Source organism: Brucella sp. NBRC 12953 (assembly GCF_040369775.1).
Classification (GTDB): Bacteria; Pseudomonadota; Alphaproteobacteria; order Rhizobiales; family Rhizobiaceae; genus Brucella; species Brucella pseudogrignonensis.
In genome coordinates, this window is record NZ_BAABSV010000004.1 from 1 (window position 1) to 56,309 (window position 56,309).

The following is a 56,309-nucleotide window of genomic DNA, read 5'->3' on the forward strand; positions in this document are numbered from 1 at the left end:
CTGCGTCCATCAGGTTGCGGATTGCGTCTTCGCCGAGTTCCTTCGAGGAATCTTCGAGAGCTGCAAGAGCCGAACCCTTAACGATTGGCACTTCGTCGCCTGGGAAGTCGTACTTCGACAGAAGTTCGCGAACTTCGAGTTCTACGAGTTCGAGAAGTTCAGCATCGTCAACCTGATCGCACTTGTTCAGGAACACGACGATCGCAGGAACGCCAACCTGACGAGCGAGCAGGATGTGCTCACGGGTCTGTGGCATCGGGCCGTCAGCTGCCGAAACAACCAGGATCGCGCCGTCCATCTGTGCAGCGCCGGTGATCATGTTCTTAACATAGTCAGCGTGGCCTGGGCAGTCGACGTGTGCGTAGTGACGGTTTGCAGTTTCATATTCAACGTGAGCCGTCGAAATGGTGATACCGCGAGCGCGTTCTTCTGGTGCAGCATCGATCTGGTCGTATGCCTTGAATTCACCGAAGAACTTGGTGATCGCTGCCGTCAGCGAGGTCTTGCCATGGTCAACGTGACCAATGGTGCCGATGTTTACGTGGGGCTTATTACGTTCAAACTTGCTCTTTGCCATCGCCGTTGTTCTCTTTGTTCTAGAACCGCTCGAGCGCCCGCATAGAAACCAATCAGATTTCCAGGCCGACATTTATGCCAAAACGGAACGGCGAACCGCCCGTCGATGATTCCTTACACGCCTATCCGCTCTTGAAAATCTGGAGCGGGTAACGGGAATCGAACCCGTGTATTCAGCTTGGAAGGCTGCTGCTCTACCATTGAGCTATACCCGCGCACTCTAAACTCTAATCCGACAGTGGTGGAGGAAGTTGGATTTGAACCAACGTAGGCTTAGCCAACGGATTTACAGTCCGTCCCCTTTAACCGCTCGGGCATTCCTCCTAATATCACTATCAGCAGAGTCGAGTAACTAGGCATTTTTCACAGAGTTTCCGGTTGGCGCTGGGCCCGCCGTCGTTCTGTGAGCGGGCTTATGCCGATATGCGTCGCTCCTGTCAACAGGGTAAAAGTGAAAAGAATGCAGAACATTCCACAGCTTGGACAGATCACCTCGCCCTCAGCCCCCGAGAACCGCGCGAAACCGGGATTTGACGCCTATAAAGAGATATAAATTCTCACATTAAATAAAATCGAGCACGCTATCTTCCATGTTGTGGACAGGGTATAAGCGCCGCATGAATGATAAAAACTCACCCCGTACCCCTAAAGATTCTCATTATGCGCGCCTGCGTCGCGAACATCGTGACCATAAGGCAGCCGCAGAAGGCAAAGCACCGCACAGGCCTCAACGAGCGCCTATTCCGGCCGGTCGAGTTGCGGATGGAACCGTACGCCTTTATGGCCTGCATACGGTTCGCGCAGCTGTAGAGAATTCCGCACGCACGATTTTGCGTATGCGTGCGACTCGCAATGGCTTTGCGCGCCTTGAAATTGGCGAAGCAGAGAGCCTCCCCTTCCCAGTCGAAATCGTCGAACCTAAAGAGATCGACAAAGAGACTGGTTCGGATGCCGTCCATCAGGGCGTCATGATCGAAGCAGAACCGCTTCGTCATAAAAAGTTGTCGGAATTGAAAGATAGCCCGCTTTTGCTGGTGCTGGATCAAGTTACCGATCCACACAATGTGGGTGCTATCATCCGCTCGGCAGTGGCTTTTGGTGCAGGAGCAATCATTACCACGAGCCGTCACAGCCCTCAAGAAAGTGGTGTTCTGGCAAAGGCTGCCTCGGGTGCGCTCGAACTGATTCCTCATATTGAGGTTCGCAACCTTGCAGAAGCGATCGAAGAACTTCATTCGCTCGGTTTCATGACCATCGGCCTTGATTCGGAAGGTCCGCTTGAAATGGAAGCGACACTTGAGGGTGGTCGTGTTGCACTCGTTCTTGGCGCAGAAGGCAAAGGTCTTCGTCAGAAGACCCGCGAAACGGTGACTGCACTGGCACGTCTCGATATGCCGGGCGAAATCAAATCGCTTAACGTCTCCAATGCTGCAGCAATTTCGCTCTATGCTGCGGAACGTTATCTGCGTGCGCGCACCGGTTCTTAAAAGCGATTCAAGTTTTTATCTGGAGCGTTTCATGCGCTCCAGATGATTTGAAGAATAGGACACACGGATTTAGGCCGTGGCGATGTAAGTCCGAATATCCTCTGCTTCGCGTTCCACATCCTCAATGCGACGCTTAACTACGTCACCGATTGAGATGATTCCAGCAAGCTTGCCATTTTCTTCCACCGGCATATGACGGAACCGATTGCGGGTCATGATTTCCATCACCTGATTCACAGTGTGATGTTCCCGACAAACCTGTACCTTTGTAGTCATAAACTCAGACACAAGCCGGTCGGCGATCTTTTCTTGCATAGACGCGATAGCACGCACCACGTCACGTTCAGAAAAAATGCCCTTTATCCGACCTGCTTCATCACAGACGACCAAAGCACCGATTTTGTGTTGAGCTAAGACAGCAACAGCATGAGAAAGCGTTTCCTCAGGGCCTATAACAACAACATCCCTGCCCTTTGTCTCGAGAATCGATCTAACAGTCATGCCAAAGTCCCTCCCAAGGTTCAGCAATCCAATCTGCAGGATCGCTGCATGATTCTAACGCAACTCCTCCAGCTGCGTTCCAATAATGGTGCGCTTTGATTAGCCGCTTTGCAAGCAGACTAAATTGGGAGACCTAAGCTCAGCGCCTAATCACAGCGTCGTAGCTTCGGGGCTTATCAAGCAGTGAAATCCCGAAAAAGCCTGCGATGAAGCCACCAATATGGGCTTCCCATGCAATTCCCGATAAGTCAGCGCCGCCTGTAGAATAAAGACCTGTGAAAATATTGATCAGAAACCAGATACCCACGAAGGTCAGCACAGGCTTAAGTGTGAGCGTGAGACCAATAGGCAGCACCGGCCCTGCAAATTCCGACCTGCGCCCAAAGCCGACACGGCGGAACCCGTAACGCGCTGCAGCCCCCATCATGCCGGAGATTGCGCCGGAAGCACCAACGAGTGGCGTTACGCTTTCGGGATAGATCGCATAATGCGTGAGGCCCGCAATCACCGACGTTAGAATCCAGAAAATAATCATTCGACCAGTACCGATACGGCCCGCGAGCGGAGAACCGAAAGCCGCAAACCAGATCATATTGACCGCAATATGCGCAAAACCGCCATGCATGAAAGAGTAACTGATGAGCGTGAAAAGTGCGGACGGATCGGTAAAGCCACCAGCAAGTGAGAACCGCGCGGGAATCAAAGCAAAGTTCAGCATGAACTCATAGTTCTGCTGCTCACTGATAAAGTAATTTTGATAGATATAGACGCCAGCGCAGATCGCCATTAGCGCAAGAATGACGCTCGGTATGTTGAATATTGGTTCGCTGCCGCCCGAACGTCTCGAATCGTTGGAGTTTCCGCGCATTTCAGGCTGAGGCGTGCTCATCGATTGCCACTTTCCGTCTGCGAAAGACCTGTCGCGCTGATCGCTCTTGGCGGTCGCGCTCATCTGGATATGGATTCTTGATAAGTGACAATTCGTTAAAAATAAAGGCCGCCGGAGTATCCCGTACGGCCTTGTCGCAAATGTCTGACTTTTGCGAGACAGAATCTGGAGATCAGAAAAAAGCCAACCAAGACAATGGCTTCAACTGACAACCCATCAAACTGCTATAAAAGAACTTTTGCAACTATTACTTCTTGTTAACCTTAACAACCACCCCTAGTGGATGAAGAAAGGGTTCAGCTGGCGCCCTCGCCGTTAATACTATTTTAATGCGCTGACCAACGGGCACTGCCCGAAATCAGGATAAAACGGCAAGCAGCGCATAATGAAAAACCGCAGCACGATCGCAATTTTTAGCGAATGGCAGCGACTGGCTTTAAGTCAGGGTAACGCGCTCCATGCGCCGCAGCGCGAACTGATCCAGCCTCGCAAGCTCGTACGGCATTTGTCGGATCTGTTCATTCTTGAAGAAGATGAAACGGGGGACCTGATGTTCCGCCTCGCGGGCACACGCGTTTGTGCCCTGTTCGGTCGCGAACTTAAAGCCACTCGGTTCCTGTCACTCTGGCCTGAACGCAATCGCTCTGCCCTTAACGAACTTGCCAGAAACATTGATTCTCTCTTGGTCCCGGCTTTGAGCCAGAATGACGGCATTAGTCTCTCAGGACGTAGTCTGGCCTTTGAGATGTTGCTGGCACCGCTCGAAAGAGGCGAAGGCGGAAGAATCAATCTCCTTGGCAGCATCGTTGTTCTTAGTGACGTCGCATGGGCCGGTGCCGATCCGCTGGTCTTGGGCCATCTTAACAGTGTTGAACCGCTTGCACCCGATCTAATCATTGAGCAGGAGGTCCGCAAACCTTCCGTGATGACAGTCAATGTAGCAAACAGCACACGCCACTGGGGTACGCCGGTTCCTGCGCACAATATGCCAGCTCTCCGGGTCATCAACGGCGGCAAAGCCTGACTGGAAACATTTAAGGTCAGTAATATAAAGGTAAACGCGCACTAAGGTTACGGATTGGCAAACCGCATTTTTGGGAAATTTGGGCATCAAAAGGCCATAAAACCCTCTAAAATGGTCTTAAACGCGCCATTTCTGAACAAAACATTGCTGAGTTCCGCGCAGTTTTATTCAAATTAGATTCGCATTTTCGCGTCTGAGTTTCCTACCCCTCAAAGTCTTGCACGCATTCTTGTTTCCAACAGGGAGACAAAAAGAATGACGAAGCAAACAATCATCGCAGCAATCCTGCTGTTACTGGGTACGGCTTTTGCGCAAGCAGCGAATCCAGCATCCAAGTCGCACTGGATGCCAACTGGTGAGCGTACATCTCAGCCGATCGGCCATTATGAATTTTGCGAGCGCCATGACACAGAGTGCAAGATCACCAGCGCTAACAGCGCGCCGCTGACGCTCAATCAGAAAGTTTGGCAGGAAATCATCGCGGTTAACGCCAGCGTCAATGAACGAATCGCACCACGCACCGATATGGACGTCTGGGGCCGCGAGGAATATTGGGAATACCCAACCACGGCTGGCGATTGCGATGATTATATGCTGCTCAAGCGCCGCGAGCTTATTGCTCTCGGTATCCCAGTCAATACGCTCCTGATGACAGTCGTTCGTCAGGCAAACGGCGAAGGTCATGCGGTTCTGACGGTACGCACAGATCGCGGCGACTTCATTCTCGACAATCTCGATCAGCGTGTGCGCCTTTGGAACGAAACCGACTACACCTATCTTAAGCGCCAATCGACGACCAACACTGGCACCTGGTTCTCTATCAAGGATGGCCGCGAAACCTTCGTCAGCAGCATCCGCAACTGATTTTCATCAAGTATCACATTAAAAAGGGACGGGTCGTCGTTCCCCATCCCTTTTTATATTTTATCAGATTCTGCTTATGCCGGTTCCAGACCACGCATGAAAGATTGGCCTTTCTCGACGTAATGCTTGGCTGACAACTTCAGCTTTTCGACAGCGGCAACATCAAGCTCGCGAATAACGCGCGCTGGCGAGCCGACAATTAGCGAATTATCCGGAAACTCCTTGCCTTCTGTCACCAGCGCGCCCGCGCCTATGAGGCAATTGTTCCCGATTTTCGCACCGTTGAGCAAAATGGCCCCCATGCCGATCAAACTATTATCGCCAATTGTGCAACCGTGAAGAATCGCGCGATGGCCAATCGTGCAGCCCTCCCCAATGCTGAGCGGAAACCCAATATCCGTATGCATGATGGTGTGTTCTTGCACATTGGTGTTCGCACCAACCGAGATCATCTCATTATCGCCGCGCAGAACCGCTCCAAACCAAAAGCCGACATTCTCGCCAACGAGAATTTTACCAATCAGCGTTGCATCCGGTGCGATCCAGTTACTGGCCCGGTCGGCAAATTCAGGTTTGTGACCATTATACGCATAGATCGGCATGAGCTTTCCTCCATCACAAATTCTTCGAACAACATGCGCTAATTATCATGGGAACGGAATGCGGCTTTCAGGCAATAGAGTGTTGCCGCTAGGAAGATGATACCTGCGAGCACTTTGAAACCAACAATTGTCGAGAAGAATCCCCAGTCATCCGGCCAGTAATAGGTGCTGCGAAGCCTCCCCATCTGCGATGAAACCGCCATTTTTCCTGTGGTTACGTTATTAAAAGCACTACGAAGCAAAAAGAACGACACCAGTCCCCCGAGCACTGTACTGGCCCAAAGCGAACCCGACGAAAATTTTCGCATTTCAGATTGCGGTCGATTTTCAGGATCCGGCTTAATATCGCGCGTTTTACGATTGCGGATATTAAGCCAGATAGGCAGCTGTTTATCTCTGTCGTCTTGCGCCATGATCAATCGCAGATTTCATAGCCGCTGCTTTCAGCTTCCACGGCTGCCTTGATCCAGAAGAAGACATTGCCTTCACCTTGAAGCTTGCCCTGACAAAGAGCGACGACATTTCCCTGTCCCGCAGGAGCCTTAGCGGCACAGGATGCCTTCCAGCTGGCAAAACGTTCAATGGAACCATCAACAATCTCAGGAAAACCAAAATAGATCTTGCTCATTTTCTGGGCCAGTTCGGGACAGGTACCGTCATCGTCAATCGCCTGCGCTTGCGCTTGCGCAGAGGAAGCCACAAGGCCCATACATAGGGCTGCGGCAGTACCCAAAACATGGCGCGCAAATGAATCAATCATGATTTCTCCCACCTTCCTCAATCAGCGCCAACTTTTGTAGAGAACGCTCCTCGGACCATCAAGCCAATAAAAAACGCCCTCTCTGCAAAGCAGAAAGGGCGTTCTGGTTCATCAATCAAGACGGATCTTAAAGATCGACGTCAAGAATAGCCATCGAGAAGTTGTAGGAAAGTTCGCCTTCGTCTTCGTCCTTATAGACGAGACCCAGGAACTCATCATCCAGATATACCTCAGCGGAATCGTCCTTGCGCGGACGCGCCTTCACCTGAAGGCCCGGATTGTTGAAAGTCCGCTTGAAATATGCGTCGAGTTTCTTGAGTTCTTCGGGTTTCAACCGGCTTCTCCTGATATTGAATTGAGGCCGGTTTAATGCACCCGGCATTGTTTGATGTAAAGCACTAACGCATGAGCGGCTCAGCGCATACACCGTTAGTTTGGATGACTGTTTGTCGATATAGTCCGCGCTGATGAAAAGACCAGACGCGGCAGATCGTTACGATTTATGGGAACTATGCCGGGCTAAATACCTTCGCCGTACATGTGCTCACCAAAGGCTGCTTCGCCCAGCGTCTGGTCCATAACGCGCGATGGCTCGGAACAGCCGCTTTCCCCGACAACCTTTGCTGGCACACCAGCAACTGTCGCATTATTCGGCACAGGTTTCAGTACGACAGAACCAGCTGCAATTTTTGAGCAATTTCCAACTTCGATATTGCCGAGAATTTTCGCACCCGCTCCGATCAGCACACCATGGCGAATCTTAGGGTGACGATCACCACTGGCCTTGCCCGTACCGCCCAGCGTTACGCCATGCAGAATCGAAACATTGTCTTCAATGACAGCCGTTTCGCCCACCACAAGCCCGGTCGCATGGTCAAGGAACAACCCACTGCCAAACTTTGCAGCAGGATGAATATCAGTCTGGAAGATCGAAGACGAACGGCTTTGCAGGTAATAAGCAAAATCCTTACGACCTTCTTTATAAAGCCAATGAGCCAGACGATGCGTCTGGATGGCATGAAAACCCTTCAGATAAAGAATTGGGTCCATAAAACGGCTGTAAGCCGGATCGCGGTCATACACGGCCTGTATATCGACGCGCACTATATGCGACCATTCCGGATTGGCTTCAAACATCGCATCAAAAGTCTGACGCAGGATATCCGCGCTCAGATCCGCATGACCAAGACGTTCGGCAATGCGATGCATCACTGCATCTTCGAGCGTCGATTGATTGAGGATCGTCGCATACAGAAACGTTCCAAGCACGGGATCGTTCTTGGCCGCTTCCTCCGCTTCAGCGCGAATGGAATGCCAGATCGGATCAACCTGCCCCAACGAAGGGGACAATTTTGCGTTCGAACGAACGGACATCATGCATACTCCAATTTTGCTCATTGCAGACAATTGAACACTCCCGTTGCCCATAAAGCCTGCATTGCAATGCGAGTTCGGCAGACAACATATCTCAAAATGCCGTGCCTTTACACCGCATAAATCTTATCGCTGTCGTTAGCGTATCGCGCCCGAACTCAGAGAGGGTTTTCTTCGAGAAAGGCCAGAACACCTTTCTTATAAACCTTGTCACCCACCGCCAACATGTGGTCACGGTCAGGAATATCGAGCGCACGGCCATTTGGCAGCATATCTGCCAACTCTTGAGCGCTCCCTGCAATATCGTCTGTCGTACCCACCGCTACAAGGACCGGCTGCATGATGCGCGCAATTGCCTCGGCAGAAACCAGTTCCTTGGATGTAATGACACAAGCCGCGAGCGCAATTCGATCACTCTTGGTCTGGTCGGCAAATTTGCGGAACATCATCCCGCGCGGATGCGTGATGGTCGATGGATCTTCTGCAAGAAGTGCTTCACCAATTGGCTCCCAGTCGCCCGCGCCCGTCACCATGCCGATGCCAAGACCGCCAAACACGGTGCTATGAACACGTTCGGGGTGCTCGATTGCCAGAAACGCAGTGATGCGCGCGCCCATCGAATATCCCATGACATGCGCTTTTTCGATGCCAAGATGATCGAGCAGAGCCGCGGCATCACCCGCCATGGCGCTCGGTGTGTAATCCGCTGCTTCATGGCTCTTTGCAGAAAAGCCGTGGCCACGATCATCGATGGCGATCACGCGATAACCTGCTTCAGTCAAAGTGCGAAACCAACCCGGCGACACCCAATTGACGAGGCTTGACGAGGCAAAGCCGTGAATGAGCAGGATCGGATCGCCCTCTCCGTCCTGACGATACGCAAGACGCAGACCATCATGTTCGAAATATTCGATATCGAGCGCGCTCAATTTTGTATTCCTTTTGAATTTCAGAATGCGGGATTTTTGACAGGCTTAACTGCGACACTCACCACAAATGGCCTTGTGGATCGCACTGTCACCACGCTTGATACCGGTTCGTTTAACAGTCCCGGCCAGAAGTTCAACCACATAAGCCGCAGGCCCTTGCGAAGAAATGATGGCCTCGGAGAACGGTTCTGCATTTTCATGGATCGCCGACACATGGCCGGTATCGTCAAGAAAAACCATATCCAGCGGCGAAGGCGTGTTCTGCATCCACATCATCACGCTCCGCATTTCGCCAAAAACAAAGAGCATCGCGCGGTCTTTCGGAAAATCGGTTCGCCACATCAGACCACGCATACGCGCTTCATCTGTAGCAGCAATCTCCAACCCGAATGAAACCTTGCCCTTTGAGGTAACGAAGGTCAGCGGTTCTTTATCCAAAGGCAATAGCATTGGCTTGGTTTCCTGCGCATGGGCAGAAACAGCAAAAAATAGAAAAGCGAATGCGAAAAGAATCCGGCCCATACCCTGCTCTCGTGCTGCGCGTTCGTGCCAATTGCGCTGTCACGGGCGCTCACGAATGGTGCGATTGAGCCGCGAAGATAACAACGAGGTTGTAGTACGGCAAGACTAAGTCGCCAGCATCACCCGGTTGTTACAGAATATGAAATGGGAGTTCGATCATCTCCAGCAAAAGTGCGAAACGTTTTTGCGCTGGATGATGCATTAAGCGAAGAGATAGAGTGATTCTATGAGCTTTGGTGGGCTGCTCAATGAGAAACCGGAATCGCCGTGCCAATATCTGGATGGATTTCCGCAGCCATGAGGCCCTTGTCTCCGTTGCCGAAACGGATCAGAACGACTTGACCGGGGCGCAGTTCCATCATGCCGAAGCGACGAAGCGTTTCCATATGAATGAAAATATCTTCTGTGCCCTCACCGCGCGTCAGAAAGCCGAAGCCCTTGGTGCGGTTGAACCACTTCACAATCACGCGCTCCAGCCCGCTTGATGGCGTAACCGTTACATGCGTGCGCTGTGGCGCCATCTGAGCCGGATGAACTGCTGTAGACGTATCCATGGAAAGAACGCGGAAGCACTGCATACCACGATCGCCATTGCGCACTTCACAAACGATACGCGCGCCTTCGAGCGCTGTTTGAAAGCCATCGCGGCGAAGCGATGTGACATGAAGGAGAATATCGGAAAGCCCAGGCTGGTCGGGCACGATGAAACCGTACCCCTTTGCAACGTCGAACCACTTGATGTGGCCGGACACTTCAATAAGTTCGCCTAGCTCTTCTGAGGAGGCCTGACTGCGAAACTGGTCATCCGACACAGATTTGTCCGCCATGCGCTCGTCCCTCCTCTGTTGTTCCGTTGCGATTCTGTCCTGATTCTTGCCCAAAGAATAACACTTCCTTAACCGGAGGCGGCAAGCCTAAACTTTTGCTGTCATGAAGATGATCACAGGCTTTGTGCTCTCAGCGTTAATTTGCCAATTTCTAAAATTGAAAATTGCCGTATCAAGCACCTCGTCGAAAACATATGGCAGCATGGCAATTCGACAACTTGTTTACTTGCGTTTTCACGTAAGCCGCCTATCCACGAAATTGCTCTTTCAAGCCGTGCATTGGAAACCGGACGGCAGGATACGAAAAGCTGAACCATTCTTTGGGGAAAGCGTTAAATCCTACAACCGGCAAACATGCGAACCAGGAGAAGACTATGCGTTATCTGCACACGATGGTTAGAATTCGCGACATTGATGAATCGCTCGATTTTTACGTGAACAAGTTTGGCCTTGAAGAAATTCGCCGGACTGAAAATGAGAAAGGTCGCTTTACGCTCATCTTCCTTGCCGCGCCATCAGACAAGGATAAGGCCAAGGCAGAACGCGCTCCAGAGTTGGAACTGACCTATAACTGGGACCCGGAAACCTATACCGGTGGCCGTAACTTCGGCCATCTCGCTTATGCGGTCGATAATATCTATGAGACTTGCCAGAATCTGAAAGACGCTGGCGTCACAATCAACCGTCCACCACGCGACGGCCACATGGCTTTCATCAAGTCACCCGACGGCATTTCCATCGAACTGATCCAGAAGGGTGAGCGCCTCGCTCCGCAGGAGCCATGGGCTTCGGCCGAAAACATCGGCAGCTGGTAATCAAGAAAAAGGCCCGGTCTCTCGACCGGGCCTTTTCATTAAAACTGTTAGGCTTATTCGGTGCCTTGAATGGCTGCGAGCAACCAGTCGCCACCATCAACGCGGGTGAACGTCCAGACTTCGACGCTTTCAACCGGCTCATCAGGGTTGCCTTCAACGACTGCACCTGTATTGCGATCAAGCATAACATCGATAGCCGAGTAGCGGATGGCGACAGTGGCATAGTCAACATTGCCTTCACGCCATGCTTCGGAAACATCGCCCTGAAGCAGCTTCACGTCCTTGACTTCATTACGCATACCGCTTGAAGCGATCTCGCCTAGTTCTTCAGCCAAGTAAGACATGGCTTCCGGTGTTGCGAGCTTGCGCAGTGCTGCATAATCCTCACGACCATAAGCGGTCTGGATTTCAGAAAGCATCTGCTCAAAACGATCAAGCTCTTCCTGCCCCACATCCATTGGCTCTTCTTCAACAACGGGCGCAGCTGGAGCTTCTGCCTGCTTGTTGGCAAACGGATTAACCGAAGGCGTGCGGCTTGCAGTATTTGACTGCGGTGCGGCAGTCTTTGCAGAACCAAAAACCTGTGCAGCATTAAAAGGCTGAGCACCGGCGTTGCCTGCACCCGCTGCTGCCGTCTGACGACGATTTGCAATCATGCGCATGACGAACATCGCGATCAGCGCAATGACAGCGACCTGCAACAGAAGGCCTAACATGCCGGCCATACCGCCAAGGCCATTACCCAGCAACATGCCGATCAGACCACCAACAAGGAGACCACCGAGCATCGAACGGCCGAAATTGCCAAACATGCCGCCGGAACGAGCTGCAGCTGCATTCTGTGGGCCTGCCGCTGCACCCGGACGATTGGTCTGGGTTGCACCTGTATTTGGCGTCATCGAACGTTCCATAGGCGCTGCATTGTTTGGTGCAGTGCGTGTCGGTGCAGGCGCCTGATATGTACGTGCACCACGGCTACCAAAACCGCCCCCGCCAGCACGGCGAGCCTCGGCGAAATCAACAGCGGCAAAAGAGGCTATAAGCCCAAGGACCATTGCAGCGGTCAGTTTGGTCAGGCGGTTTCCGGAACCCGGCATAAGTATCTCCCAATAGAGTAATCACAGAATATTTTAGTCCGTGATTATATGGGAATTCGCTCCCCGTTTTCACAAGAGCGTGAAGACAAAAAAGTTGAGAAAATTCAAATAGGCACAGCTGCATCCAGAATCTGTATCTGAGGAGTGACTGAACCGTTCCAGTGATTGAGCGACAGATTCCCAACAATATGGACACTCTGACCGATATTATTAAACAAAAACCGCCCCAGATCGCCTTCAGCAACGCGGAAGGCGATCGCGTTGACGCGTTTGCCATCTGCGCCACGCAGAGCAACACGCACATGATCGCGTCCCACTAAACGCACATCCGCCAATATATGATGCGGAAGTGCAAGCACCGGCTGTGGATGCGCAGAGCCGAAAGGACCAGCTTTCTGCAACGATTCATAAAGCGAAACAGTCGCGCCCGAAGCAGCAACCGCCCCGTCAATCGAAAGACTCTGATTTTCACGAAGCCTTGCGACCGTATCAGCCGATTCTTCCTCAAGATATGCACGAAGCGCACCAAGCTTGCCGCGCTCAATGGTAATACCAGCTGCCATGGCGTGACCACCGCCCTTTACCAGCAACCCGCGCTCCATCGCACCGCGAACCAGTTTGCCAAGATCAAGTCCGGAAATAGAACGCCCCGACCCCGAGCCAATGCCATTCGCATTAAATGAAATCGCAAAGGCAGGCCGACGCGCCTTTTCTTTGAGCCGCGATGCCAGCAATCCGACGATACCCGGATGCCAGCGATCACTTGCCGTCACAATCACCGATGCACCTGCACCGCCTGAAAGCTCAAGTGAAGCTTCCGCTTCGGCCTCAATCAGCATTTCGGCTTCCATAGCCTGTCGCTCCTGATTGAGTCGGTCGAGTTCTGCCGCAATTGGATCAGCAGCGGTTGAATCGTCCAGTGTAAGCAACCGAGCGCCCAGCCCTGCATCACCAATACGTCCCCCGGCATTGATACGTGGGCCGATCAGATAGCCAAGATGGAAAACATTGAGCGGCTCGCCAATGCGCGAAACCCGGCCAAGTGCTGCCAGTCCCGCATTGCTCTGGCTACGCGCAACCAGCAGTCCCTTCACGACAAAGGCGCGATTGACACCTTTCAGCGGAACCACGTCGCAAACTGTCGCAAGTGCCACCAAATCGAGCAGCGAGAGAAGGTCCGGCCCAGGCCCCTTGCCACGTTCGCGCAAAACTTTTGTCACCTGAACAAGCGTCAGAAAAACAACGCCCGCGGCGCACAGATGCTCCTGCTGTGAAATATCGTCTTCGCGGTTCGGGTTGACAATGGCCACCGCATCATCCGGTAGATCACCGCCTACCTGATGGTGGTCGATAACCACGACATCGGCACCAGCTTCTTTTGCAGCCGTAATCGACGGCGCGCTGTTGGTGCCGCAATCAACCGTCACGATTAACGAGGCACCCTTTGCGACCAGTTCACGCATGGCATCGGGGTTCGGGCCATATCCTTCAAAGATACGATCCGGAATATAGATTGAATGCGTGATACCATAATGTTTCAAAAACCGCGCCATGAGGGCGGATGAACATGCACCGTCAACGTCATAGTCGCCGAAAATAGCAACCGTCTCGCGCCGCATAATAGCGTCGGCGATGCGGTTTGCGGCTTTATCCATATCGGTCAGCATGGCTGGATCTGGCATCAGGTTGCGCAGGCTCGGATCGATAAACTCCGGCGCGCCTTCTACAGAAACCCCGCGCCCTGCAAGCACGCGCGATACCAGATCGGAAATGCCATGATGCTGCGCGATTGCGAGCGCCGTATTGGCCTCACGCGGGCCGAGCCGATCCATCCATTTCTGGCCAGTGACAGATTTACGGATGCCAAGAAAAAAGCGTTCTGTTGTCATGGTTTCTTAAAGACACAAAAGGCGACATTTTTGCAATGCCGCCTTTTAAACAACCCTATGATAGCTCTGTTAGAACTTCGACAAATCCTGATGCCGTGCCTTGATTTCACGAACTGTCTGCGAACTTGAGCGCATGACGATTGTGTGGGTCTGGATATAATCACGGGCGAACTTGACGCCAGAAAGCATATTACCATCCGTCACACCGGTTGCAGCAAAAAGCACGTCGCCCTTCGCCATCTCTTCCAGAGTATAGACCTTTTTCGGGTCGGAAATGCCCATCTTGGCCGCGCGTGCGATTTTCTCATCAGAATTAAGCTGAAGTCGGCCCTGCATCTGGCCGCCAATGCAACGCAATGCAGCAGCTGCCAGCACACCCTCCGGCGCACCACCGATACCGATATAAATATCGATGCCGGTTTCATCCGGATTGGTCGTGTGCATAACACCCGCAACGTCACCATCGCCGATCAAACGAATGGACGCACCAGTCGCACGCACTTCTTCGATCAGACGCGCGTGGCGTGGACGATCCATAATGCAGGCCGTAATTTCATGTGGCTTTACGCCCTTGGCCTTTGCAATGGCCATGATGTTGTCGGTCGGTGTTGCATCGAGATCGACAACGCCCTTCGGATAACCTGGACCAACAGCAATTTTTTCCATGTAAACATCTGGCGCATAGAGCAGATTCCCCTTCTCAGCGATGGCGATAACAGCCAGCGAGTTCGGCAGATTCTTGGCGCAAATCGTCGTACCTTCCAGGGGGTCGAGCGCGATATCGACATCAGGCCCCTGCTTGGTGCCAACTTCTTCCCCGATATAGAGCATCGGCGCTTCATCGCGTTCGCCTTCACCAATTACGACGGTACCAGCAATCGGCAGACGATTAAGCTCCTGACGCATGGCGTCAACTGCGGCCTGATCGGCAGCCATTTCATCGCCACGTCCACGAAGGCGTGCTGCAGCCACTGCCGCGCGTTCTGCCACACGAACGAGTTCGAGTGTGAGAATGCGATCCAGTCCCTGGGCTGATCCATGCGGTTGCTGCTCTGCGGTCTTGGCCATGTGAACAAAGTCCTGAATTCGAATGAGGTTGCTGCGTCGTCAGAACGACAGTGTCGTCACTTATAGCGACAATATGCAAATCTTTTGTCAAAGTCCCCTGCCGCCTGCAAGAGAATGAAGGGTAAAAAGATTTTGCACTCAAGCGCTTAATCGATTTAAGGTCACACACTTAGTTTCATGTCTTGGTCGGGCGTGAACGAACACACCCAACCATTGAGACCAGAAAGCTGAAAGCAACCAAAAGAATTTTCAGCAGATCAACCGACAGCCGCTTCGAAGAAAAACTCCGGATTATCAACTTCGACCAGCTTTTTTCTATCGATTACCCAGAAACGATTTCCAACGTTACGCACGAAACTGCGATCATGCGATACGATGAGGCTCGCTGTTTCATCGCTCAACAGTTCTGCTTCCAGCGCTTCTTGCCCATCGATATCCAGATGATTGGTCGGCTCATCGAGAATGTAGAAGTTCGGCTTGGTCAGACGCAGAACCAGCATGGCAAGCCGCGCCTTTTGTCCGCCCGAAAGCCGCGACAAAGGTTTGGTCTGCATCTCAAGCGTCATACCGGCGCCGGCAAGCAAGGATCGTGCTCGCTGGTCGCCGACATCAAAACGCTTCATGATCGTCTCAAATGGCGTCCATTTACCATTCAGCTCGGATAAAGCCTGATCACTATAGCCCAACACGAGTGACGGCGTTGCTTTGATGCCCGCAAGTGATTGTTCCGGCTGAAGGATTGCTTCACGAACCAGTGTGAGCAATCGCGTCTTACCCGTACCGTTAGCGCCGAGCAGCACAATTCTGTCACCGGGATTTACCCACAACTGCCCGGCTTTATAGAGGGGGCGACCGTCAGGAGCCGCAATCTCGGCCTGATCGATAACGATCAATGCCTTGGCATGGCTGCCCCGACCATCGAGCCTGATCTTGCCCGCAGAGCGTTCGACATGTGCTGCTTTCGCGCTTTCCTCGATTTTCTCGGCTCGCGCACGCAACTGCTTGGTTTTCACCACCAGCAAATCACTTCCCGAGTTAATGCCTATATTGTTGAGCTTTGCCGCCTGTCTGCGCAATTGCTGGACAGTCTTCATGTCCTTTTCAAACTGGCGGGCGTCAGCCGCATCTATCTCGTCAAGCGCCACACGCGCTTGGCTGTAGGGCAACGCAAAGACAAACGACTTATCCGCACGCAGGAAAAGCGTGCGTTTCGTCACCACATCAAGAAAGGCGCGGTCATGACTGCAAACAATGACGGCTACTGAACGCGGGAGCGCATCAAGCCAGTTTTCCAGCAAATGCACCTTCTCAAGGTCGAGATGGTTTGTCGGCTCGTCCAGCAATAGTACGTCAGGCTCGGACACCCATGTGCGTGCCAGAAGCGCAAGCCGCTGCCAGCCACCACTCAACTGCCGAATGGCAAGTTCACGCAATTCAGCCGGAACATTGAGATCGTCAAGCACGATATCAGCACGCCAGCTTTCATAAGCGCGTGCTTCTTCATCCAGTCCGCTGAGCACGACGTCATAGAAAGACAGATCCATCAGATTGTCAGAAACATACTGGTTGACATAACCGATTTTGAGCCCACGCGAGCGCGTGATCGTACCGCTGGTGGGCTCCCCCTCTCCGACAATCAATCGTAAAAGACTGGTCTTTCCACGACCATTGGCGGCAACGATACCAAGCCTCTCGCCATCGCCTACGACGAAATCGAGGTTTGCAAACAAGGTCTGATGGAGGCTAAGCGAAAGATTCTGAACAGATATAAGAGACACGACGATAGGCCCAATTTGGCCAAGCACTGACGAGCAGTTCTCAAACAGCTTCAATCAACATGCTTGCAAATTTGCGGCTACAGCAATTGAAGCTGAGCCTTCAGAAAAGGCAGAAAAAGACCTTTGTTTCAGTCTTAATCGGCCCTGCACAATTTAATGTTGCAGGGCAAAATCAGGGCCATACTGACGATGACGGTCGTGACGCGTCACATCCATATTACAGCCCTCCTTTTCCATATTGTCTCTAAACCGGACTATTCCGATGGGTGCTTCTTAGCAAAGTCGTTGCCGCCCTTCAAGAGTGGCAACACTATTGGATATAATCAGCCTGCGCGTTCGATACGGATCATCTGTGGCTTGTTGACCAGATGATCATCCTTGAGAATTGCTTCAAGAGCTTTCTTCACAGCGGATTCAGTCGTTTCGTGCGTAACGAGGATAACAGTCTTGATGCCATCACTTACATCGCTGTCCATCAAAGGACGTTGAACGATTGACTCAAGCGAAATGTCGTTCTCAGCCATACGCTTGGCAATTCCAGCAAATGCACCGATACGATCATAAACCGTCAGGCGAATGAAATAGCCGCCCGCATGCTTGCGCATCTTCGCACGCTTATATGGCTGCAAGGCTTTCGCAGGTGTTCCGAAAACGGGGCCATGCTGAAAGCCGGGACGACTTTTGGCAATATCTGCCAGATCGCCGATCACGGCCGAAGCCGTGGCATTACCACCGGCACCCGGACCAGAAAGCAGAAGCTCACCCAGGAGGTCAGTTTCGATTGCAACTGCATTGGTCACGCCATGGACCTGTGCAATTACTGACGAAGTTGGAACCATGGTCGGATGCACGCGCTGTTCTATACCGGTATCGGTCTTCTGCGCAACGCCGAGCAGCTTAATACGATAGCCAAGCTCGTCAGCAGCACGAATATCGGCCAGTGAAATATTGCTGATGCCTTCAAGATAAATGTCGTCGGCAGCAATCTGAGTGCCAAATGCAAGACTTGTGAGCAGCGCAAGTTTGTGCGCCGTATCGTTGCCCTCAATGTCAAAGGTCGGATCAGCTTCGGCATAACCGAGACGCTGCGCGTCTGCGAGGCAATCTTCAAACGAAATGCCCTCTTCCCACATCCGGGTGAGGATGTAGTTACAGGTGCCGTTCATGATACCGTAAACGCGCGAAACCGTGTTGCCGGTCAATGATTCACGCATCGCCTTGATGACGGGAATGCCGCCAGCAACGGCTGCTTCAAAATTGAGAAGAACGCCCTTCTCTTCGGCAATCTTGGCAAGCGCCACGCCGTGCTTTGCAAGAAGCGCCTTATTAGCAGTCACAACATGATGACCTGCACGCAATGCAGCTTCAACAGCCGTTTTGGCCGGGCCTTCATCACCACCGATCAGCTCAACGAAAACATCAATATTCGCGCTTTTGGCAAGCTCGATCGGATCGTCAAACCATTCAATGCCACGAAGATCGACACCGCGATCACGAGTTCGATCGCGTGCGCTCACCGCAGTAACAGTAACTTGCTTGCCGCACTGACGAGTGAGCATTTCGGCCTTGTCACGTAGAATACGCAACACCGAAGCACCAACGGTGCCCAGTCCGGCAACGCCGATCCGCAATGCATCACTCATTGTTCTGTCTTTCCGATTCGTTGAATTTCTATGTGGTGGGAAACAAGGGCCGACCAGAAGACGGCCCCTGCTTTGTCCGGTTAAAATCGCTTAACGGCGACCTTCAAGCGGAATGATGTTCTGCACATTCTCGTCCTTGGCGGACAGGAAGCGCTTGATGTTACGAGCAGCCTGACGGATGCGGTGTTCGTTCTCGACCAATGCGATACGAACATATTCATCACCGTGTTCGCCAAAGCCTACGCCCGGCGCAACAGCCACGTCGGCCATTTCAACCAGAAGCTTGGAGAATTCGAGCGAGCCCAGCGCACGGAAACGCTCTGGAATCGGAACCCATGCGAACATGGTTGCCGCTGGTGGCGGCACATCCCAGCCTGCACGGCCAAAGCTGTCGACCAGCACATCGCGACGCTGCTTATAGACATTCCGAACATAAGCAATGTCAGTACCGTCGCCGTTAAGTGCTGCGGTTGCTGCAACCTGAATAGGCGTGAATGCACCATAATCCAGATAGGATTTAACGCGCGTCAGTGCCGCAATCAGGCGTTCATTGCCAACTGCAAAGCCCATGCGCCAGCCCGGCATCGAAAACGTCTTCGACATCGAAGTGAACTCGACAGCAACATCCATCGCACCCGGCACTTCAAGAACCGATGGTGGCGGGTTGTTGTCGTCAAAATAGATTTCCGAATAAGCCAGATCCGACAGAATGATCAGATCGTTCTTACGCGCGAAATCGACCACATCCTTGTAGAAATCAAGGGTAGCAATATAAGCGGTCGGGTTCGACGGGAAGTTAAGAATAAGCGCGAGCGGCTTTGGAATAGAATGCTTGACCGCACGATCCAGCGCACGAATGAAATCCTCATCCGGCTTTGCAGGAATCGAACGGATCACACCGCCCGACATGATGAAGCCGAACGAATGAATCGGATAGGTTGGATCCGGGCAAAGCACGACATCGCCGGGCGCCGTGATCGCCTGCGCCATATTGGCGAAGCCTTCCTTGGAACCAAGCGTCGCAACGACCTGTGTATCCGGGTTGAGCTTCACACCAAAACGACGCGCATAATATTGTGCCTGCGCACGGCGAAGACCGGGGATGCCCTTCGACGACGAATATCGATGCGCGCGCGGGTCCTGAACAGCTTCGCAAAGCTTGTCGACGATGTTCTTTGGCGTCGGCAGATCAGGATTACCCATTCCGAGATCAATGATGTCGGCTCCAGCCGCTCGCGCCGATGCCTTCAGGCGATTTACCTGTTCAAAGACATAAGGTGGCAAGCGACGGACTTTATGAAATTCTTCCGACATGATCCTGTTCCAGAAGGGAGTTGAATGAAACGGCGCGTATGCGCCGGGTTAGGAGCTATACACCTGTTATCGAATCGGGTCGAGACTTGTTACAGTTCTGCGACGAAGCTTTTATAGAAAGAAAAGCCCGTTATTCCCCGGCTTCGATCTGCTTGAGGGTGGCGTCTGTTTCTTCCTGCGCCTGTTTGCGCAAAGCAGCGGCCTGAGCTGGTGTGAGAGCTGCATTGGAAGAACGTGTGGCCGCAAGACGCGTGCGGTCAGAATCAAGGCCGGACATCATCTGCGCCTTCTCTTCGGGCGTAATCTGTGTAGTCGCAGCTTTTGGCATTCGGCCAAAGGTCGGATAGGTATCGGTGCGCTTGGCACCTTCCTGAGGCGTACCCTGAAACTCAGGCCCACCGGCACAACCCGCGAGAAGCGCCACGGCTGTTGCTGCCAGCATGAGATTGGCAAACTTCCGTGTGCTTTTGGTCATATGTCCGGTTCCGATCCTGGTGCTCTGAAGACGCTAGTACATTACTTAGCGCGTCACAGATAGTATAGTGCGGAATGGATAGCACTAACTCGATGCATCATGTCAACAAGTGAGTTGCGATTGGCTTCATTCCGCAGCGACGCATGTATGAATGATAAATAAGTATAACCAAAAATTACAAGCAGTAATATTGTGTTATATCGCTGTAATTGAACAACCTAATAAGCGCTTTTGAAACACATAGCACTTTCAATAGTTGCGTTTGGCAGTTAAAAATCCTAAAAATTAGTTACTACTTATCACTGAGTGATTTGTATATTCACGCTTAAATGCGCCTACATATGTGGTGTAATCGCTATAAAGTGCTGAAACTCTTGGTTTATCTACCCCGGTACAAATGACCGGTTTCCGTGAGTAAAATCGCCTTCTTTAAAATTGGCGAGACTCACATGGGGGATTTGATCTCCCGAAACCAGGCGAGCACGGGCTTCCGGTTCGTCAGACTGATAAATCCCGACAAGCTGATGAAGCAGCCGGGACGTCGAGCTGGAGCAGACATTGAAATTTGCAGAACCTTCACACCGGAAGACCGGCAGATTGCTGACAAGCAGCGTAGCTTTGCTCGCACTTGTACTCGCATCCTGCACATCGACTGGCAACGGCACTTCGCCTTTACAAATGACGAACAACGCCGATGGTTCCATGATTGCTGACACTCTTCAAAGTGCTGCCGATCAGACAGTTACCGCCGAAGCAGCAGCAGACGCAGGTAAGGCTGAAACGAAAAAGGCTGATGCAACGACTGAAACGGCGAAAGCCGCTGTCGCCGAAGCAAAGTCAACTGATACAGAACAAAAGCCAGCAACAGCAGCGGCAAACGACGCGCAACCGACCCAAGACGGCTCTATTCAGGTTGCAGCTCTCGCACCACAGACGAAATCCACTTCCCTCTTTGGCATGTTTGGCAAAAAGCCAGCTGAGCCGCCTGTAAATTCAACAGCGGCGCCTGAAACAACTGAGACTGCAAAACCTGAAGAGACAAAAGAGCAGGCTGCCGCACAGGTAGCTAAGCCTACTGCGGAAGAAGCCAAACAAGCCGAAGCGCCAAAACCTGCAGAATCAGAGAAACCTACTCAAGTGACATCGCTTTTTGGCTCTGCAAAAAATGCCAATGCATATGCAGCGCCCCAGCGCCCCGCCTCAACAGCAAGCCAAGGCAGCATCGCTCGTCTCTTCACCGATGAATCAGCAAACAGCTCTGGTACGTCGCAGAACAAGAAGCTCGCAGTTATAAGGCCAGCCGGAAAATCGAAGCACGAATATAATTACACCCTCCCTGGCGTGCGTCCGAACGGCGGCTTCGAGATCAAGCATCGCAAGAGCATCTATGACGACAGCGATATCGATGCGAACGAATATGACGATTACGCATCCGTTCAGTTAGCATCGGCACCGGGGCTTGCGCGGCTCGCACCAAATGGCCTGAAGGTTCAGCGCGAAACAGTCGATGTTGCCTGCCTTAAGCCTCAGCTTGTCACTATGCTGAAGACCATGGAACGGCACTTCCGCAAACCTGTCATGGTCACTTCCGGCTATCGTAGCCCTTCCTACAACCGCAAGGTCAATGGTGCCCGCAAATCGCTTCATATGATTTGTGCAGCAGCCGACATTCAGATCGATGGTGTTTCAAAGCATGAGATCGCCCGCTATGCGCGCAACATGACAGGCCGCGGCGGTGTCGGCACCTATTGCCATACAACCTCAGTCCACGTCGATGTAGGTCCCGAACGCGACTGGAACTGGAGCTGTAAAAAGTAATCACAGCAAATCAAGCCGGACCAAAAGTCCGGCTTTTTTGTTATTTTTCATATAGTTGCCAGATTCCCCACTCCGCTTTTCCAGAAGAAAACGACAATCAGACGAGTTTTTTTTAGAAAAGTTATATTAAGGGCTTGCGAGTCAGGATCTTCCTGAATATAAGCCCACTCACACCAGCAACAGGCGCCCATCGTCTAGCGGTTAGGACAGCGCCCTTTCACGGCGCAGACAGGGGTTCGATTCCCCTTGGGCGTACCACTTGCTGGTTTTTTCTTTTCCAGAACACTATAATCCGCAGCTTGTACGTTGAAGGCCACAATGGCCGCCAACGCTTTTCGTTGTTCATGTTCTTTTTGCACAAGCCGCCCTATCTCGTTGTTTTCAAAGAATCATACGGAAAGTTCGTCCTCGAAAATTTTCTTTGATTTTTTCTAAAAAAGGACTTGCGCGTCTGAAATTTCCTGCCTATAAGCCGACCCACACCAGCAACAGGCGCCCATCGTCTAGCGGTTAGGACAGCGCCCTTTCACGGCGCAGACAGGGGTTCGATTCCCCTTGGGCGTACCACTTGCTGGTTTTGTTTTTCTCCCGAAAAGTTGATATCTAGGTAAGTGACATAGCTTCGACAGCAATGTTACGCACTGTCCGTAAAACTTGAAAATGGACAGCAAGATTATGGCTAAAACCAAAGCAATCGTACCGACCGCCCATGCCAGTCGCTATTTACAGCAGCTGTGCAAACATTGGTCTCATAAATTCACTGTTGAATTCACACCCGAGCATGGTCGAATCGATCTCGGCGAGAATCGCTTGGTACTGATGGACGCTAATCCGGAAAATCTCGTCACAACGGTCGAGGCACCTGAAGAAAACCTCTCTCAAATGGAAGACGTCGTCGCAAGCCACATCGTGCGCTTTGCGTTCCGCGAAGAACTGGTCTTCAACTGGGTGAAGGAATAGGCGCTTTGGCGCCCGTTCAGCCCTCCGATAAATTGCCCGCAAATTGCCCCGAATAGCCATCTTCACATCACATTGCGGGCTAAATCTCACACAAAATTCTCACCAACACAGAGATGATTTGGTGGTGGTGAAGATGACCAGTGAAACAAGAACAACACTGACACTGCTCAGTGCAGGCCTTATTGCAGCAATGCTGGTACTCGGCGCAGATATGAGCTGGGCGGACGTCGCCAAGGTACTGTTCTGATCCTCCTCCGCACATACTTGCAACAAAGCAATCATGAGCCTACACGGGCTCATGCTTTTCCAAACTCCCCTTGTCACCGGTCGCTTAGAGCGGCGCTATAAAAGGTTTCTCGCCGACGTCACGCTCGACGATGGGCGCTTCATCACCGCATCGGTTCCCAACACTGGCTCCATGCTCGGATTGACCGCTCCCGGCTCCCGCGTCTGGTTGAGCGTCTCAGACGCCCCTCACCGCAAATATCCACATACGTTGCAGATCGTTGAAGCAGACAACACACTGGTCGGCGTCAATACGGGACTTCCAAACAAGATTGCGGAAGAAGCCATTCTTTCCGGCATGATTCCCGATCTTAAAAACTACGGGCTTCTCAAACGCGAACAGAAATATGGCAAGAACTCGCGGATCGACATTCTACTTGATGAAGGTGAGCAACCCCGCGCCTATGTCGAAGTGAAAAATGTCCACTTCATCCGCACATCTTCCCTTGCCGAATTTCCCGATACTGTCACCGCGCGCGGTGCAAAACATCTTGATGAACTTGTTGATGTCGTATCCGCTGGATATCGGGGCGTGATGGTGTTTATTATCCAGCGAAGCGATTGCAACAGATTCAGCATCTCAGGCGATCTTGATCCGGCTTATGCCCGCGCATTTGAACGCGCACGAGCGGCCGGGGTTGAGGCTTGGGCCATTCGATGCCAAATAACAGAAAATGGCATCACTGCTGAAACTTTGGTGCCCATAGAATACTGAGCGCATCCCGAAATGTTTAAAACGGTTTTCGGGCAGCGCATGCGTAAGAGTAAATGATTAGAGCGCCGGTCTGATGAAAACGGATTTAAAAGCGCTTGAGAAAGACGGATCGAAATGGTGACTTATATCGAAGCGACGAGCGCGCCGATGAAATATACTGGGCAGATCAGGCTCTATGGCCCTGATGCCTTTGAAGGTATGCGCAAGGTCTGTAACCTCACCGCTCGTTGCCTTGATGCATTGAATGACATTGTAAAGCCGGGCGTCACGACCAATGAAATCGACCGCTTTGTGTTCGAGTTCGGCATGGATAACGGCGCCTTCCCTGCGACACTTAATTATCGCGGTTATACAAAATCGACCTGTACCTCAATCAATCACGTTGTTTGCCACGGTATTCCGGACGATAAGCCTCTACGTGAAGGCGACATCGTCAATATCGACGTCACCTATCTGCTCGATGGCTGGCACGGCGATTCCAGCCGCATGTATGCGGTAGGTGAAATCAAGCGTGCGGCGGAGCGTCTGCTGGAAGTTACCTATGAGAGCCTGCTGCGCGGCATTGCTGCGGTAAAACCCGGTGCAAAAACCGGTGCAATTGGCGAAGCTATACAAACCTATGCTGAAGGAGAGCGCTGCTCTGTAGTGCGCGATTTTTGCGGCCACGGCGTTGGTCAGCTTTTCCATGATGCACCGAACATTCTGCATTATGGCACTGTAAACGAAGGCGTCGAAATCAAGGAAGGCATGATCTTCACGATCGAGCCAATGATCAATCTGGGCAAGCCGGGCGTGAAAGTGCTGTCGGATGGTTGGACGGCAGTTACACGCGACCGTTCGCTGACGGCACAATACGAACACACTGTCGGCGTTACTAAAGATGGCTGTGAAATATTCACACTGTCACCAAAGAATGTTTTTGGCCCGCCATCCATGCGGTAAGCGTAATTCAATATTGTCTGTCTGTTTCTGCGGGGGTTTAAACAGAATGGCACCGAAAGATAAAAAAACGGGGAGTTTAGACCTCCCCGGATTCAATGAAGGCATTCAGATCGGTCTGCGGCTCGAAAAGCCGCACCATTTGGGCCACCGTGACAGGCTTCGCCAGCGCTTCAAGGCGGCATCAGATGCGCTCGCGGACTATGAATTGCTCGAACTTCTTCTGTTCCGCGTTATTCCGCGGGCCGACACCAAACCGATCGCAAAGTCTTTGCTTACCCGTTTTGGCTCTCTCGCCGAAGTTCTTGGTGCACCCGAAAAACTTATTGCCGAAACGCCGGGCGTTGGCCCTTCCATAGCGCTTGAACTCAAAATAGTTGAGGCAATAGCCAAACGTTCCGCACGTAGCATGGTGATGGAGCGCGAAGTGCTAGGCTCATGGAGCCAAGTAATCGCATACTGCACGACCGCAATGGCCTATGAAACGCGAGAGCAGTTCCGCGTGCTTTTCCTCGACAAGAAAAATCGCCTCATCGCAGACGAAGTGCAGCAACAGGGAACGGTCGATCACACGCCAGTCTATCCGCGCGAGGTCGTACGACGAGCACTGGAGCTTTCTGCAACCGCGATAATCGTCGTTCACAATCATCCGTCTGGCGATCCGACACCATCTCGGGCTGACATCGACATGACGAAACTTCTGATCGATGCGGCCAAAGCTTTGAGTATCTCGGTCCACGACCACATCATTATCGGCAAGCACGGCCATATTAGTATGCGAGGCCTGAAACTGATTTAGAGCGCATCCCTAAAAATGCGAAGCGGCTTTCGGAAAAAGATGCGCGTAGAAACAAATGAACAGTACATTTCCAATAACTCAATCAAAACTGGAAATGCTCTATTCTCGGACCTGTGAATGGTTACCATTCATTAAGCATAGGAACGGAAACGCGGGCTTACCTCTACAAATTAGCTCGAATTTTCTTAAATTTAGACACAATCACAAGCGACGAAGCGAATAGTTCAAGGGGCTTCAAATCCGCCCCTGTCATAAGAGTTAAAGTATATTTCTCGTCAGCGTTTTCGACGGGAAAACTGGAGTAAAAAATGTTGAAGCGTTTTTACATCGCCGCGGCGTTCGGTGCCGCAATCGTTGCCTTTGCTGGCCCGTCCTTTGCTGCCGACATGATGGGCGGCGCGGATTACACATACAACGAGCCGATTGCATCCGGTCCTCATGACTGGTCGGGCAACTACGTCGGCGCACAGATCGGCGCTTCGTCGTCCCGCGTTCCTGGCCCATTCACGAACCGTACTGGCTTCCTTGGTGGCGCGGTTGTCGGCAAAAATATGCAGAGCGGTAACGTTGTTTTCGGTGGTGAGCTCGAGGGTAACTTCGCAGAAGCTGAACATCGTATCGGCAATGGCGGCAGCCTCCAACAGTCTTGGAATGCAAATGCCAAGGGCAAAGTCGGCTATGCTTTCGACAAAACATTGGTTTACGGCACTGCTGGCTATGGCGTAACGAAATTCAAGGCCAAGGATGCAACCACGTCCGCTCCAGGCTGGGAAGGCGGAGCACTGATCGGCGCAGGCGTTGAACAGGCACTTTCCGGTCCAATTTCCATCAAGGCTGAATATGACTTCCAGCGCTTCAACGATGTGAAGTCGAAGGTAAATGGCGTTAGCCAGACGAACAACTTGAAGAATCATTCGATCAAGGCCGGTGTAAACTACCGCTTCTGATTCTTGACGAAGGACACTTCAGTCCAATTTCGCATAAGCTCATTCTGCTTTTGCACAAAAGGCTGCGCTTACCGGCGCAGCCTTTTCTTTTGCACAATTTCTCAGGCTGGAAAGGTTGCAGCGGTTATCGTGCAACCCCTCATGCCACTTGACTTCGCTAGCTCCCAACTTCTTATATATCAACGGTTCGAGTGGGGCGCTCATCACCAGTAATTCTCAAGTGAATTCCGGTAGCGTTGAATCCCTATTGGGAACCGGCTTTCAATTGGGTGGCGAGACATATCTTCGCCGTTCAGCTAGGAATGGAAAATGCAGCGCGTTTTTGACGGACATAATGATGTCCTTCTGCGTCTTTGGGAAAACCAGCGCAATGGTGGCGACCCAATCAAGGAATTCATCGACGGCACGTCGATTGGCCACATAGATCGCCCCCGCTCACTGAAGGGCGGTCTGGCTGGCGGTATCTGCGCCATCTACATCCCATCTGGCCACCATATCAAACTGGGTAAGCCAGATCAGAACGGACATTACGAAACGCCGCTTTCGCCTCCACTGGAACGCGCCCCATCGCTTGACATCGCTCTTGAATTTGCTTCGCTGGCACTCCGCCTCGAAGAAGCTGGTGGCTGGAAACTTTGCCGCAACGGCAAAGAATTAGACGAGGCACTGACGAGCGACACATTCGCGGCAGTTCTTCATATGGAAGGCTGCGAAGCCATTGACGCCGATCTGGCAGCACTAGACGTCTTTTACGCCGCAGGACTGCGCTCGCTCGGCCCGGTCTGGAGCCGAAACAATATTTTCGCGCATGGCGTACCCTTTGCATTCCCTATGAGCCCTGACACAGGTCCAGGCCTGACAGAAGCCGGTGAACGTCTGGTCAAGGAATGCAATCGGAAAGGCATCCTCATCGACCTCGCGCACATCACCGAAAAAGGATTTTGGGATGTGGCAAAGCTGAGCGATCAGCCGCTTATTGCCAGCCATTCCAATGCACATACTCTCACCCCTGTCGCACGCAATCTGACAGATCGTCAGCTTGATGCGATCCGTGACAGTAAAGGCCTTGCCGGTCTCAACTACGCAACCACCATGCTGCGCAGCGATGGCATCGAGAATGCAAATACACCGCTTTCAGATATGGTACGCCACGTAGATTACATGGTTAAGCGCATGGGCATCGATTGCGTAGCGCTCGGTTCTGACTACGACGGCGCAACCATTCCAAACGAAATCGGTGATGCAGCAGGTACGCAAAATCTCGTCACGGCGCTGCGGGAAGCAGGTTATAGTGAAGATGAACTCGCAAAGCTTTGCCGCGACAACTGGATAAGAGTGCTTAAACAGGCTTGGCACGAAGCAGCCTGATCGCTCGATAACAAAATCCCAAAACAAAATGACAGAAAGGGAACTAAAATGATGCATTTCGGACGTTTTCGTATTCTTGCAGCCGGTGCAGCTCTTGCTGCAGTTATGGCTGCAAATCCGGCATTGTCGGCAACGCCGGCCGATACACTTGTTCAGGCTTGGGCTATCGATGACACCATCACGCTCGATCCGGCTGAATCCTTCGAGCTTTCGCCTGCAGAATTCATCGGCAACGCCTATGACATGCTGGTTCGTCTCGACATCAACGACACATCGAAAGTTGTGCCGGGCGTGGCAGAAAGCTGGACCATCTCGGATGACGGCCTCACCTACACGTTCAAGATGAAGCCGGGCATCAAGTTCGCTTCCGGCAACCCGCTGACCGCAAAGGACGTGGCTTATTCGTTCGAACGCGCTGTTCGTCTCGACAAGAGCCCGGCGTTCATTCTGACCCAGTTCGGTCTCAATGGTGAAAACGTCACGGAAAATGCCAAGGCGGTTGACGACGCCACCTTCGTTCTGAAGGTCGACAAGGCTTATGCTCCAAGCTTCGTACTGAACTGCCTCACCGCTACCATAGGCGCGGTTGTAGATCAGAAGCTGCTTGAAGAGCATTCTGTAAAGGTCACTCCGACTGACGATTATAAGTACGAAACCGACTATGCCGCAGCATGGCTCAAGACCGGCTATGCAGGTTCGGGTCCATTCAAGATCCGTGACTGGCGCGCCAATGAAGTTGTCGTTCTGGAACGCAACGACAATTACTATGGCGAAAAGCCGAAGCTCGCCCGCGTCTTCTATCGTCACGTCAAGGAAAGCGCCACGCAGCGTCTGATGCTTGAATCGGGTGACGTCGATGTCGCGCGCAATCTTGAGCCGGGCGATCTGGAAGCAGTTCAGAAAAACAAGGATCTGGCCGTCGCCAGTGCTCCAAAGGGTACCGTTTATTATATCTCGCTCAACCAGAAAAATCCGAACCTGGCTAAGCCAGAAGTTCGCGAAGCCTTCAAATATCTGGTTGATTACGATGCAATCGGCGCTACTCTCATCAAGGGCATCGGCGAAGTTCGCCAGACCTATCAGGCAAAGGGTGTTCTCGGCGCTCTTGACGCTGCCCCCTACAAGCTCGACGTTGAAAAGGCGAAGGAACTGCTCGAAAAAGCTGGTCTCAAGGACGGTCTTTCGATCACCTTCGACGTTCGCAACACACAGCCTGTGACCGGCATTGCCGAATCCTTCCAGCAGTCCGCCGCCAAGGCTGGCGTCAAGATCGAGATCATTCCGGGCGACGGTAAGCAGACGCTTACCAAGTATCGCGCGCGTAACCACGATCTTTACATCGGCCAGTGGGGCATGGACTATTGGGATCCAAACTCCAATGCTGAAGCCTTCACGTCCAACCCGGACAATGGCGACGATGCTTCCAACAAGACGCTCGCATGGCGTAATGCATGGGACATTCCTGCACTGACCGAGGAAACCAAGGCTGCACTTCTGGAACGCGACAACGACAAGCGCGCCGCAATCTATCAGAAGCTTCAGCAGGAAGCTCTTGATCAGAGCCCATTCGTGATGCTGTTCCAGCAGACCGAAGTTGCCGGCGTTCGTGGCGGTGTGAAGGGCTACAAGCTCGGCCCGACATTCGACTCGAACTTCCTCGCACCGATCAGCAAAGACTGATCTGAAGAACGGTCAGACAATTGAGCACGACAACAACTGTAACGAAAAAGAGGGGCGCCCGACGGCGCTCCTCTTCCATCGCTAAAGCGATTGCCAGCTTTCTGGTCATCGTTATAACCACTTATCTCGGCCTTTTGGCCGTCACGTTTTTCATCGGCCGCGTTGTGCCGATTGATCCGGTTCTCGCCATTGTCGGCGACCGCGCACCCGCACATGTGGTCGAGCGCGTGCGTCAGGAGATGGGCTTCAACCTCCCCTATTACCAGCAGTTCTACCTTTATGTGAAAGGTGTCCTGCAAGGCGATTTCGGCACATCGGTACTGACCACAAATCCGGTCATGACTGATATTCGCCGCGTATTCCCCGCAACGATGGAACTCGCAACCATTGGAACGATCATCGGCGCCCTGCTCGGAATTCCGCTCGGTGTTCTAGCAGCCGTCAAGCGCGGCAGCATCATTGACCAGATCGTACGCGTGATCGGCCTTGTCGGCTATTCTGTGCCAATCTTCTGGCTCGGTATGCTCGCACTTCTGATCTTCTATGCGCGTCTCGGATGGACGTCTGGCCCCGGACGCATCGATATCACGTTCGAATACACCTTCACACCGATCACTGGCTTTTACCTTGTCGACGCCATCATCCAGCGCGATTGGGAAGCACTTCGCAACATCGTTTCGCATCTCATTCTGCCGTCGGCTCTGCTAGGCTATTTCAGCTTGGCCTATATCAGCCGCATGACGCGTTCTTTCATGCTCAACGAGCTTGAACAGGAATATATCGTTGCAGCGCGCGCGAAAGGTATTTCGGAAACCCGCATCATATGGGGCCATGCTCTTCGCAATGCCGCTGTGCCACTCGTGACGGTGATTGCGCTTTCCTATGCAGGTTTGCTTGAAGGTTCAGTTTTGACCGAAACGATCTTCTCGTGGCCAGGTCTTGGTCTTTACATCACCAACTCGCTTCAAAATGCTGACATGAATGCCGTCCTCGGTGGTACAATTATCATTGGGTCGGTCTTTATCGCGCTCAACCTCGTATCCGATCTGCTGTATCGGCTTCTCGATCCAAGGACGCGCGCACGATGAGCCAAATGACAGAAACATCCAATCTTTCGTGGCGCGACTGGCTGCTCTCCGAGCGCCCGCAATCGCGTATGCAGGCACGCCTCGGCCGTTCTTACATGGTCTGGCGCCGCTTTACGGCCAATAAGCTGGCCGTTCTCGGCCTGCTCATCATCATTGCATTGCTGCTCGTTGCAGCCTTTGCCAATGTATTGGCCCCGCATTCGCCTTATACTGGCGACTTGGCCAATGCCCGTCTGCTACCTCCGGGCACACCAGGCTATCTGCTCGGCACCGATGATCAGGGGCGCGATATTCTCTCGCGTCTGATCTATGGCTCACGCCTGACACTTTACGTCGTCTTGCTGGTTGCCGTCATTGCTGCACCTATCGGCCTTCTCGTTGGTACAGTTGCAGGTTACGCCGGTGGCTGGGTCGATGCTGTTCTCATGCGCATCACCGATATTTTCCTTGCTTTCCCGAAGCTCATTCTGGCACTCGCCTTTGTCGCAGCTTTGGGACCGGGCATTGAAAACGCCATCATCGCAATCGCTATCACCTCATGGCCGCCCTACGCGCGTATTGCACGCGCTGAAACCCTGACCATTCGCAACTCGGATTATATTTCCGCCGTGCGTCTGATGGGCGCGTCACCTTTCCGCATCATTCTGCGCCATGTGATGCCGCTCTGCACATCTTCGCTGATTGTACGAGTAACGCTTGATATGGCTGGCATCATTCTGACGGCAGCGGGCCTTGGCTTCCTTGGCCTAGGTGCACAGCCACCATTGCCTGAATGGGGCGCAATGATTGCGTCTGGCCGTCGCTTCATTCTCGACCAGTGGTGGGTGGCAGCAATGCCGGGTATTGCGATTCTCGTCGTCAGCCTTGGCTTCAACTTCCTTGGCGATGGCCTGCGTGATGCACTCGATCCGCGGGGTAACAACCAATGAAGCCACTTCTGACAGTTGAAGACCTCCGCGTCACCTTCCCTACCCGCACAGGCGCGATTGAAGCAGTACGTGGCGTAAGCTTTACGCTTGGTCGCGAGCGTCTCGGGATCGTTGGTGAATCCGGGTCCGGCAAATCGCAGACCGGACGCGCGATCATGGGGCTTACCCCACCACACGCGAAGATCACCGCCAAGAAGCTTGAATTTGACGGCATCGATCTTCTCAATGCGTCACCTCGTGAACGTCGCGCCTTGCGCGGCGGCCGGGTTGCCATGGTGTTGCAGGACCCGAAATATTCGCTCAATCCTGTCATGACTATCGGCAAGCAAATCGCGGAAACGTTGAAAGCACATGGCAAGTTTTCGAGTTCGGAAATCCGCACTCGTTCAATTGCCATGCTGGAAGCCGTACAAATCAGAGATGCTGAACGCGTGATGAAACTCTATCCGCACGAGGTTTCGGGCGGCATGGGACAGCGCGTCATGATCGCTATGATGCTGGTCGCGGAACCGGAAATGCTGATCGCAGATGAGCCAACCTCTGCACTTGATGTGACAGTTCAGCTCGAAGTGCTTGGCATTCTCGACAAGCTCGTGGCAGAGCGCGGCATGGGCCTCATCTTCGTGAGCCACGATTTGCGTCTCGTATCGTCCTTCTGCGACCGCGTCATTGTCATGTATGCTGGTAAGATCGTTGAGGAACTTGCAGCAAGTGATCTTGCAAACGCGAAACACCCTTATACGCAAGGATTGCTGAACTGCATGCCCAAACTCGGAGCTGATCGCCATCCGCTACCCACCTTGCAGCGTGAGGAGGCATGGCGTCTATGAGCACCGCACCAGCTCTCAGCGTCGACAAGATCGACGTATTTTTCGACGAATTCCACGCGCTCAAATCGGTCAGCATCGATGTCGCACGCGGGGAATCTTATGGACTGGTGGGCGAGTCCGGCTCCGGTAAATCCACGCTTCTGCGTGCAGTAGCCGGGCTTGCACCTGTCGACGACGGTGAAATCCGTATTGACGGAAAGCCACTTAAGACACCGCGCGACAAAGCGTTCTACCGCAATGTTCAGATGGTGTTTCAGGACCCTTACGGCTCTCTGCATCCACGTCAGACGGTCGATCGCCTGCTGCTTGAACCGCTTGCAGTGCATGGCATAGGTGATACAGAAAAGCGCATCGTTCGCGCGCTTGATGAGGTGGGCCTGGGTTCAGGCTTCCGTTTCCGCTATCCGCACCAGCTATCGGGCGGTCAGCGTCAGCGTATCGCCATTGCACGCGCACTCATCATCGAGCCAAGTATTTTGCTTCTCGACGAACCTACATCTGCGCTCGATGCCTCCGTACAGGCTGAGGTGCTCAACCTGCTCGAACAAGTGCGGCGCGACCGTAAGCTGACATTCGTTATGGTCAGCCATGATCTCGCAGTCGTTACGCATATGTGTGATCGGTTGGCCGTTATGCGCAACGGTGAAGTTGTCGAGCAGCTTGAAGCCGGTGATCTTGTCAGCGGCAATATCAATGCTGACTATACAAAGAACCTGATGACGGCCAGTGAAGGCTTCAGGCGCTAAAAACAAGGGGACCAAAAGGTCCCCTTTTTCAATAGCCATTCTGAAAAGCGTGAAACGCGCGTCGGATAAAACCGGCTTACAGCTGTTCCAGTTAAGAATGAATCGTTGGGAACGCTGTAAATCAATGCACGGTTGGTACTTTAGTCGTCTGCACCGCGGCGTGCACTGTCGCCATCCAAACCACGGCGCCAATAGGCAACGATTAGCTGCTTATCCTTTGGAATATTCCGTTCTTTACGCATATAGGTGCGGATGGACCTGAATGCGTTGAATTCACATCCCGCCCACACATAGATGCTCTCTTCGCCCTCTGGGAGTTCAACGGCGCGTACAGCATCCTGCAGAAGCGTCGTGGTTCCAGCTTCAGCGCCTTTGCGGTGTAGCCACTGCAGATCAACGTCAGCACGCGATTGAATGGCCTGTTCTTCCGCATCACTGTCGATTTCAATGCGTACGACAGCTTTGGCACCTTCTGGAAGACGCTCCAGAATCCGCCCGATTGCCGGCAGAGCCGTTTCATCACCCGCCAGCAAATACCAGTTCGCATCGGCAGCAGCATCACCACCGCCAGGCCCTGTCATGCCAACAATATCGCCCGGCTTGGCGCTTATAGCCCAACCGGAACCCGGCGCGTCGCAATCGTCACCATGAACAACCATGTCGATATCAACCCAGCCAGCTTGAGCATCAATCTGGCGGATCGTGTAAACACGGGTCGCGAGCTTGGCTTCGCCTTCCGGCCAGACGGGGCGACCGTCTTCACCCGACACAGGCCATTGCGGAGTAGCGAGATCTTTTGGTGGGAACAACAGACGGATATGCAGACCCGTATGGGCAAAGCGCGCAAGTTCGTTCCCCTTCAGGCGGACACGGCGCATGTGCGGCGTAACATTGCTGACGGCAACTACCTGCATTTCGCGGAAGTAAGGCAGAGGCAGACCGGCCGCGCCGTCACCTTCCCAGATGATCCGAGGCTTCGGGCTGCCCTTTTCAAGAAATTCCATCACATGTTCAACGATGGAGTATTTCATATAGGCTAGGCCAGTTTCGTCGCGGCTTTTCACATCGACCGATACTGCGTCCTTGTCCCACTGAACATCAGCCTGTCCGAAGCTTAACACAAGTCGCGCACTGTTTTCCTGCCGCTCTACATCAGCATGTTCGACAAAATGATCGAGAACTTGATCAAGAATACGAGATGGATTGTTGACGGTGAAACGTGTGCTGGCGTTCAGGCTCAATTCGGACATGCCTGTTCTCCTCATCATGGAATGTGAGCCAGCCATACCCGAATTTAACATGAGGGTTCAAGTCATCATTTAACTTTGATGCCGCAATAAATTGTGACGGGCAGTGCCTGACGCCATGCATCAAAGGAACCAAGCGCCCCTGCTTGCGCAACCTGCAACCGGGTCAGTTCACCGCCATATCGCTGCTGCCAGTTGAAAAGCTGCATTTCGCTTTGCAATGTGACAGCATTGGCAACCAAGCGCCCGCCGGGCTTTAGGGCTTTCCAGCAAGCTTCGATCACGCCCGCATCTGTAACACCACCACCAATGAAAATCGCATCCGGTGCTTCGAGACCATCAAGTGCATCCGGCGCTTCACCTTTCATAAGCTGCAGACCGGGCACGCCCAGAGCATGCGCGTTGCGCTCAATGATCGCTTGCCGCGTTTCATCGGCTTCGATTGCGATAGCCCGACAAGAAGGGTGAACCCGCATCCATTCAATGCCAATCGAGCCACAACCAGCACCTACATCCCATAAAAGCTCATGCGGCAGCGGCTGCAACCTTGACAGTGTCACTGCACGTATATCGCGCTTTGTCAGCTGCCCGTCATTTTCAAAAGCATGGTCTGGCAATCCACTGACTGGCGAAAAGACAGTCGCATCTGGCGCCGCGATGCATTCAATGGCCAAAACATTGAGATCGGCACAGTTTTCATGTGACCAGCTATCAGCACTGCCACTGATAGATTTTTCCTTTGGACCGCCAAGATGCTCAAGCACTGTCAGGCGGCTTTGGCCAAAGCCCTTGGCCTTGAGGAGAGCAGCAGCTTTCGCAGGCGTCGTACCGTCATTACTCAATATGAGGATCCTCTCGCCCGGCAGGATATGTGGTGCCAGCAATTCAAACGGACGACCATGCACGCTGACTATGCGCACCTCTTGCAAAGGCCACGCCATACGGCTTGCGGCAACCGACAATGACGATGGAAACGGGATGATCTGCATATCCTGTGTTGAGAAATGACGGCTCAGCGATGCACCCATGCCAAAGAACATCGGATCACCGCTAGCCAGCACCACAACTTGCCTGCCGCGTTGGGCTTCAATCATTGGAAATGCATTATCGAACGGTGACGGCCATGAAATCTGCTCGGCTTCAACGTCAGGATTGAGCAAGGCCAGATGCCGCTTGCCGCCGAAAATCACATCGGCACGGTCGAGTACGTCGCGAGCGTTCTTTCCAAGACCCGCCAGCCCGTCCTCACCAATACCGATAACCGTCAGCCAGCAGCTCATAAGCATTGCTCCTTTTCTTTGTTCGTATGGCGGTGCAGTAGCAAGTGCAAGCGCGAAGGCGTATAAGACCAATATGTTGAGCCAGCAAAACAGCCAAACCATTGCTATCAGACCCGACCGGCGTAGTGTCTGTCCGGGGCTTTCGCGCATGGTGATGAGCAAGGATGGCGCAATCGCCCGCATCAAGCTCCGGCTCGGAAGGCTTAGCTCGGCACAGGCTCAAGCCATCGCAGATATCGCCGAGCGATTTAAAACGGGCGCGATTGAATTGTCGATTCGCTCCAATATCCAGCTTCGCGGCATTCATCCCGACGTCTGGCCGGATGTCATTAGCGCGCTTCATGAGGCAGGGCTTGGTGCAGAAAACGTGGCGGCTGATGATGTTCGCAATGTCATGGTAAGCCCCACTGCTGGTATTGACCCCAACCAAATCAGTGATGTGACCGGGTTAGCGGCTAAGCTGCTTTCCGTTTTGCAGGACAACGAAACTTATCACGCGCTGTCGCCCAAATTCTCGCTCCAGATCGATGGTGGCGAAGATTGTGCTATGGTTTCTCATCCCGGCGACATCTGGCTTTCAGCAATTGAAGGTGGCAAGGCCTATGCTTTTGGACTGGCTTCCTCGCCTGACAAACAGGCGCTTGGCACAATTTCAAACGAACACGCCCTGCCTTTTATAGAGGCTCTGCTACAGCATTTCCTTGGCGCGAGCCAAAAAGGCATTGCCCGCATGAAGCACCTCTTCGAGGTGATGCCGGTCGCAGAGTTTCTGCAAACACTTCCATTCGCATTTGATGCATCAGCAAGCTGGCAGCGCAAAGCACCCATCGCTCACGCGCATCTTGGCTTACATCGCCAGCTCGACGGCAACTTCTATGTCGGTGCCATGCCGCTGCTTGGTCGCCTGACACCGCAGCAACTGCGTGGACTTACAAAGCTTGCAAACGAAGAACTGCATCTCACCCCATGGCAAGGCATTCTCATCCCACATATTGCGGAAGCTGAAGGCAAGAGCATCATCAACCAGCTAGATGCCCTTGGCTTCTGCACCGATCCTACCTCGCCTGCCGCCCGTCTTCGGGCCTGTTCCGGTTCCAAAGGCTGTGCCTCTGCTCTCGCAGATACACAGGCAGACAGTGAAAAGCTTGCGCGTAAGCTACGCAGCGACACTACACAGATTCACATCACGGGCTGCACCAAATCCTGCGCAGCTCTTTCTCCCTTGCCGCACACGCTTCTCGCCCGCTCCCCAATGCATTACGACCTATTTTTGCAAGACAAAGCTGGACCAGCACGCTTCGGACGGCTATTTGCGTCAAACATCACCATTGATGAGGCAGCAAAGCTGCTGAACAAATAGCAAAAGCGGACGCCATGACAGATTACATCCGCGACGGGCAGGCCATTTATGACCGCTCCTTCGCCATCATCCGCGCCGAAGCCGATCTGAGCCGCATACCTGCGGATCTCGAAAAGCTCGCCGTGCGCGTGGCTCACGCATCTGGCATGGTCGATATCGTTGAAGACATCGTCTTCTCAGATGGCGCAGGACAGGCCGGACGTGATGCTTTGCTCAAAGGAGCACCAATCCTCTGCGATGCGCGCATGGTTGCAGAAGGCATTACCCGTTCGCGACTGCCAGCCAATAATAATGTTATCTGCACACTGAACGATCCATCGGTTCCGGATTTGGCGAAAAAGATCGGCAATACACGCTCTGCCGCAGCCCTCGACCTTTGGCTTCCACACCTTGAAGGCAGCATCGTTGCTATCGGCAACGCGCCAACCGCCCTCTTCCGCCTGTTTGAAATGCTTGACAATGGCGCGCCCAAACCTGCCCTTATCATTGGTATGCCGGTCGGCTTCGTCGGTGCTGCCGAATCCAAGGACGAGCTGGCTGAGAACAGCCGTGGCGTCCCTTTTGTGATCGTGCGCGGACGTCGTGGCGGTAGCGCTATGACTGCTGCTGCCGTCAATGCACTTGCTTCGGAGCGCGAATAATGGCCCTCAAAGGCAAGCTCTATGGTCTGGGTGTCGGCCCCGGCGACCCCGAACTCATCACACTCAAAGCGCTGCGATTGCTCAAATCCGCTCCTGTGGTCGCCTACCACGCAGCCAGGGGCAAAAAGGGCAACGCACTGACGATCGTCGAAACCTATCTGTCTTCAGAACAGACTTTGGTTCCGCTCATCTATCCGGTAACAACGGAAAAACTGCCCGATCACATGGATTATGAGCAAATCGTCAGCGATTTCTATGCCGAGATCACAACAACGATTGCCAGCTATCTCGATGCGGGCCGCGACGTGGCCGTGATCGCGGAAGGTGATCCGTTCTTCTATGGCTCGTTCATGTATATCCATGACCGACTGGCCGAAAAATATGAAACGGAAGTCGTGCCTGGCGTTTGCTCTGTTCTGGGCGCTGCTGCCGTGCTCGGCGCCCCCTTGGTCTACCGCAACCAGACCCTGTCGATCCTTTCGGGCGTCATGAGCGCAGAAGAACTCAAAGCACGTCTCGTTGATACTGAGGCCGCAGCCATCATGAAACTCGGGAAAAATCTCGACAAGGTGCGCGATGTGCTGAACGAGCTTGGGCTGATGGATCGTGCGCTCTATATCGAGCGTGCAACCATGCAAAACCAGCGTATTGCGCCATTGACCGAGGTAAGTGGTAGCGATTGCCCTTATTTCTCGATCATTCTCGTTCCGGGCAGAAAATGGAACGGCGCATGAAGCCTGCAATTCTGATCTTGAGTGAAGCTGCAATTTCCACGGCGCGGAAAGTGCAATCAGCACTTGGAAATGCGGAAGTGCTGGGACTGGAATACCGAGTTCAAAGCGCCGACAAAAGCTTTGCTCATTTTGGCGAAATAATCCGCGCACTTTATGAAGAAGGCCGACCTGTGATCGCCTTGTGCGCTTCAGGCATCATCATCCGCGCCCTTGCACCCCTTCTGCAAAACAAGCGCATCGAACCACCAGTTCTGGCCGTTGCTGAAGATGGCAGTGCGGTCGTGCCATTGCTTGGCGGTCTATCGGGTGTCAACGATCTGGCGCGAACAATCGCTCATGCATTGGAAGTCGCGCCCGCGATCACCACGACTGGTGAGTTGCGCTTTGGCATCAACCTTCTTCATCCTCCGGCGGAACTGACACTCGCCAATCAGGACAACGCCAAGACGTTCATGTCCGACCTCCTTGCAGGTCAAACACTACAAATCAAAGGCAATTCTCGCTGGCTCACCGCATCAAAGCTGCCATTTGCCGACGATGGACAGCTCACAATCAGCATCACGCCCGAAAGTCGCACGCCACGGGCAAATGAGCTGATCTATCATCCGCGAACAATTGCCATCGCTATCGAAAAGCCGACCGAAGAACTGGCAAGCCTCATCGGGAAAGCCTTTGACGATGCCGGCCTGTCTATAGACTCACTTGCTTTGCTTTTGGCTCACGAGAAAGATTGTGCATCACCGCATATCCATCGGGCAGCAAAAGTATTGGAAGCACCATTGCGCTTTGTTGCAGGTGATGCCGATCTTACAGCCGCCTCGGTCGAAAACCCTGTTCAACACATAGCGACTGAAAACCTGACGCTGGCTGTTGCGGCAGCACCTGCCGATGTTCTTTTTATTGGTTGCAAGCGCGGTAAGCTCACGGTTATTGGGCTTGGCCCCGGTACCCGTGATCTAATGACCCCAGCAGTGCAGCGTGATCTCGAACAGGCCGAAGACGTACTCGGCTATGAAACCTATGTTCGCATGGCAGGACCCTTCCGCGACGATCAGATAATTCACATGACCGACAATCGCGAAGAAATGCAGCGCGCACGCCATGCGTTTGAACTTGCAGCTTCAGGCCGTGACGTCGTGATGGTGTCTTCCGGCGATCCGGGCGTATTTGCAATGGCTGCAGCGGTTGTTGAGGCACTGCATGAATCATCTGATGTTGCTTGGCACGGCGTTGAACTGGTTATCCAGCCCGGCATTTCGGCGGCGATGGCAGCAGCGTCCCGCATCGGTGCGCCGCTTGGGCACGATTTCTGCATCATCTCGCTTTCGGACAATCTCAAGCCCTGGGATGTGATTGAGAAGCGTCTCGCACTGGCAGCTCAAGCCGATCTCGCCATGGCTTTCTATAATCCGATTTCCAAAGCCCGCCCGCATCAGCTTGGTCGAGCGCTGGAAATCCTCCGGCAGTATCGCGATGCTGAAACGCCAGTCGTGCTTGGTCGCGATATTGGCAGGCCTGCGGAAACAACTCGCGTTGTTTCGCTCGGGCAACTCACACCTGACGATGTCGACATGCGCACTGTGGTGATTGTCGGCTCATCGCACACTGCCCGCTTTCCACGCGCGGAAGGTGGAGAGTGGGTTTACACGCCGCGCTGGTATAGCGAAAAGCCGGACAAATGAAAAACAAAAAGGCAGGGAAATCCCTGCCTTTTTAGTAAGTTATGAAGTTTTATTGAATCACTTCTTCTTCGACTTTTTCGGCGCTGGTGCAGCCGACGCAGTCTGAGCAGCAGCAGCTTCAGCTGCTACCTGATCCGCGCTCTTTGGCGACGTATCGACAACCGAACGAACCGAGCCATTTGCAGAAACCTGACAAACTGCAGTGCGCAGGTCGACCTTCAGGTCAACATCCGTACCACCACCGGCGCCCGGACGCGAATTAACTGCGCTGATCACGCGTTCAGGCAAGAAATACTTATTGGCAGCAGCAGTGATGCAAGGCTGTGCCAAAGATGAATCGACCGTCGACGTTGGAATGAAACGTGGCAGCGAAACAGTCGAAGCTGTTACTGGCGCTTCAGACTTGCCTGGAACCGTCGCATTCTGCGTAGTTGTTGTACAAGCGGCAGCCAAAGGAGCCAGCATGGCAATAACAAACAAACGGGCTCCGTTGCGGGTGCGTCCGTACATGATCAACCTCTTACGATCTGCTGATTAGGTAAAATTTTAACTGAGATAACTATTCGCTTTTGACAGATTGTCGAGTGGCAGGAAGGCCACAATGCCGGTTTTTCGTTGAGCATCCCCAACGACGTCATCATTGTTTCGTGAATATCCAGTTCAACATCTCGCGCCAGTCGCTCATTCTGATCGGCGTTCCATGATTGCCGCTTTCAAAACGACGGAACTGAACGGGATAACCGGGCGAGCGCTTGCGGATTTCTCGATAGAAGCCTTCCTGCTTATCGATTGCGAAAACCGGATCGCGACTGCCATGGCCGAAAAACACCGGCACACGCTTTTTGAAAGCCGGCGATTTGAAAAAGCCCTCATCCCACAGTGAACCTAAAAGTATCAGGCCGGAGAGCTGATTGCCCGCATTATCATTCGATGCGATACGCCAGCAAAGCGCCCCACCCTGCGACCCACAAGCCAGTATAAGTGGTGCAGATGGTGAAGTCGCTTTCGCCGCTTCGATGAGCCCTGCAACTTGCGCTTCGCCCGTTGCCGCAAAATCCTTGAAGTCCGGCGTCAGATAAAGTCCGCCATTGGTCGCCGCAAGGTTCTTCAAGCGGTTGAAATTGCCGCCAAATGTAAAATCATTCATGCCTTGCAGACGATTACCGCCGCGCCCGTGCAGATAAATGACGATAAACGACGCACCGCTCTGCTTTCCAGCAGCCATGGCCTTTACCGGCCCTGCCGCCGTCTGGAAGACGACATCTTTCTGATATGCACGCGCTTTTAGCGAAACATAAGCGTCTTTAACGCGCTTTTCAGGCACGGAATCGCGACCATTGATATCGCGCATTTCGTTGTAATCGATGACTTTATAGTCGCCATTATCGGCGCTGCTTAGCACGCCCGGATAGGCGAAATAGTCATCCTTGAACGGGGGGAGCGATCCTTGGGCAAAAGCGGATGTTGCAGTCAACAGCAACAAACCCACCAATAATCCAGCCCGCTTGTTCATTCTCTCTCCCTCAAACAATTTCAGAGTTCCAGCGTATGATAGCGACGATTGAGATAAATCAGCGCTTCTTCGTCTGCATTCGAACGCAAGCCAACGACCTCGCCAAACAGTACATGATGCGTGGAATGCTCCTGCACACTTGTCACACGACAATCAAAAGCTGCCAGCGCGCCTTTGAGTACAGGTGCACCCGTATCGATTATGTCCCATTGTGCCAGCTCGAAACGCTCGTCTTGCGTAAGCCCTATGCGCCCTGAAAACGCATCGGCAAGCTGCTGATGTGAGCCTGCCAGCGTATTAACCGCAAACACGCCGTTCTTGATGAAAAGCAGGTTCTCTTCGTGCATTTTCTGCAGGCATATCAGCAGAGTTGGCGGGTTATCCGAAACTGAACAGGCCGCAGTTAAAGTAAGTCCGCGCCTTCCGGCAGCACCTGCAGTGGTAACAACCTGCACCGCACCTGCATAATGACTCATCGCATCGCGGTAAGTCTTCGGCTCGAGCGATACAGTATTTGAGGTAGTGTTTTTATCCGTTTGCACGTCAGCAAGCATCCGTATTGTCTGCCAGGCTTCCTGAAATCAATATCTGATTGCCTGTATACATATACGGGCATTGCACAAAGGCGAGGAAACCGCTACCCACTTTTCGTTCAATTAGCCATGAAATGTTTGAAGAAGATAAATCGCGTGATCAAGCCAGAGCAATTGCCGGAAAGACATGAAGCGGTTTTCCGCCCGGAATTGCGCGTTCTCAACGGGACGAAACTCTTCGCCATAGCGCTATCGGCTTTCACAATGCTTTGCCTTCCAGCATCAGCGCAGGAAAATGCGACTGAAATTCGCATTGGAATGGCAGTGCCTTTGAGTGGCGGCTTTGCCCCGCTTGGAAACCAGCTGATCGAAGGCGCCCGCGTGGCAGCCAGTGCGAAAAACGCGCAGCTCGTCGTTGCAGATGATCGCTGTGATGCAGAAGGTGGCAAAGCCGCTGCAGAAACCTTTATCAAAGAAAACGTACAGATCGTAACCGGCTTTCTCTGTTCGGAAGCGTTGGAAGCAGCACTTCCCGTTTTGAGCCAGCGCAACATCCCTGTCATTGCCTCTGGCGTCAGCGAACAAACCCTTACAGAAAAGCGTGCAGCAACGCCTTTTCCGGTTTACCGCATTACGACGGGGCTGGACAAGGAAACGCGTGCTACGGGTAGCTTTCTGGCAAGCCTATGGCGCTCCCAGCCCTTCGCGGTCATAGACGATGGTACGATTGAAGGTCGCGAACGTGCTGGACAGGTTTTGGCTCACCTGAAGGACCAGCAGCTTCAGCCAGTTTTCACGGATACATATCGCCCCGGCCTCGAAAACCAAAACGCGCTTGTTGCGCGCCTGCGTCGTGCAGGAGCAACGCATGTTTATGTCGGTGGGGAACGCGACGACATTGCAGCTATTGGCACAAGTGCCGTGGCACTTAAATATCCGCTGGTGATCGCGGGCGGCAGCGTCCTCAATGCAGCGCCGGGCGCTCAACCACTGAGCACTGAAACCCTGATGATTGCACCTTTGAAGCCGCAGGATCTTTCGACAGCAAAAACGGCGGTCGATGCCATCAGTCAGGCAGGCAAACTGCCGGAAGCTTATTCCGTCACCGGTTTTGCTAGCATTGAACTCGCGACTTCCGCGATCAGCAAAGCTGGGGAACAAAAGCAGCCGCTTATTGATATCTTGCGCGACAGCTCATTTGAAACCGCGCTTGGCACAATCAAATTCGATGGTAACGGTATGCGCAGCGACAATCCAAATCGTCTGCAGCGCTATGATGGAACGCATTTTATAACAGCCGACTGATAAGCCCGATCAGGCTAGCAGCGATAATAACCCCGGTCATAACGCTCATACTCGACCAGAAAAGCGAAAGCGCAGCATCGATATCGTCTGCATCAGCTTCCCGCTTACCTTCACCATAAAACAGCGGTGCTTCGACCTTTTCCGATCCATATTGGCGCGGTCCGGCAAGTGCCAGCTCAAGCGCACCTGCAAAGGCCGATTCCGGCCATCCAGCATTGGGCGAACGGTGCAGCCGCGCATCGCGCCACATGACGGATAGTGTTCTTTTCCCGGCTTTTTTATCAACCGTAAACGCAGCAGCTATTGCAGTCAGCAAACCAGTCAATCGTGCTGGAATATAGTTTGCAACATCATCAAGACGGGCAGCGAAGCGCCCGAAATGACGATAGCGGTCATTGAGATGCCCGATCATCGAGTCTGCCGTGTTGATGAGTTTATACGCAAACAGCCCCGGCAATCCGCCGACGAGAAACCAGAAAGCAGGAGCAACAATGCCATCCGACGCATTCTCGGAAAGGCTTTCGATCGCTGCGCGACTGATACCGCCTTCATCGAGCTGATCCGGGTTACGTCCGACAATCATCGAAACCGCTTTGCGACCACCTTCAATACCGTCTTCACGCAACCCAGAGGCCACCGCCCGCACATGATCGGCAAGACTTTTCTGAGCCAGAAACACTGCGACGATGGTGATTTCAACCAGCGCGCCCGCTGTCCCCAGATAAGGCAGCAAATAGTCTAGCACCAACCCCACCACAACACATGAAATTACCAGTCCGATTATCAGCCACATGCCATTGCTGCGCAGTGCATTGACGGAAAGACTGTGATCGTTGAGACGTTTTTCACCCCAGCTGATTGCCTTGCCAAACAGAACCACCGGATGCGGAACTTTCTGCCAGAGCTGTGGCGGATCACCCACCACCCGGTCCAGAACAAGCGCTAAAGCAAGAATAATCAGCTTTATTTCCATGGACTTGATGCGCTTTCCTGAATCACTTTTTCAAGCGGAGAATATCCCGCAATGCATGTTCAAATCGCATAAGGCCCGCCTGATCAGGCGCGAGTCCGATGCGCAGCCAGCTTGGTGCATAGGCAAACTTTCGGACAAGAATATGCCGCTCACAAAGTGCATCGTAAATTGCACGAGCATTTTCATGTTCAACGAGCGAAAACAGAGCTGTGCCACCTACTTCCAAGAGCTGACAATGTGCGAGCGTCGCGGCAAGTTCTGCCCGTCTTGTATCAATGCGTCCGTGAAAGGCCTCAAGTTCAACACCACTTTCGAAAGCATGGAGTGCAATCGCAAGCGTTGGTCCCGCCACAGCCCATGGACCGAGCCTGTCTGCAACGCGCTTCACAAGCTCATCATTCGCAAGCAGGAACCCAAGCCGGACACCTGCAAGGCCAAAGAACTTACCGAAGGATTTCAACACGACCAGCGGCGCGTTCGCAGCATGTCTTGCAATGCTCACCTCCGGATGCGGATCGGCAAAAGCCTCATCCACAACCAGAAAACCACCCCGCTCGCCCAACTTTCGCGCAAGCCCCAGCAAATCAGGCCGCGCAATAGTCCGGCCATCCGGGTTGTTCGGATTGACGATTGTGACCACCAGCGCATCCTCTGGGATGTCGTCGAGCGTCGCACATTCGATCACATTCCAGTTTGCCGCTTCAAAAGCTGCCGCATGTTCCTGATAGGTCGGGCCTAAAATGGCGACCGTCGCAGGTTCAAGCAATGTCGGAATCAGCTGAATAAGCGCCTGCGTTCCCGGACTGGCAACGATTGGCGCGTTCTGACCTGCTTCGTAATAGGAACGCGCCGCAGTCAGGACCCGCAATAATAGTCCCTCATCGGGCAAGCGGTTCCACAAGGGTGCAGTCAATTCTGGCAGCGGAAAATGTTCGGGATTGATACCCGTTGAAAGATCAAGCCAGTTTTCGGCCTTGCCGCCAAAACGGGCAATGGCCTTATCCAGCGCTCCGCCATGCTCAATAGTCATGTTCAGGCATTCTCTCCGGAAAAATCAATCACATGCATGAAGGAGCCAGCAACTGAACCAACGCGAAGTCCCGCCTCTCCCAACTCTTCACCCAACGCATCGCGGACGCGGAACAGCCGTTCGGCCTTACCTTCAAGCACAATACTGGCATAGTGAAACTCATGAGCCGAAAGCGGCAATGGCCATGGCGAACCCGACAAAGGTTCCAGTTTGCGATAACCAAGGTGCATTTTGCGTTTGGCAAAGCTTGTTTCAAGCGGAAGCAGCCCAAGCATAGCGTGCTTAACCGATGACGAATCTTCCAGCGTCTCACCCAGAACCATATAGCCGCCACACTCGCCGTAAATGCGCGCACCACGATCCGCAGCGCGCCTCATGCCCTGCAGGAAACACTTCGCTTGGCTTAATTTTCCGGCATGAAGCTCAGGATAGCCTCCCGGCAGATAAATGGCGTCAGCGCTTTCATCGGGCGTTTCATTAGCGAGCGGTGAAAAGAATGAAAGCTCCGCACCACGCCTGCGCCAGCCTGCAAGCAGATGCGCATAGGCAAAGGCAAAGGCGTCGTCTCGCGCGACTGCAATGCGGTTTCCAAGCGGCGTGAGGCGAGGAACATTCGCCATAGCCTCATGATGCTTTGGCCGCGACCAGATATGCTCTAATGCGCTTAAATCAATATGCGCATCAACCACATCCGCAGCGTGCTCTAGGAAACGCTCCAGATCGGCATGTTCACCGGCCTGAACGAGACCCAAATGCCTTGAAGGCAGAACCAGCGCTTCATCTCGCGGAATTAGGCCCAGAACGGCAATACCGAGCGGTTTGATCGCTTCGCGCAGCATGGTCTCATGTCTGCCGCTGCCAACCCGGTTGAGGAGGACCCCGGCAATCAGCACATCTTTGCGAAACTGGCTGAAACCCGAAATGAGTGCAGCAATGGAATGGGATTGGCGGGCGCAATCGACCACCAGAACCACTGGCAGATCAAGAGTTCGCGCCAAATCTGCTGACGAACCCTTTCCATCGAGCGCTCCGTCGAAAAGCCCCATCATGCCTTCGACAACCAGCAGCTTGTTGCCCTCAGTCATGCGGGATGAAATGGCACTGATAAGCTCTGGCCGCATGGCCCATGGATCAAGATTGAAGCAATCCACACCGCTCGCAGACTTATGGTAGGCAGGATCAATGTAATCAGGGCCAGCTTTCGCGGGTGCAAGCGCCTCGCCGCGCCGCTTTAGAGCGCGCAGCAGCCCAAGCGTCAAAGTGGTTTTGCCTGAACCGGAAGCCGGCGCTGCAATCATGAAACCCTTCATGCGCTCTTCTCTCTGCTAAGATGAAGCGGATCGCTTGTCAGTTTTCGACCCTGAGATGCACCGGCCCAGTCAAGCCCCGCACGCAGCTTCACAACCTCTCCCACAACCACGATTGCCGGCGGCTTGAGACCCGATGCTTCAACATCTGCAACCGCGCGTGACAATGTTGTCTCCAGAACCACCTGTTCAGGCAAGCTGGCATTGCAGACAAATGCGACCGGTTCATCTGGCGAACGTCCTGCTGTCATCAGACGCTCTGTAATGAGGTCGATATGCTTCATCGCCATATACATCACAATAACCGGAGAAGACTGGGCAATGCCCTCCCAATTAATACGATCTGGCATCAGCCCTGTTGCATCGTGGCCCGTGAGGAATGTAACTGATTGGTTGATATCGCGATGCGTGGCCGCAATTCCTGCATAGGCAAGACCGCCGATACCCGCTGTAATGCCTGGCACAATGCGAAACGGCACGCCATGTTCAACAAGCGTCAGCGCTTCCTCGGCTCCGCGCCCAAAGACGAATGGATCACCACCTTTCAGGCGCAGAACCTTCTTGCCTTCCTGAGCTAGCTCAACCAGTCGCAGCGAAATATCGCGCTGCTTTGGTGAAGGCTTGCCGCCTCGTTTGCCTGCGTATTCAACAATTGCGTCATCGCGCTTGAGTGAAAGACAGGCTTCATCAACCAGCGCATCATAGACAATAACATCCGCGTCTCGCAGCGCGTTCACCGCGTGCAATGTGAGAAGGCCCGGATCACCCGGACCGGCACCAACAAGCCAGACATGCCCGGGCTGTATCGCGGGCAAGCTGACTTTGCTCTTCGCAACAATACATTCCGGCGCATGTTCAGGCTTATTCATCGTCATCAACCATAATTCTATCTAGTGGATTTTTCGAATTTAACGTTTGTTACGACGCCTATTTCAGCAGAAATACAAACGTAAAATTCAATCCACTAGCGGCACAGCTATCAGATACATTATAAGGCGTCCATGAACGATGAAACCGCCCCTACTAATAAACTACCAGAAAAAGCCGAACTGCGTCGCGGCTGGACGACGGGCGCCTGTGCCACAGCTGCCACCAAGGCAGCGCTGACTGCGCTTATTACCGGTGAATTCCCCGATCCGGTCGGCATCATCCTCCCCAAAGGTGAAGTTCCCTATTTCCAGCTTGAATATGAAGGGCTGGGTGAAGGCTATGCCATGGCGGGTATCATCAAGGATGCGGGTGACGATCCGGATGTCACGCACGGCGCAACAATCATCTCGACCGTTTTCCCTGCCCCTCCCGGCACAGGCATTGTGTTTCAGGCAGGCGAAGGCGTAGGCACCGTAACGCGACCCGGCTTGCAAATTCAGCCGGGCGAAGCGGCAATCAATCCAACTCCGCGCCGCATGATGACAGAGATCTGCGAACAGATATGTGCGGAATATGGTCTGCCTGCTGATCTGGTGATTACGATTTCCGTTCCGGGCGGCGAAGAAATTGCGCAGAAAACGTGGAACCCGCGCCTTGGTATCGTTGGCGGTATTTCCATCTTGGGTACGACAGGCGTTGTGCATCCATTTTCGTGTTCAGCATGGATCCATTCTATCCATCGCGGCATAGATGTAGCGCGTGCTGAAAAGCAAAAACATGTACTCGCTGCGACCGGCTCAACCTCTGAAGACGCAGCACAAGCACTTTATGATCTGCCGGATTTTGCAATTCTCGACATGGGTGATTTTGCCGGTGGCGTACTCAAATATCTGCGAGCGCATCCCATCGATAAACTTACCCTTGCAGGCGGATTCGCCAAGCTGACAAAACTTGCTCAGGGTGAACTTGATCTTCATTCCGCGCGCTCACAGGTCGATAAAAGCTTCCTCTGGACTATTGCTGAAAAGGCTGGCGCGCCAAGCGACATGAAGGACCGGATTCTTTTTGCGAACACTGCACTGGAAGTGCTTGAAATGACTCAAAGCGTTGACATCGACATGGCTACACCGATCGCTGAAAAAGCTAAGCAGGTGGCGCTCGAAACCCTGCGCGGCGCACCTGTTGAAGTCGAAATCATTGTGACGGATCGCAAAGGCAATATCCTTGCCTGCCTCTAAAATACTCATTCTTGGCGGCACGGCTGAAGCATCAAAGCTTGCTTCCTCACTGGAGGCCCTACCCGTCGAAGCTATCACCTCGCTTGCAGGCCGAACGGCCAACCCTGCTCCAATCAGCGGCAAGCTGCGCATTGGCGGATTTGGCGGCGCAGAAGGTCTGACAGCTTATCTGACAACCGAGAAAATCAATCTTCTGATCGATGCGACACATCCCTATGCAACGCGCATTTCACACAATGCTGTCGTGGCATCCGATATGGCAAATATTCCGCTACTCCGGCTTGAACGTCCAGCATGGGAAAAACAAAGCGGCGATAACTGGATTGAGGTCGAGAACGAAGCGCAGGCTGCGACCTTGATCCCCGCTGGTGAGCGTGTTCTGCTCGCACTGGGCCGCCAACATATCAAACCCTTTGCAGATCGTAGCGATGTTCACTTCATCATGCGGATGATCGACCCGCCAGAAGTAAGCCTCCCGCACGATTGTGAAATCGTTCTGGCACAACCCGGAAACTATGAATCTGAGAAGCAATTCCTGAGCGGGCGAAAGATCGGCCTGATTGTCAGCCGCAATTCTGGCGGCAGTATATCCTATGCGAAAATCCAGGCAGCGCGCGATCTCGCCTTACCTGTACTGATGATCGCACGCCCACCCGTTGAAGCCAAAACTGTTGTCGCCACCGCGGATAAAGCAATTGGATTCGCGCGTTCAGCTTTAAGATTTTGAGCGCGCAACATGGCTATGCGCTTCATGATAAAGCGCTGAATCACGGAAACTCTTCGGATCAAGACCACGCCCAACGAACACCATCGCCGTTCTTTTGACGCCAGAAAGCTCCACTTTCGCCACAATGTCAGACAGTTTTCCGCGCAGAATTTGCTCATCTGACCACCCAATTCGGTATGCAACGACCACTGGACAGTCAGAACCGTATAGTGGCGTCAGCTCCTTTTCTATCTTCGCAAGGTTCCGGATCGACAGGTGAATGACCAAAGTCGCACCAGATTTGCCCAGTGTGGCGAGATCCTCACCTTCCGGCATCGCAGATGATTTTACCGAAGTCCGCGTCAGAATAATGCTCTGGTTAACTTCCGGAATTGTCAGTTCCTGTTTCATTGCAGCTGCAGCTGCTACAAAAGCCGGGACACCCGGCGTCACGTCATAAGGGATGCCGAGCGCATCAAGCCTGCGCATCTGTTCAGCCATCGCACCATAAATCGACGGATCGCCTGAATGCACGCGTGCAACATCATGCCCTTTGGCATGAGCCGCCTCAATCGCCGCAATGATTTCATCAAGTGTCAGCGGGGAACTATCAATCAGCAGCGCACTATCGGGTGCAGATGCAACAACTTCTTTTGGCACCAGCGATCCTGCATAAATGCAGACCTGACAGCTTTCGATCAGTCGCAAACCACGCACGGTGATGAGGTCGGCGGCACCGGGACCGGCTCCAATGAAATGAACTGTCACGTTTTCTTCCTCTGTTCAGGCGTTTCGAATGCCTTTCAGGTGGCAGAAGAGTCAATCTCTTTCAGGCAAAAGTCCTTGAATATCATTGAAGATCGACTGCCACTCTTCCGGTGTCAGCTCGAAGAAGTTGAAGCTTCTGAGCAGAAATGCACCCTCATTGGCAATGAAAGCAAGTCGCGCGCGCCTGCCTGCAGGTGTCGAAACATCAAGTCCATCCCACTGCTTGCGATACCAGGTCCGCGTTTCATCGAGATAATGGGAGTTGGGAATAAGGCTCGCCATCATGGCGGCAAATCGTGAATCGTCCTCAGCATCGCTTTCGCGCGTCACCGCTATATGGGCAGCAATGTGCGAAATCGCATCTTGTCTGTGCTGTTTGCGCGCTGTCACCAAATCGTCGAACCGGTCGCCCCACCGCTCGATCATAGCTTTCATCAGCCCGTCTTTATTACCAAAGCAATATTGCACGCCGCCCTTGGTAACGCCGGAGGCCTGTGCCACCGCATCCATGGTCAGCGCAACGATACCACCTTCGGCAACCAGCTTCTCGGCCATATCCAGGACGTGGTCACGGTCGATTGAGCGCGGACGGCCGGTTTTCTGCAATTTCTTACTTTCCATACGGACGGATTTATATTATGTCAGCCACCCTGACAAGTTTGAATACGCTCGTATTGAAAAGGTATAGTCCGATGTTGCCGCAAAATCGCTGGCTCGTTCTCGCAATTGTTTCCAGCGCGTTGTTCCTGATCGTTGTGGATATGACAGTGCTTTACACAGCGCTGCCACGCCTCACCCATGATCTGGCGGCAAGTGCTTCCGAAAAGCTCTGGATCATGAATATCTACCCGCTGGTGGTGGCAGGCCTGCTGCCGGGCCTCGGCACGCTGGGTGACAAGCTCGGCCACAAGCGCATGTTCATGAATGGCCTGGTGGTGTTTGGCCTTGCTTCGCTTTGCGCAGCCTATTCGCCAAACCCGGAAGTGCTGATCGCAGCCCGCGCATTTCTCGCTTGTGGCGCGGCGATGATGATGCCTGCTACGCTTTCCATCATTCGACTGACCTTCACCGATGAAAAAGAACGCTCGCTTGCCATTGGCATCTGGGCGGCGATTGCTTCGGGTGGCGCTGCCATCGGCCCTGTCGCGGGCGGTGTACTGCTCGAATATTTCTGGTGGGGCTCGGTGTTCCTCATCAACGTGCCTGTTGTTCTGGTGGCCATGGCACTTTCAGCCTTCAACCTTGAAAACCGCCCCCTTGGCTCCAAGCGCAAATGGGATCTCGTCGGCTCGATCCAGATTATGATCGGCCTGATCGCGTTGACCTATGCCGTGAAGGAACTTGCCAAGCGCGATGCATCGATGACTGTCTTTGCGAGCGCTTTGATTCTCGGCCTCATCGCAACGACCATTTTCGTGCGTCGTCAGTTTTCAAGCAAGGAGCCGCTCATCGACTTCTCGCTGTTTAATAACAGACTATTCTCAACGGGTGTCTTTGCAGCTCTCGTTGCGTCCGGTTCGATGACTGGCATGGAACTGGTGTTCAGCCAGCGTATGCAGCTGATCGAAGGCATGACGCCTTTGCAGGCTGGTCTGATGATCTTGCCTATTCCGCTTGCGGCCTTTGTAGCTGGACCGCTGGCTGGCATGATGTTACCGCGCCTGGGCGCAGGCAAAGTGCTCTGGGCGTCGCTCGGCATCACCGCTCTCGGTGTGGTGATCTATATCCTGACCTATAAGCTCTCGACGCATTTCTATCTGGCAGGGCTTGCTGTCCTCGGTTTTGGTGTTGGCTGTGCAATGACCGGCGCATCCTCGTCAATCATGGGCAATGCACCGGCCGAAAAGGCTGGCATGGCGGCATCTGTCGAGGAAGTTTCGTTTGAACTTGGCAATGCGCTGGGTGTGACGATCTTCGGAAGTATCCTGTCGGCATTCTATACCGCCAGCCTTATCCTGCCTGCAGGCTCAAGCATTCCATCTGTTGTCCGCGACAGCCTGGATGAAGCGCTTCTCGCTGCACAATCGATGCCGGAAGCGGATGCTTATGCTCTGACTACCCTCGCATCGCAAGCATTCGAAAATGCCTATGTGGCTGTCATCGTTGCAACCGCTGCCCTGCTGCTCGTTGCGACTGTTGCAACCTACATCGTGCAACGTCGCAAAGTGAAGATCGCGTAATTCATACGCTCCGTGTCACCGCAATCGCTGCGGTGGCACATTCACTGGTCGTTTTTCCGATCAGCAATTCTGCATCATCTCCGGCCGCAGCAAGCGCTGCAGATTCTGCAACGCCATGGCATCCGACCATAGCGAAAACCACGTCCGACGGATGCTTCAAGTTTGGCGTTTCTTCTTCAAGCCGCACGGCATCAAAGAAGAGCAGCTCGCTACCATAATGTTGAGCAAACTTGGCCCAGACCGGATCACCTTGCTTGGTGGAAATTGTTGCTATGACAGAAGGTCGCTTCAAACCGGCTTTAAGCAAAACCTTGTCTGCCAATGAAACGAGTTCCTCGAGACTTACGCCTGACGAACTTCCCATCCCAAGCGCAGCCCATTTTTCCTTAGACTGCACGAGGTGCCGACTGCGGGGCCAGCTGCTGAGCCTGCCGCAAATCATCCGCTGTAACGCCAAGGATGTCGGCAATGCGCTTGATCATCGCTGTTTCGGACTGATCAACATGATTATCTGCACGCGCAATGCGCATCAGATCGCGCAGTAGTGATGCACGGCGTTCAGGGGCCATTTCAGCCAGCATAGAAGCCGCCTGCTTGGTGGTGGTCTCATAGCCGAAGTCTTTAAGATACTCGGTAACTTCCGGCAGCTCTTCCGCCGAAATACCAAAATTCTCGGAAACGATATCTCTGAAAGCTGCAATTTCTGCCGGATGACGATCGCCGTCGGCAAAAACCACATGAAGCAGAAGAAGCAGTTCCGAAGCGAGTGCCGGATCTTCGGCGACACGCTGCACAGCACTCTTTTTGCTGAGAAACGCAGTAATGCGTTCGAAAATGCTTTCGCTCATGGATGACCGTCTCCTGTTACCAACCTGACCTGCATCAATAATGATGCCTGAACAAAAAAACAACGCAAGCGCCAGCAAGTTCCCGCCGTCGTCTTTGCCCGAAAAAGCAGGAGATACGCGTCTGGCGCAATCAGGTTGTCTGCTCTATGTTGCATCAACTTTTGCCGGACCCCCTCCATGCTTGAATTTTTCGATACATTGACGCTCCTCCTGACCATGGCCGCTTTCATTGCGGGCATTATCGATTCTATCGCAGGCGGAGGCGGTATGATTACGATCCCGGCATTGCTTCTGGCAGGTGTGCCACCTGTCGAAGCGCTTGGCACAAACAAGTTGCAAGGCCTGTTCGGCTCTTCCTCTGCAACCATTGCCTACGCGCGCAAAGGCCATGTGAACATCAAGGAACAATGGCCCGAAGCCATTGCATCGCTGGTCGGTTCAGTTTTTGGTGCGCTTTTGGCAACTGTCCTGCCAGTCGATATCATGCGGGCAGCGCTGCCAATTCTGCTGATCGCGATTGCCATTTACTTTGCGGTGAAACCAAGCCTTGGTGATGTGGATCGCGCACGCCGGATAGGACCTTTCCTGTTTGGCGTCACGCTGGTTCCATTTATTGGCTTTTACGACGGGCTGTTCGGCCCGGGAACCGGCTCATTCTTCATGCTGGCATTCGTCGCACTGGCAGGCTACGGCGTACTGAAAGCAACCGCTCATACCAAGCTGCTCAATTGCGCATCCAATATCGGCGGCTTTGCCACTTTTGCGCTCGTTGGCACGATCAACTGGAAACTAGGCATCTGTATGGGGATTGCACAGTTCATCGGCGCTCAGATCGGTGCAAGCCTTGCCATGAAGATTGGCTCACGCATCATCAAGCCCCTGCTGATTGTAGTGAGCCTCGCGCTTGCCGTGCGGCTACTGATGGAGCCGAGCAATCCTATTCGCCAGATGATAGGTTTCTAGTTATTTGTTTCAACGCGCATCTATATCCGAAAACCGCTTCGCACTTTTCGGGATGCGCTCTAAATCCTCAGCGCTACCAGCACAACACCACAGCCGATCAGCGCAATTCCAAGCCAGTTGATTGTAGACATACGTTCGCCAAGGAAGGCTGCGCCGAAAAGCGCGACTAAAACGACCGACAGTTTATCGATAGGGGCGACGCGTGACGCGTCACCAATTTGCAGCGCTCGAAAATAGGCAAGCCATGACGCACCGGTCGCAAGACCGGATAGCACGAGAAACACCCAGGACTTTGCGGAAATTTCGCCGGGCTTCTGCCATTGGCCTGTCACGGTCAGAAAAAGACACAGTGCGCCGATAATCACCAGCGTACGAACCAGCGTGGCAAAATCTGAATTGATGCCCTGAATGCCGACCTTCGCGAATATCGCCGTCAAGGCAGCGAATACTGCCGACATCAATGCCCAGAATTGCCAGCTTGCTACCATGATCAGAACTCGATCCCCTTTTGCGCCTTCACGCCCGAACGAAACGGATGTTTGATCATTTCCATCTCGGTGACAAGATCAGCAAACTCAATCAGTTCGTCTTTGGCATTACGCCCGGTGATGATGACATGTTTCATCTCGGGCTTGGCCTTCAACACTTCAATCACTTCATCGACCGGCAGATAGTCATAGCGAAGCACGATATTGAGCTCATCGCAAAGCACCATGTCATAGCTTTCATCGAGGATCAGGGCCTTAGCCTGTTCCCATGCGTCGCGCGCCATGGCGATATCGCGAGCACGATCCTGCGTTTCCCATGTAAAGCCCTCGCCAAGTGCCGAGATTGTCACCTGCTCTGGAAACTTCTCCAGAACCCAGCGCTCGCCAGTATCCCATGAACCTTTGACAAACTGCACGACACCAATTTTCATGCCATGACCAAGTGCACGGAAAACCATACCGAAGCCTGCGCTCGACTTACCCTTGCCCTTGCCCGTATGGACAATCACAAGACCTTTTTCGTCGGTCTTGGTGGCCTGAATCTTGTCGCGCGCCGCTTTCTTCTTGCGCATCTTATCCGCATGACGGGCATTCAATTCCTCTTCCGTCATCGAAAGAAGTTTCGCAGATTTCTCAGCCATTTAATGCCCTTTCCGGAATCAGTTTTTTAAGTTTAACAAGGTCCACGGAAGATGACAGATCTTCCAGATCGGACTTTGCTTACAAACAAAGAGTGGCACGTCACATCGTCGTTTTCGTGCGATACTCCATAAGGTTTTCCAACTCAAACCGCGCAGAATTGGAACGCGGCGCCCAGAAGCCACGTTCAATTGCATCGTTGAGCTTTGAAGCGGTTTCACTCAGTGCAGCCGGGTTTTTCTCAAGCATAAAATCATGCACCGCTCTATCAGCAATATAAGCCTGATAGACAGCCTCGAAGTGGTGATTGACAACTTTGCCAGTCGTGGCCGCAAAAGCGAAAAGATAGTCAACAGTGGCTGCAATTTCGGCAGCGCCCTTATAGCCGTGGCGCATTACGCCCGCGATCCACTTGGGGTTTGCCGCACGTCCACGCACGACGCGCGCCAGCTCTTCTTCGAGCGTG

General features: G+C 53.2%; 59 protein-coding genes and 4 tRNA genes (1 of these 63 running past the window's edge). 27 read left to right on the forward strand and 36 right to left on the reverse strand.

Features of this window, described 5'->3' with window-relative positions:
• The 3 genes from ABWV94_RS10290 to ABWV94_RS10300 all read right to left on the reverse strand — a co-directional run.
• Positions 1-577, reverse strand: a 577-nt coding sequence (locus ABWV94_RS10290; protein ID WP_353413562.1) for a GTP-binding protein, incomplete at its 3' end; no start/stop codon positions are given.
• Between the two features lie 140 nt (positions 578-717).
• Positions 718-791, reverse strand: a tRNA-Gly gene (locus tag ABWV94_RS10295).
• Positions 792-815: 24 nt separating this feature from the next.
• A tRNA-Tyr gene (locus ABWV94_RS10300) sits at positions 816-900 on the reverse strand.
• A gap of 293 nt (positions 901-1,193) precedes the next feature.
• Here ABWV94_RS10300 and rlmB point away from each other — a divergent pair.
• Complete coding sequence (gene rlmB / locus ABWV94_RS10305) at positions 1,194-2,063, forward strand: 23S rRNA (guanosine(2251)-2'-O)-methyltransferase RlmB (RefSeq protein ID WP_353413564.1); 870 nt, start codon at positions 1,194-1,196, stop codon at positions 2,061-2,063.
• A gap of 69 nt (positions 2,064-2,132) precedes the next feature.
• On the opposite strand, the gene ABWV94_RS10310 is transcribed toward rlmB, so the two are convergent.
• Complete coding sequence (locus tag ABWV94_RS10310) at positions 2,133-2,564, reverse strand: CBS domain-containing protein (protein WP_007875447.1); 432 nt, start codon at positions 2,562-2,564, stop codon at positions 2,133-2,135.
• Between the two features lie 139 nt (positions 2,565-2,703).
• Complete coding sequence (locus ABWV94_RS10315; protein WP_112812566.1) at positions 2,704-3,453, reverse strand: rhomboid family intramembrane serine protease; 750 nt, start codon at positions 3,451-3,453, stop codon at positions 2,704-2,706.
• A 385-nt stretch (positions 3,454-3,838) separates the two neighbouring features.
• Between ABWV94_RS10315 and ABWV94_RS10320 the strand changes: the two genes are divergently transcribed.
• Together ABWV94_RS10320 and ABWV94_RS10325 are read left to right on the forward strand one after the other, a co-directional pair.
• Entirely contained in the window at positions 3,839-4,477 is a 639-nt protein-coding gene (locus ABWV94_RS10320; RefSeq protein WP_113498118.1) for a PAS domain-containing protein, read from the forward strand.
• 255 nt (positions 4,478-4,732) lie between these two features.
• Positions 4,733-5,341, forward strand: coding sequence for a transglutaminase-like cysteine peptidase (locus ABWV94_RS10325; RefSeq protein ID WP_079211988.1), 609 nt, complete (start codon positions 4,733-4,735; stop codon positions 5,339-5,341).
• Positions 5,342-5,415: 74 nt separating this feature from the next.
• On the opposite strand, the gene ABWV94_RS10330 is transcribed toward ABWV94_RS10325, so the two are convergent.
• The 8 genes from ABWV94_RS10330 to ABWV94_RS10365 form a co-directional block, all read right to left on the reverse strand.
• Entirely contained in the window at positions 5,416-5,943 is a 528-nt protein-coding gene (locus tag ABWV94_RS10330) for a gamma carbonic anhydrase family protein (RefSeq protein WP_079211989.1), read from the reverse strand.
• A 38-nt stretch (positions 5,944-5,981) separates the two neighbouring features.
• A complete protein-coding gene (locus tag ABWV94_RS10335) occupies positions 5,982-6,356 on the reverse strand; it encodes a hypothetical protein (RefSeq protein ID WP_079211990.1) in 375 nt (124 codons plus the stop codon).
• 2 nt (positions 6,357-6,358) lie between these two features.
• Positions 6,359-6,703, reverse strand: coding sequence for a hypothetical protein (locus ABWV94_RS10340; protein WP_079211991.1), 345 nt, complete (start codon positions 6,701-6,703; stop codon positions 6,359-6,361).
• Between the two features lie 127 nt (positions 6,704-6,830).
• Positions 6,831-7,037: a DUF3126 family protein gene (locus tag ABWV94_RS10345; RefSeq protein WP_007875463.1), complete on the reverse strand. Its 207-nt coding sequence runs from the start codon at positions 7,035-7,037 to the stop codon at positions 6,831-6,833.
• A 185-nt stretch (positions 7,038-7,222) separates the two neighbouring features.
• Complete coding sequence (gene cysE / locus ABWV94_RS10350) at positions 7,223-8,077, reverse strand: serine O-acetyltransferase (protein WP_007875465.1); 855 nt, start codon at positions 8,075-8,077, stop codon at positions 7,223-7,225.
• A gap of 158 nt (positions 8,078-8,235) precedes the next feature.
• Positions 8,236-9,006, reverse strand: a complete 771-nt coding sequence (locus tag ABWV94_RS10355; RefSeq protein ID WP_353413568.1) for an alpha/beta fold hydrolase — start codon at positions 9,004-9,006, stop codon at positions 8,236-8,238.
• Between the two features lie 45 nt (positions 9,007-9,051).
• Positions 9,052-9,528: a DUF192 domain-containing protein gene (locus ABWV94_RS10360; protein WP_007875473.1), complete on the reverse strand. Its 477-nt coding sequence runs from the start codon at positions 9,526-9,528 to the stop codon at positions 9,052-9,054.
• Positions 9,529-9,773: 245 nt separating this feature from the next.
• Complete coding sequence (locus ABWV94_RS10365; protein ID WP_007875475.1) at positions 9,774-10,355, reverse strand: cold-shock protein; 582 nt, start codon at positions 10,353-10,355, stop codon at positions 9,774-9,776.
• 374 nt (positions 10,356-10,729) lie between these two features.
• Here ABWV94_RS10365 and gloA point away from each other — a divergent pair, with 374 nt between their 5' ends.
• Positions 10,730-11,170, forward strand: a complete 441-nt coding sequence (gene gloA / locus ABWV94_RS10370) for a lactoylglutathione lyase (protein ID WP_079211993.1) — start codon at positions 10,730-10,732, stop codon at positions 11,168-11,170.
• Between the two features lie 53 nt (positions 11,171-11,223).
• Here gloA and ABWV94_RS10375 read toward each other — a convergent pair whose 3' ends face one another.
• The 7 genes from ABWV94_RS10375 to ABWV94_RS10405 form a co-directional block, all read right to left on the reverse strand.
• Positions 11,224-12,267, reverse strand: a complete 1,044-nt coding sequence (locus ABWV94_RS10375; RefSeq protein WP_113498113.1) for a Tim44 domain-containing protein — start codon at positions 12,265-12,267, stop codon at positions 11,224-11,226.
• 104 nt (positions 12,268-12,371) lie between these two features.
• Positions 12,372-14,156: a single-stranded-DNA-specific exonuclease RecJ gene (gene recJ / locus ABWV94_RS10380; protein ID WP_312469230.1), complete on the reverse strand. Its 1,785-nt coding sequence runs from the start codon at positions 14,154-14,156 to the stop codon at positions 12,372-12,374.
• A 69-nt stretch (positions 14,157-14,225) separates the two neighbouring features.
• Entirely contained in the window at positions 14,226-15,224 is a 999-nt protein-coding gene (glpX, locus tag ABWV94_RS10385) for a class II fructose-bisphosphatase (protein WP_007875494.1), read from the reverse strand.
• Between the two features lie 257 nt (positions 15,225-15,481).
• Positions 15,482-17,002, reverse strand: a complete 1,521-nt coding sequence (locus tag ABWV94_RS10390) for an ABC-F family ATP-binding cassette domain-containing protein (protein WP_113498135.1) — start codon at positions 17,000-17,002, stop codon at positions 15,482-15,484.
• A gap of 323 nt (positions 17,003-17,325) precedes the next feature.
• Positions 17,326-18,645 carry a homoserine dehydrogenase gene (locus ABWV94_RS10395; RefSeq protein ID WP_113498107.1) on the reverse strand — a complete coding sequence of 440 codons (1,320 nt, stop codon included), beginning with the start codon at positions 18,643-18,645 and terminating at the stop codon, positions 17,326-17,328.
• A gap of 90 nt (positions 18,646-18,735) precedes the next feature.
• Complete coding sequence (locus tag ABWV94_RS10400; protein WP_007875500.1) at positions 18,736-19,959, reverse strand: LL-diaminopimelate aminotransferase; 1,224 nt, start codon at positions 19,957-19,959, stop codon at positions 18,736-18,738.
• Between the two features lie 130 nt (positions 19,960-20,089).
• Positions 20,090-20,434 carry a hypothetical protein gene (locus ABWV94_RS10405; protein WP_007875502.1) on the reverse strand — a complete coding sequence of 115 codons (345 nt, stop codon included), beginning with the start codon at positions 20,432-20,434 and terminating at the stop codon, positions 20,090-20,092.
• A 558-nt stretch (positions 20,435-20,992) separates the two neighbouring features.
• Here ABWV94_RS10405 and ABWV94_RS10410 point away from each other — a divergent pair.
• The 14 genes from ABWV94_RS10410 to ABWV94_RS10475 all read left to right on the forward strand — a co-directional run bounded on the left by ABWV94_RS10410 (position 20,993) and on the right by ABWV94_RS10475 (position 33,538).
• Complete coding sequence (locus ABWV94_RS10410) at positions 20,993-22,252, forward strand: D-Ala-D-Ala carboxypeptidase family metallohydrolase (protein WP_113498104.1); 1,260 nt, start codon at positions 20,993-20,995, stop codon at positions 22,250-22,252.
• A 183-nt stretch (positions 22,253-22,435) separates the two neighbouring features.
• Positions 22,436-22,510 (forward strand) — tRNA-Glu (locus ABWV94_RS10415).
• A gap of 234 nt (positions 22,511-22,744) precedes the next feature.
• A tRNA-Glu gene (locus tag ABWV94_RS10420) sits at positions 22,745-22,819 on the forward strand.
• Between the two features lie 108 nt (positions 22,820-22,927).
• A complete protein-coding gene (locus tag ABWV94_RS10425; RefSeq protein ID WP_079212001.1) occupies positions 22,928-23,212 on the forward strand; it encodes a DUF2218 domain-containing protein in 285 nt (94 codons plus the stop codon).
• A gap of 298 nt (positions 23,213-23,510) precedes the next feature.
• Entirely contained in the window at positions 23,511-24,212 is a 702-nt protein-coding gene (gene sfsA, locus ABWV94_RS10430) for a DNA/RNA nuclease SfsA (protein ID WP_079212002.1), read from the forward strand.
• 114 nt (positions 24,213-24,326) lie between these two features.
• The gene (map, locus tag ABWV94_RS10435; protein ID WP_064320740.1) at positions 24,327-25,154 is read left to right on the forward strand and encodes a type I methionyl aminopeptidase; all 828 of its coding nucleotides are present in this window, start codon (positions 24,327-24,329) and stop codon (positions 25,152-25,154) included.
• Between the two features lie 46 nt (positions 25,155-25,200).
• On the forward strand, positions 25,201-25,950 hold the full coding sequence (gene radC, locus ABWV94_RS10440; RefSeq protein ID WP_079212003.1) for a RadC family protein: 750 nt from the start codon (positions 25,201-25,203) through the stop codon (positions 25,948-25,950).
• Between the two features lie 308 nt (positions 25,951-26,258).
• A complete protein-coding gene (locus tag ABWV94_RS10445) occupies positions 26,259-26,897 on the forward strand; it encodes an outer membrane protein (RefSeq protein WP_113498098.1) in 639 nt (212 codons plus the stop codon).
• Between the two features lie 309 nt (positions 26,898-27,206).
• The gene (locus ABWV94_RS10450; protein WP_112812453.1) at positions 27,207-28,265 is read left to right on the forward strand and encodes a dipeptidase; all 1,059 of its coding nucleotides are present in this window, start codon (positions 27,207-27,209) and stop codon (positions 28,263-28,265) included.
• A 48-nt stretch (positions 28,266-28,313) separates the two neighbouring features.
• On the forward strand, positions 28,314-29,945 hold the full coding sequence (locus ABWV94_RS10455) for an ABC transporter substrate-binding protein (RefSeq protein WP_113498095.1): 1,632 nt from the start codon (positions 28,314-28,316) through the stop codon (positions 29,943-29,945).
• 20 nt (positions 29,946-29,965) lie between these two features.
• Positions 29,966-31,033, forward strand: a complete 1,068-nt coding sequence (locus ABWV94_RS10460; RefSeq protein WP_007875525.1) for an ABC transporter permease — start codon at positions 29,966-29,968, stop codon at positions 31,031-31,033.
• On the forward strand, positions 31,030-31,962 hold the full coding sequence (locus ABWV94_RS10465) for an ABC transporter permease (RefSeq protein WP_007875527.1): 933 nt from the start codon (positions 31,030-31,032) through the stop codon (positions 31,960-31,962). Before ABWV94_RS10460 ends, ABWV94_RS10465 begins: the two co-directional genes overlap by 4 nt.
• Complete coding sequence (locus ABWV94_RS10470; RefSeq protein ID WP_007875530.1) at positions 31,959-32,792, forward strand: ABC transporter ATP-binding protein; 834 nt, start codon at positions 31,959-31,961, stop codon at positions 32,790-32,792. Before ABWV94_RS10465 ends, ABWV94_RS10470 begins: the two co-directional genes overlap by 4 nt.
• Positions 32,789-33,538 (forward strand): ABC transporter ATP-binding protein, encoded by a 750-nt coding sequence (locus ABWV94_RS10475; protein WP_113498093.1) that lies wholly within the window; start codon positions 32,789-32,791, stop codon positions 33,536-33,538. The genes ABWV94_RS10470 and ABWV94_RS10475 overlap by 4 nt, the downstream gene beginning before the upstream one ends.
• Positions 33,539-33,678: 140 nt before the next feature.
• Here ABWV94_RS10475 and ABWV94_RS10480 read toward each other — a convergent pair whose 3' ends face one another.
• Entirely contained in the window at positions 33,679-34,788 is a 1,110-nt protein-coding gene (locus ABWV94_RS10480; RefSeq protein ID WP_079212007.1) for a siderophore-interacting protein, read from the reverse strand.
• Positions 34,789-34,853: 65 nt separating this feature from the next.
• The gene (gene cbiE, locus ABWV94_RS10485; protein ID WP_113498091.1) at positions 34,854-36,065 is read right to left on the reverse strand and encodes a precorrin-6y C5,15-methyltransferase (decarboxylating) subunit CbiE; all 1,212 of its coding nucleotides are present in this window, start codon (positions 36,063-36,065) and stop codon (positions 34,854-34,856) included.
• A 73-nt stretch (positions 36,066-36,138) separates the two neighbouring features.
• Here cbiE and cobG point away from each other — a divergent pair, with 73 nt between their 5' ends.
• The 4 genes from cobG to cobJ are packed head-to-tail and all read left to right on the forward strand — an operon-like array spanning position 36,139 to position 40,482.
• Complete coding sequence (cobG, locus tag ABWV94_RS10490) at positions 36,139-37,425, forward strand: precorrin-3B synthase (protein ID WP_113498089.1); 1,287 nt, start codon at positions 36,139-36,141, stop codon at positions 37,423-37,425.
• 14 nt (positions 37,426-37,439) lie between these two features.
• Positions 37,440-38,066: a precorrin-8X methylmutase gene (locus ABWV94_RS10495; RefSeq protein WP_007875539.1), complete on the forward strand. Its 627-nt coding sequence runs from the start codon at positions 37,440-37,442 to the stop codon at positions 38,064-38,066.
• Entirely contained in the window at positions 38,066-38,800 is a 735-nt protein-coding gene (locus ABWV94_RS10500) for a precorrin-2 C(20)-methyltransferase (RefSeq protein WP_113498087.1), read from the forward strand. Before ABWV94_RS10495 ends, ABWV94_RS10500 begins: the two co-directional genes overlap by 1 nt.
• The gene (cobJ, locus tag ABWV94_RS10505; RefSeq protein WP_353413577.1) at positions 38,797-40,482 is read left to right on the forward strand and encodes a precorrin-3B C(17)-methyltransferase; all 1,686 of its coding nucleotides are present in this window, start codon (positions 38,797-38,799) and stop codon (positions 40,480-40,482) included. Before ABWV94_RS10500 ends, cobJ begins: the two co-directional genes overlap by 4 nt.
• A gap of 57 nt (positions 40,483-40,539) precedes the next feature.
• Here cobJ and ABWV94_RS10510 read toward each other — a convergent pair whose 3' ends face one another.
• The 3 genes from ABWV94_RS10510 to ABWV94_RS10520 all read right to left on the reverse strand — a co-directional run bounded on the left by ABWV94_RS10510 (position 40,540) and on the right by ABWV94_RS10520 (position 42,549).
• On the reverse strand, positions 40,540-40,992 hold the full coding sequence (locus tag ABWV94_RS10510; protein ID WP_113498083.1) for a hypothetical protein: 453 nt from the start codon (positions 40,990-40,992) through the stop codon (positions 40,540-40,542).
• 127 nt (positions 40,993-41,119) lie between these two features.
• Positions 41,120-41,995, reverse strand: a complete 876-nt coding sequence (locus ABWV94_RS10515; protein ID WP_113498081.1) for an alpha/beta hydrolase — start codon at positions 41,993-41,995, stop codon at positions 41,120-41,122.
• Between the two features lie 20 nt (positions 41,996-42,015).
• Positions 42,016-42,549, reverse strand: coding sequence for a flavin reductase (locus ABWV94_RS10520; RefSeq protein ID WP_064320752.1), 534 nt, complete (start codon positions 42,547-42,549; stop codon positions 42,016-42,018).
• Positions 42,550-42,657: 108 nt separating this feature from the next.
• Here ABWV94_RS10520 and ABWV94_RS10525 point away from each other — a divergent pair, with 108 nt between their 5' ends.
• Positions 42,658-43,833: a branched-chain amino acid ABC transporter substrate-binding protein gene (locus ABWV94_RS10525; RefSeq protein WP_407932751.1), complete on the forward strand. Its 1,176-nt coding sequence runs from the start codon at positions 42,658-42,660 to the stop codon at positions 43,831-43,833.
• On the opposite strand, the gene cbiB is transcribed toward ABWV94_RS10525, so the two are convergent.
• The 4 genes from cbiB to cobA are packed head-to-tail and all read right to left on the reverse strand — an operon-like array spanning position 43,817 to position 48,012.
• Positions 43,817-44,806: an adenosylcobinamide-phosphate synthase CbiB gene (gene cbiB, locus ABWV94_RS10530; protein WP_079212013.1), complete on the reverse strand. Its 990-nt coding sequence runs from the start codon at positions 44,804-44,806 to the stop codon at positions 43,817-43,819. The genes ABWV94_RS10525 and cbiB overlap by 17 nt on opposite strands.
• A gap of 22 nt (positions 44,807-44,828) precedes the next feature.
• A complete protein-coding gene (gene cobD, locus ABWV94_RS10535) occupies positions 44,829-45,842 on the reverse strand; it encodes a threonine-phosphate decarboxylase CobD (RefSeq protein ID WP_079212014.1) in 1,014 nt (337 codons plus the stop codon).
• A complete protein-coding gene (locus tag ABWV94_RS10540) occupies positions 45,839-47,146 on the reverse strand; it encodes a cobyrinic acid a,c-diamide synthase CobB (RefSeq protein ID WP_113498079.1) in 1,308 nt (435 codons plus the stop codon). The genes cobD and ABWV94_RS10540 overlap by 4 nt, the downstream gene beginning before the upstream one ends.
• Entirely contained in the window at positions 47,143-48,012 is an 870-nt protein-coding gene (gene cobA, locus ABWV94_RS10545) for a uroporphyrinogen-III C-methyltransferase (RefSeq protein ID WP_039859870.1), read from the reverse strand. Before cobA ends, ABWV94_RS10540 begins: the two co-directional genes overlap by 4 nt.
• Positions 48,013-48,144: 132 nt before the next feature.
• Here cobA and ABWV94_RS10550 point away from each other — a divergent pair, with 132 nt between their 5' ends.
• Together ABWV94_RS10550 and ABWV94_RS10555 are read left to right on the forward strand one after the other, a co-directional pair.
• A complete protein-coding gene (locus tag ABWV94_RS10550; protein WP_007875560.1) occupies positions 48,145-49,251 on the forward strand; it encodes a cobalt-precorrin-5B (C(1))-methyltransferase in 1,107 nt (368 codons plus the stop codon).
• Positions 49,238-49,978 carry a cobalt-precorrin-6A reductase gene (locus ABWV94_RS10555; RefSeq protein ID WP_079212015.1) on the forward strand — a complete coding sequence of 247 codons (741 nt, stop codon included), beginning with the start codon at positions 49,238-49,240 and terminating at the stop codon, positions 49,976-49,978. The genes ABWV94_RS10550 and ABWV94_RS10555 overlap by 14 nt, the downstream gene beginning before the upstream one ends.
• Here the strand turns inward: ABWV94_RS10555 and cobM are convergent.
• Both cobM and ABWV94_RS10565 read right to left on the reverse strand, forming a co-directional pair.
• Entirely contained in the window at positions 49,967-50,725 is a 759-nt protein-coding gene (cobM, locus tag ABWV94_RS10560) for a precorrin-4 C(11)-methyltransferase (RefSeq protein ID WP_113498077.1), read from the reverse strand. The genes ABWV94_RS10555 and cobM overlap by 12 nt on opposite strands.
• A gap of 51 nt (positions 50,726-50,776) precedes the next feature.
• Positions 50,777-51,331, reverse strand: a complete 555-nt coding sequence (locus tag ABWV94_RS10565) for a TetR/AcrR family transcriptional regulator (RefSeq protein WP_247645058.1) — start codon at positions 51,329-51,331, stop codon at positions 50,777-50,779.
• 86 nt (positions 51,332-51,417) lie between these two features.
• Here ABWV94_RS10565 and ABWV94_RS10570 point away from each other — a divergent pair, with 86 nt between their 5' ends.
• On the forward strand, positions 51,418-52,905 hold the full coding sequence (locus ABWV94_RS10570; RefSeq protein WP_079212018.1) for an MFS transporter: 1,488 nt from the start codon (positions 51,418-51,420) through the stop codon (positions 52,903-52,905).
• Between the two features lies 1 nt (position 52,906).
• Here ABWV94_RS10570 and ABWV94_RS10575 read toward each other — a convergent pair whose 3' ends face one another.
• Positions 52,907-53,269 carry a cobalamin biosynthesis protein gene (locus tag ABWV94_RS10575; protein WP_113498075.1) on the reverse strand — a complete coding sequence of 121 codons (363 nt, stop codon included), beginning with the start codon at positions 53,267-53,269 and terminating at the stop codon, positions 52,907-52,909.
• A gap of 22 nt (positions 53,270-53,291) precedes the next feature.
• Positions 53,292-53,753, reverse strand: a complete 462-nt coding sequence (locus ABWV94_RS10580) for a tellurite resistance TerB family protein (RefSeq protein ID WP_007875568.1) — start codon at positions 53,751-53,753, stop codon at positions 53,292-53,294.
• A gap of 177 nt (positions 53,754-53,930) precedes the next feature.
• Here ABWV94_RS10580 and ABWV94_RS10585 point away from each other — a divergent pair, with 177 nt between their 5' ends.
• Positions 53,931-54,716 (forward strand): TSUP family transporter, encoded by a 786-nt coding sequence (locus ABWV94_RS10585; protein ID WP_113498071.1) that lies wholly within the window; start codon positions 53,931-53,933, stop codon positions 54,714-54,716.
• Positions 54,717-54,775: 59 nt separating this feature from the next.
• Here ABWV94_RS10585 and ABWV94_RS10590 read toward each other — a convergent pair whose 3' ends face one another.
• The 3 genes from ABWV94_RS10590 to cobN form a co-directional block, all read right to left on the reverse strand.
• On the reverse strand, positions 54,776-55,204 hold the full coding sequence (locus ABWV94_RS10590) for an EamA family transporter (protein ID WP_113498069.1): 429 nt from the start codon (positions 55,202-55,204) through the stop codon (positions 54,776-54,778).
• A 2-nt stretch (positions 55,205-55,206) separates the two neighbouring features.
• Positions 55,207-55,845 carry a cob(I)yrinic acid a,c-diamide adenosyltransferase gene (gene cobO / locus ABWV94_RS10595; protein ID WP_079212022.1) on the reverse strand — a complete coding sequence of 213 codons (639 nt, stop codon included), beginning with the start codon at positions 55,843-55,845 and terminating at the stop codon, positions 55,207-55,209.
• Between the two features lie 100 nt (positions 55,846-55,945).
• Positions 55,946-56,309, reverse strand: partial view of a cobaltochelatase subunit CobN gene (gene cobN / locus ABWV94_RS10600; protein ID WP_113498067.1) — the end only. It continues 3,410 nt past the right edge of the window; only the last 364 of its 3,774 coding nucleotides appear in the window; the start codon falls outside the window, past its right edge; it ends in the stop codon at positions 55,946-55,948.

What these genes read in the sequence shown, in the direction of transcription:
- rlmB (WP_353413564.1), top strand. Translation starts at nt 1,194, where the DNA reads ATGAATGATAAAAACTCACCCCGTACCCCTAAAGATTCTCATTATGCG.
- ABWV94_RS10310 (WP_007875447.1), bottom strand. Translation starts at nt 2,564, where the DNA reads ATGACTGTTAGATCGATTCTCGAGACAAAGGGCAGGGATGTTGTTGTT.
- ABWV94_RS10315 (WP_112812566.1), bottom strand. Translation starts at nt 3,453, where the DNA reads ATGAGCACGCCTCAGCCTGAAATGCGCGGAAACTCCAACGATTCGAGA.
- ABWV94_RS10320 (WP_113498118.1), top strand. Translation starts at nt 3,839, where the DNA reads ATGAAAAACCGCAGCACGATCGCAATTTTTAGCGAATGGCAGCGACTG.
- ABWV94_RS10325 (WP_079211988.1), top strand. Translation starts at nt 4,733, where the DNA reads ATGACGAAGCAAACAATCATCGCAGCAATCCTGCTGTTACTGGGTACG.
- ABWV94_RS10330 (WP_079211989.1), bottom strand. Translation starts at nt 5,943, where the DNA reads ATGCCGATCTATGCGTATAATGGTCACAAACCTGAATTTGCCGACCGG.
- ABWV94_RS10335 (WP_079211990.1), bottom strand. Translation starts at nt 6,356, where the DNA reads ATGGCGCAAGACGACAGAGATAAACAGCTGCCTATCTGGCTTAATATC.
- ABWV94_RS10340 (WP_079211991.1), bottom strand. Translation starts at nt 6,703, where the DNA reads ATGATTGATTCATTTGCGCGCCATGTTTTGGGTACTGCCGCAGCCCTA.
- cysE (WP_007875465.1), bottom strand. Translation starts at nt 8,077, where the DNA reads ATGTCCGTTCGTTCGAACGCAAAATTGTCCCCTTCGTTGGGGCAGGTT.
- ABWV94_RS10360 (WP_007875473.1), bottom strand. Translation starts at nt 9,528, where the DNA reads ATGGGCCGGATTCTTTTCGCATTCGCTTTTCTATTTTTTGCTGTTTCT.
- ABWV94_RS10365 (WP_007875475.1), bottom strand. Translation starts at nt 10,355, where the DNA reads ATGGCGGACAAATCTGTGTCGGATGACCAGTTTCGCAGTCAGGCCTCC.
- gloA (WP_079211993.1), top strand. Translation starts at nt 10,730, where the DNA reads ATGCGTTATCTGCACACGATGGTTAGAATTCGCGACATTGATGAATCG.
- ABWV94_RS10375 (WP_113498113.1), bottom strand. Translation starts at nt 12,267, where the DNA reads ATGCCGGGTTCCGGAAACCGCCTGACCAAACTGACCGCTGCAATGGTC.
- recJ (WP_312469230.1), bottom strand. Translation starts at nt 14,156, where the DNA reads ATGACAACAGAACGCTTTTTTCTTGGCATCCGTAAATCTGTCACTGGC.
- glpX (WP_007875494.1), bottom strand. Translation starts at nt 15,224, where the DNA reads ATGGCCAAGACCGCAGAGCAGCAACCGCATGGATCAGCCCAGGGACTG.
- ABWV94_RS10395 (WP_113498107.1), bottom strand. Translation starts at nt 18,645, where the DNA reads ATGAGTGATGCATTGCGGATCGGCGTTGCCGGACTGGGCACCGTTGGT.
- ABWV94_RS10400 (WP_007875500.1), bottom strand. Translation starts at nt 19,959, where the DNA reads ATGTCGGAAGAATTTCATAAAGTCCGTCGCTTGCCACCTTATGTCTTT.
- ABWV94_RS10405 (WP_007875502.1), bottom strand. Translation starts at nt 20,434, where the DNA reads ATGACCAAAAGCACACGGAAGTTTGCCAATCTCATGCTGGCAGCAACA.
- ABWV94_RS10425 (WP_079212001.1), top strand. Translation starts at nt 22,928, where the DNA reads ATGGCTAAAACCAAAGCAATCGTACCGACCGCCCATGCCAGTCGCTAT.
- sfsA (WP_079212002.1), top strand. Translation starts at nt 23,511, where the DNA reads ATGCTTTTCCAAACTCCCCTTGTCACCGGTCGCTTAGAGCGGCGCTAT.
- map (WP_064320740.1), top strand. Translation starts at nt 24,327, where the DNA reads ATGGTGACTTATATCGAAGCGACGAGCGCGCCGATGAAATATACTGGG.
- radC (WP_079212003.1), top strand. Translation starts at nt 25,201, where the DNA reads ATGGCACCGAAAGATAAAAAAACGGGGAGTTTAGACCTCCCCGGATTC.
- ABWV94_RS10445 (WP_113498098.1), top strand. Translation starts at nt 26,259, where the DNA reads ATGTTGAAGCGTTTTTACATCGCCGCGGCGTTCGGTGCCGCAATCGTT.
- ABWV94_RS10450 (WP_112812453.1), top strand. Translation starts at nt 27,207, where the DNA reads ATGCAGCGCGTTTTTGACGGACATAATGATGTCCTTCTGCGTCTTTGG.
- ABWV94_RS10455 (WP_113498095.1), top strand. Translation starts at nt 28,314, where the DNA reads ATGATGCATTTCGGACGTTTTCGTATTCTTGCAGCCGGTGCAGCTCTT.
- ABWV94_RS10465 (WP_007875527.1), top strand. Translation starts at nt 31,030, where the DNA reads ATGAGCCAAATGACAGAAACATCCAATCTTTCGTGGCGCGACTGGCTG.
- ABWV94_RS10470 (WP_007875530.1), top strand. Translation starts at nt 31,959, where the DNA reads ATGAAGCCACTTCTGACAGTTGAAGACCTCCGCGTCACCTTCCCTACC.
- ABWV94_RS10475 (WP_113498093.1), top strand. Translation starts at nt 32,789, where the DNA reads ATGAGCACCGCACCAGCTCTCAGCGTCGACAAGATCGACGTATTTTTC.
- ABWV94_RS10480 (WP_079212007.1), bottom strand. Translation starts at nt 34,788, where the DNA reads ATGTCCGAATTGAGCCTGAACGCCAGCACACGTTTCACCGTCAACAAT.
- cbiE (WP_113498091.1), bottom strand. Translation starts at nt 36,065, where the DNA reads ATGAGCTGCTGGCTGACGGTTATCGGTATTGGTGAGGACGGGCTGGCG.
- cobG (WP_113498089.1), top strand. Translation starts at nt 36,139, where the DNA reads ATGTTGAGCCAGCAAAACAGCCAAACCATTGCTATCAGACCCGACCGG.
- ABWV94_RS10495 (WP_007875539.1), top strand. Translation starts at nt 37,440, where the DNA reads ATGACAGATTACATCCGCGACGGGCAGGCCATTTATGACCGCTCCTTC.
- ABWV94_RS10500 (WP_113498087.1), top strand. Translation starts at nt 38,066, where the DNA reads ATGGCCCTCAAAGGCAAGCTCTATGGTCTGGGTGTCGGCCCCGGCGAC.
- cobJ (WP_353413577.1), top strand. Translation starts at nt 38,797, where the DNA reads ATGAAGCCTGCAATTCTGATCTTGAGTGAAGCTGCAATTTCCACGGCG.
- ABWV94_RS10510 (WP_113498083.1), bottom strand. Translation starts at nt 40,992, where the DNA reads ATGTACGGACGCACCCGCAACGGAGCCCGTTTGTTTGTTATTGCCATG.
- ABWV94_RS10515 (WP_113498081.1), bottom strand. Translation starts at nt 41,995, where the DNA reads ATGAACAAGCGGGCTGGATTATTGGTGGGTTTGTTGCTGTTGACTGCA.
- ABWV94_RS10520 (WP_064320752.1), bottom strand. Translation starts at nt 42,549, where the DNA reads ATGCTTGCTGACGTGCAAACGGATAAAAACACTACCTCAAATACTGTA.
- ABWV94_RS10525 (WP_407932751.1), top strand. Translation starts at nt 42,658, where the DNA reads ATGAAATGTTTGAAGAAGATAAATCGCGTGATCAAGCCAGAGCAATTG.
- cbiB (WP_079212013.1), bottom strand. Translation starts at nt 44,806, where the DNA reads ATGGAAATAAAGCTGATTATTCTTGCTTTAGCGCTTGTTCTGGACCGG.
- ABWV94_RS10540 (WP_113498079.1), bottom strand. Translation starts at nt 47,146, where the DNA reads ATGAAGGGTTTCATGATTGCAGCGCCGGCTTCCGGTTCAGGCAAAACC.
- cobA (WP_039859870.1), bottom strand. Translation starts at nt 48,012, where the DNA reads ATGAATAAGCCTGAACATGCGCCGGAATGTATTGTTGCGAAGAGCAAA.
- ABWV94_RS10550 (WP_007875560.1), top strand. Translation starts at nt 48,145, where the DNA reads ATGAACGATGAAACCGCCCCTACTAATAAACTACCAGAAAAAGCCGAA.
- ABWV94_RS10570 (WP_079212018.1), top strand. Translation starts at nt 51,418, where the DNA reads ATGTTGCCGCAAAATCGCTGGCTCGTTCTCGCAATTGTTTCCAGCGCG.
- ABWV94_RS10575 (WP_113498075.1), bottom strand. Translation starts at nt 53,269, where the DNA reads ATGGGAAGTTCGTCAGGCGTAAGTCTCGAGGAACTCGTTTCATTGGCA.
- ABWV94_RS10580 (WP_007875568.1), bottom strand. Translation starts at nt 53,753, where the DNA reads ATGAGCGAAAGCATTTTCGAACGCATTACTGCGTTTCTCAGCAAAAAG.
- ABWV94_RS10585 (WP_113498071.1), top strand. Translation starts at nt 53,931, where the DNA reads ATGCTTGAATTTTTCGATACATTGACGCTCCTCCTGACCATGGCCGCT.
- ABWV94_RS10590 (WP_113498069.1), bottom strand. Translation starts at nt 55,204, where the DNA reads ATGGTAGCAAGCTGGCAATTCTGGGCATTGATGTCGGCAGTATTCGCT.
- cobO (WP_079212022.1), bottom strand. Translation starts at nt 55,845, where the DNA reads ATGGCTGAGAAATCTGCGAAACTTCTTTCGATGACGGAAGAGGAATTG.